Below are 54,349 nucleotides of genomic sequence, written 5' to 3' on the forward strand. Positions count from 1 at the left end.
CGACCCATCCCTCGTTCCTCAGCTCGCGCAGCACGCGCTGCACGGTGTCGCGCGAGACCGTGAACTCGTCGGCGAGTTCCCGCTGCGGCGGGAGCAGCGATTTGAGCGCGTACGTGCCGTCGGCGATGCGGGCGCGCAACTCCTCCAGGACACGCTCGAACTCCTTGCCGCCTCCTTCGCCGCGTGCCGTCGTCACACCGCGACCGTACCTCGCCTTCCCCATGGGCAAACCGCGTTCCGTTCGCTTCTCAGTCCAACTTGGCTGCCTGAAGGACGAAAAGCTGCCGGGTGCTTAGGGATCTGGCTCGCAGGGGACAACCCGAGATAAGGCAACCAGTCCAATTGGACAGGTAGTTGATCGATTCTCTGCTGTGGACAGGGGTGGGCACATGGTCTCCGTGCAACTGGTCGAGGCGGCGGTCCAATTCGGGGTGGCGGAGCTGGTGCAGCGGGAGACGGGCCTTGTGGGCGTCCTGCTGCTGAGCCTGGCGGCGGTGGGCATACGGGCCCGCAGGACGGCACTGACCGGTTCGGCGGCCGCCATGTTCTTCTTCGTGGTGCTGATGGCCCAGGCGTGATCGGTGAGCGCCTCGGCCCGGGGCGCTCACATCCGCCGGAAGGGCCCGAGCGCGTACACGACGTCCGTGAGAACCGGCACGGCGTCGAGCCCCAGCGGCTGCGCGCCGGCGGTCAGCACGCGCTGCACATGCCGGGCGTGGTGCAGAAGGAGCGACTCATCGGGATCCGGCCGCGCCACGAGGTCCTGGGTCGTCCGGACGACGTCGGTGAAGACGGACTGGGCCCGCTTGAAGTCGAGGAGCCTCGGGAGGTCCTGCTCCCAGCCTCGGGAGCTGCCCGGCCGCTCCGTCTCCACCACCTGGCACCACCACTTGATCAGCGAGGACGCCTGGTCCTGCGGATACCGCATCAGATGGAGGTGGGTGGCCAGGTCGTAGAGCGGGTCGCCGAGCATGGCGAGCTCCCAGTCGATGGTCCACAGCCGGCCCCGGGCGTCGACGACGAAGTTCTCCCGGTGCAGATCCGCGTGCAGCAGGCAGAAGGGCCGCTCGGTCAGGCCGGCGACATGCTTTCTGAGCATGTCGAAGGAGTCGTCCTGCACGCCGAGCGAGACGAAGAGTCCGGGGAAGCGTGAGAGGTTCTCCCGGTAGACCCGGCTCTCGGCGAAGCAGATGAGACGTTCCAGGAATCCGGCGGTGTCGCCGTCCGCGGTCCGGTCCTCCGCGCGGCAGACGCGTTCCGCGTCGAGCCTGCCGGGGGTGATCCTTGCCATCTGGCGGAACAGGTCCAGGATCTGCGCCGCGATGGTGTCCGGAATCGCGGCACCGGACGCATGGAGCGAGCCCAGCGTCCGCCCCTCGATGAACCTTTGCAGCCATACGCCCTCGGCCACGGCGATGAGCTCCGGTATTCCCGCGACGCGACCGCGCAGGGCGTGGAGCAGCGCCTCCTCCGAGGCGAAGCACCGGCGGTCGAACCAGAGCAGATTGCCCCGCGGCTCCCGGACCTTGCCCCGCACCGGAGGCCCGCCTTCCACTGCCGGGCCGACGGCCTCGCCCGGGAGCGGGATCACATACGTCTCGTGGTGGTAGCCCGCGAGCGGACCTTCGACGGCGCGCAGGTCGCCGCTCATCTCGACGGCCCGCTGCCGGGCCTGTGAACACTCCGGTGACATCGCCCCCCGCGTCCCCTGGTTTCCGCTTTGCCCATACCGATGCATGGGTCCAGGCACGCTAGCGGCTCCGAGCGGACGCACCGCGCCGTGCGACGATTTCGGGCGCCGGCTCGGCACAGGCGGTGGAACGCCGGAGTCAACCAGTCCAATTGGACCGGATGTCGATCGTCCGACGGGGCAGGAGTCCCGGCCGGGATCCGGGGCGCGTCAGCCCTGGCCGCCCACGATCCGCAGCACCGGTTCCAGCGAGACCACCACGCACTCGGCTCCCGCCTCCCGCAGGGCCTTCTCCTGGGGGCCGCTGCCCGCGCAGCCGAGGAACGGTATCCCGGCCTGCCGGGCCGCCCGGAGGTCGGAGGGGGTGTCGCCGATCATCAGGGCGGCGGACGGGGAGGCGCCCATCGCGCTGAGGGCGCGGTTGAGGCAGTGCGGGTCCGGCTTCAGCCGGTGCAGATCATGGGTGCGGCCATAGACATGCGGGGCGAAACAGCCGGTCAGGTCGCGGTCGTCGAGATAGCTGAGGGCGGTCCGCGGCGAGTTGTTCGTCGCGACGGCGAGCTTCGCGCCGCGGGCGGCCCAGGTCCGGATCAGCGGATCCGCGTGGGCGGTGGGCCAGGCGGTGACCACCGCCTTGAGCTCCTGCTGGGTGAGGCGCTCCTCCAGCTCGGCCACCAGATCGCTGCGCGGGCGCCGGCGGTTCACCGCGTGGAGGACGGCCATGGGGTCCGGGTGGGCGCGCTCCTCCTCCGTCAGCAGGTCCCGCAGTCCCTGCCGCTCCAGCCACTCGACGAGATCCTTCGCCACACCCTCGGCCGAGTGTCCCGCGAACAGGCGGCAGACCGGACCGTCGAAATCGAAGAGCACGAAGCGCACAGGACCGATCAGATCCCGCAACTGCTCGTTTTCTTCCGCATTTTGATCCGTCAGTGTCGTATCAAAGGTCACTAGGAGAGTGTCAGGTCCGTGGTGATCGTTTCCCAGAGGGCGTCGAACCACTTCTGCGACTCCTCCACGAACACGGCGTCGCGGGTGCCCGTCCGGCGCTCGAAGGAGAACAGGAGCGACGTGGCGCCCAGGGTGTCGTACATCTCCAGGGTCCGGCTCTCCACCTCCTCCTCCCGCTTGGTGAGCATGTAGTACGCGATCAGGGCCTCCGCCCCGTTGAGGAGATAGAGCTTCACCGGCGGGGTGAAGGGCAGCGCGCGGAAGGTCACCCGGACGTCGATGTTGTGCGACGTGCGCAGGGCCTGGAGGTTGTGGCGCAAGACGTGCCCCTGGGCGTTGCGCTGTTCGAGCCAGCGCCGGTGGACCGGGTCCTCGTCACCGGCGCTGCTGACGGAGATCGGGAACGCGAGGTTGATGTCCCGGGACGGCAGGAGGATCCGCACATCGATCGACTGGGGGCGGATACGGCCCTCGTGGATCTGCCGCACCGGTTCGCCGAGGGCCAGCATCAGCGTCTCGGCGGTCAGGCAGGCCGCGTCGATCCGGACGTGCGGGACCGCGAACGCCTCCGTGAGCCGCGGCGCCAGCCCGACCATCGTCGGCTGCGGCTCGTCCCTGACCGGCGCGAGTTCGGCGACCCGGGGCGGGCTGCCCTTGGTGACGTTGCTGAGCAGGCCGTCCTCGTGGAGGGCGCGCAGGGCCTGGCGGACCGTGCCCCGTTCCACCCCGAACTCCTCGGCCAGTTCGGCCTGGGTGGGCAGCCGGTCGCCGGCCTTCAGATCGCCGGCGCGGATACGGGCCCGCAGCGCGTCGGCGATCTCCTGGGGCGAGGACCTTCTGCTGCCGTTCACTGCGACGTTCTCCTGGGTCACGACCAAACGTTACAACCCACTTCCATCTACAGGGAGTTGTTTAATACCTGCTTATCGGTCACGACCAACTGGCGATAACTGTTCGATGGTTGGCAAGCGCCTGGACGGAGTTGGCAAGGGCTCTGCTCACCTCCGCAGAATCCACAGCACCGGCTCCAGAGAGCGCACGACCACCTCGGCGCCCTCCTCGCGCAGGCGGGCCTCCTTCTCGTCGTTGCGCGCGTAGCCGAGGAACGGCACCCCGGCCTGCCGGGCCGCACACAGGTCGGCCGGGGCGTCACCGATCATCACGGTGCTCCCGGAGGCCGCCCCCATCGCCCGCAGGGCCCGGTTCAGGGGGTACGGGTCCGGCTTCATCCGGTGGAGTTCGTGCGTACGGCCGTAGATGTGCGGGGCGAAGCAGCCGGCGAGTCCCCGGCCCGCCAGATACGCCGAGGCCGTGCGCGACGAGTTGTCGGTGGTGATCGCGAGCCGGGTGCCGCGCGCGGTCCAGGTGCGGATGAGCGGATCGGCGTACGGGGTGGGCATGGCGCTGGGGACGGCCCGCAGCTCGTGCTGGGTGAGCACCTCCTCCAGTTCGGTCACCAGATCGCTGCCCGGGTGCCGCCGGTGGACCGTGCGCAGCACCACCTGGGGGTCGGACCGCGCGGACTCCTCCCCGTCCGGTGGCAGGCTCAGTCCCTGCTCGTGCAGCCACTGCTTCATCGCCCGAGCGACCTCGGCCGCCGGGTGGAGGGCGAACAGGCGGCAGATCGGCCCGTCGAAGTCGAACAGCACGAAGCGTGCGCCCTCCACCAGTTCACGCAGTCTCTCGGTCTCTTCTGTCACCGGCATGGTCCGCGTCGTATCAGAGGTCACTAGAAAAGTGTCAGGTCCGTGCTGATTGTTTCCCAGAGGGCGTCGAACCACAGCTGCGACTGCTCCACGAACGTGGTGTCCCGCAGGGACGCCCCCTGCGGGAAGCGAAACAGCAGCGACCGGGTGCCCTCGGCGTCGTACACGTCCAGGCGTTCCTGGTCGATCTCCTCGCCGCGGCGCGTCAGCGTGTAGTAGGCGAACAGCGCCTCGGAGCCGTTGAGGAGATAGAGCTTCACGGGCGGGGTGAACGGCAGCGCGCGGAAGGAGACATGCACGTCGATGCCGTGCGAGCTGCGCAGCGCCAGCAGATTGTGCCGCAGGACATGGCCCTGCGCGTTGCGCTGCGCCAGCCAGCGACGGTGCAGCCGGTCGTCGTCCGGGCCCTCCACCATGGTCGGGAACGCCAGATCGATCCGGCCGCTCGGCAGCAGCACACGCACATCGACCCTGGCCGGTTTTATGCGTCCCGCGTGAATCTCGCGCAACGGCTCGCTCAGCGCCAGCGTCAGCGAGACCGCGGTCAGGCACAGGGCGTCGATCACCACGTGCGGTGCGGCGAACGCCGCGGATGTGCGCGGGCCGAGCGCCGCCGTCGTGGGCTGGGGCAGGGCCTCCGGCCCGGCCTGCGCGCCGCCCGCGTTCCGCGCCACGGCCGCCGGGCTCCCCTTGGAGACATCGGTGAGCAGATGCTCCGAGTGCAGGATGCGCAGCGCCCGGCGTACGGCACCCCGCTCCACGCCGAACTCGGCCGCCAGCTTGGCCTGGGTGGGCATGCGCTGCCCAGGCCGCAGCACCCCGGATCTGATCCGGCTGCGCAACTCGTCGGCCACGTCGTGGTGGGACCTCCCTGGCCGCTGTGACCCCGTCCGCCCAAGGGCGGCAGCGTGTTCTGCCTCCACGACAGGAACGGTACAACTTCGCGCCATCTTTGGGCAGTTCACCGGAAGGTGGTTATGAGACGACTCCAAGCGGAGATAACTCAGTTGAAGTTGGTCGCCAACTTCGATGAAAGTTGGGCGAGTTTGAGCGGTATTGAACGACGTGGTCACCCTTTTGAAAGGTTGGTCACCCGGCTCAAGACGTCGCTCGCCCAGCCCGACTGACCGGAGGTTCAGGCTCCGGCAGTCAGGCCGTCCGGACTCCCTTCCGGAGGGGAGCCGGGAGCTCGGTCGGCCCGCACCACCGGAACCACCTCACCACCACAACTGAACAGCCGAAAGGCACCCACAACCGAACAGCTACGGATGCACAGCACGGCAGCCACCACCCGCACGGAAGGAGCGCCACCCGCGAGCGAGCCCCGAAGGGTTCAGAAGATGTCCGGGCACCACGGCCGCCTGGACGTACGCAGCAGGGCGTCGGCCACGGAGGCGGCGCCCTTTTGCTGTTCCCGCAGCCGCCCTAGCGCCGCGAGCCGCACGGCGGACTCGTCCCCCAGCCACAGGGTCGCCAACTCGGCGGCGGGCAGGGTCAGCTGGGGCTCCTGGTCGGTCGGGGTGCACCGCGCGCCGTCCGGCCCGGCCTCCAGCCGGTAGCGGCCGCCGACCAGCCCCGCCTTGTCCACGACCTCCAGGACGAGCGCGCCGGCAGTGGCGTACGTCCGCGCCTCCAGGGCCCGTACGACGTCCAGGATCCGCACCCACAGCCAGTCCGAGTGCGTGACGAGACGGGCGGCGCGGGGGTCGGGCAGGAGATGCGGCAGCAGGTCGTCCGGGGCGCGGTGACCCGACCGTACCGTCGTGACCCAGTCGATCGAGCAGAGGTAGTGCCACAGGGCGCGCTCCGCGGCGGGGTCCGTGGCGATCAGGCTCTTGACCGTCACGTCGCCGCCGGGCTTCTTGTCGTCGCCCCAGCGGTTCTCGCACACATAGGTGACTAGGCCCTCCACGGCGCCCGAGGGCCCGCGGTACACCGCGTGGAACGGCTCGGTCCAGGGCCGGGCGTCGATCCGGATCGCGCCCGTGGTGACCTGCCACCAGCGCTCGGAGCGGTCGATGGCACCGGCCTGGCCGCCGCGCAGGCGCTCGTGCAGTGCGGGGCCCAGCTCCCGCACCGCGGCGCCGTCGACGAGGTCGACCCGGCCGCCGTCGTCAGGGACGGGGCGGTGGCGGTCGAGGCCGGTGCGGGGGATCTCGACGACCCACTGCGCGGTGTGGGTGGCCGGGCCGAAGCCGAAGCGGCCGTAGATCGGGTACTCGGCGGCGATGAGCGTGGCGACGACGTCACCGCGCTCCTTCGCGGCCGCGAGGTCGAGGGCCATCATGCGGCTCAGCAGGCCACGGCGGCGGTGGGTGGCCGTGACGGAGACGTTGGTGATCGCGTCGGCCGGGACCGGGGTGCCGCCGACCGCGGTCAGCTCCTGCGGGAAGGAGCGGAAGGTGGCCACGACGGGGGTCCCCCCGCCCGGGGAGCGGGGGGCGCCGCGGTCGAAGGCGCCGAGGGTGCGGGACGGGACGAGGTACGTGGCCAGATACGCGACGTCGTGGTCCGAGACCTCCGGAGGACGCAGGAAACCGGTCGCGAGGGCCCGGTTCCACTCCTTGATCTCGGACTCGGTGATGGCGCGGACGTCGATGTCCTCGGGGCGGCTCATGCGCACACGCTAGGGGGTGGCGGCAGGGCTGTCGCCCGAATATGCGGGCCGGGGAAATGCGCCGGTCGGGTGCCGGGCGACGGACGCTAGAAAGCCGCGCGTATCGCGCCGACCTCCCGGCCTCCGCCCAGCAGGGGTGCCCGGCCGATCCGGGTCACCACCGGGGCCTCGACGCCCATCAGGGTCAGGGCCCGGGCGAGGATCGGGCCCAGCGTCCGGGTGCCGCCGTCGTCCACCTTGAAGGCGAGGGCCCGGCCGTCGGGCAGGGCGACCGCCTGTACCGCCTCCGCGCCCATCTTCGACAGGGCGCCCGGGATCTCGCGCATCAGCCAGGTGTCGGGCCTGCGGGTGCCGGCCACGTACTCCGGGTGCGCCCGCATCGCGTCCGCCACCCGGCGTTCCGCCGTGCCCGGCGTCGCGAGGACGAAGGAGCGGAAGGCGCGGGCCAGGCCGACGAGGCTGATCGCCATGAGCGGGGCCCCGCAGCCGTCCGTGCCGACCGCCGCCACCGGCTCCCCGGCCGCCTCCTCCACCACCGAGTGGATCAGCTGCTGCAACGGGTGCGCGGGGTCGAGGTAGGAGTCCAGCGGCCAGCCCCGCAGCGCGCACGCCGCCAGCATCGCCGTGTGCTTGCCGGAGCAGTTCATGGTGACGGGGTCCCGCACGGCCCCCGACGCGAGGTACGCCTCCGCCTCCGTCGGGTCCAGCGGCAGGTCGGGCGGGCACTGGAGCCGCTCGGCGGTCAGATCGTGCTCCGCCAGCATCTGCCGTACGAGTTCCCGGTGGAACGCCTCGCCGGAGTGGCTCGCGGCGGCGATCGCCAGCCGCTCCCCGGTCAGCTCCAGGCCCGCGCGCAGCACGCCGGCCGCCTGCATCGGCTTGTTGGACGACCGGGGGAAGACCGGTGCGTTCGCGTCCCCGAGCGTGAACTCCACGGAACCGTCCGCGGCCAGCAGTACCAGGCTTCCGCGGTGCCGCCCCTCGACGAACCCGGAGCGCACCACCTCGGCGAGCACCGGGGGCACGGGGGACGGAGCGGACGGGGTGGACTGGGCGGGGACGGTGGGCTGGGCGGACGTCGACATGGGCGATGGCCTTCGGGACGGGACCCGCCCGGCGACGCCCGGCCGGAGGTTCTCCGGCCCGGCGAGCGCCCTCGTGCACACTCGGGGCCCCGGGTTCGCCAGGGCCCTCGCGTCACATGAGCAGGTCGTCTACTTGCGCTTCCCCTTCACGGTACCTGCGCGCGATTTCCGCACTGCAGTCGTCCGCCGTGCGCTGCAGGTGCTGCCGTCGCCGGGACACCTGCCGCTCGTATCCCACGAGCCGGATCATCCCCGCGCCCAACTCCTCGTCCGTGCGCGCCTGGAGGTCCGACAGCTCGACCTCGCCGAGCATCCGGGACGCCAGCCGCCGGTACTCCTCTCCGTGCGGTGTGCCGACCGTCACATGGCGGGCGGAGGAGCGCTGGCGGGCGGGCGCGTCCCGGAGGATCTCCGCGAGCCGCTCCATGACGCCCTCGGGGGCCGCCCGGCCGCCGCGCCGGGCCAGCTCCGCCCGCAGGATGTCGATACGGCCCTGGAGGAGCCGTCGTACATAGCTGAGGTCGGCCTCGTCCCGCTGGGCGTCCCGGCGCAGCGCGCGCACCTCGCTCAGCCGCAGTGCGGACAGATCGTGCCCGGGCGGGTCGGTGGCCAGGGGGCTGTCCGTGCGCTGCACGGGCGCCCGATGCTGTCCCAGAACTCCCGACACGGCGGGCGCCACAATCCCGGGTGGCTGCCCGGTACTCGATGTGCTCATGTACCTCTACCGTCCCCTCGACCGGCGCGGCACCCCCCACGGATGGGCCGCGACACACGCATCGTGCCACTCCATGCCACCGTCGCGTGACCGAGTGCCACCGATCTGCCCCGGATGGAGGTGTTAAGGGGCAATAAGAATGCCCTCATAAGAAATCACCGGTCCGGTTTTCACCGACCGGTCCCGGAACGCTCCCCCGGGTCCCTGAACGCTCTCCCGGGTGCCCGTACAGGGCCTTCGGGCCGCACGGCATCATGGACCCCATGCGTGCGGTGGTGCAGAGAGTGGACGGCGCGAGTGTCGTCGTGGACGGCGAGGCGGTCGGCGAGATCGACGGCGAGGGGCTGTGCGTACTCGTCGGGGTCACGCACGAGGACACCAAGGAGAAGGCGGCCCAGCTCGCCCGCAAGCTGTGGTCGATCCGCATGCTGCACGACGAGAGGTCCTGCTCCGACATCGACGCGCCGCTGCTGGTGATCAGCCAGTTCACGCTGTACGGCGACGCCCGCAAGGGCCGCCGCCCCACCTGGAACGCGGCCGCCCCGGGCGATGTCGCCGAGCCTCTCGTCGAAGAGGTGGTCGCCCAGCTGCGTGCGCTGGGCGCGACGGTGGCGACGGGCCGGTTCGGTGCGCAGATGCGCGTGTCGCTGACGAACGACGGCCCGTTCACCGTGCTCCTGGAGATGTGAGCCCTACGGGCCTCAGGAAGCTCTGAGCCCTACCGGCCTCCGGAAGCTCTGAGCCCTACGGCTCCACGACGACTTCCTGCGCCGCCGCCGTCGAGTCCGCCATCAGGGGGGCGTCCACCGGGATGTTCCGCTTGACCAGGGCGAGGGCGACGGGGCCCAGTTCGTGGTGGCGTACCGACGTCGTCACGAACCCGATCTTGCGGCCGTCCGGGCCCTCGTCCGCGAGCCGCAGCTCGGTGCCGTGCGGCGGCAGATGCACCTCGCTGCCGTCCAGGTGCAGAAAGACCAGGCGGCGCGGCGGCTTGCCCAGGTTCTGGACGCGCGCGACCGTCTCCTGACCGCGGTAGCAGCCCTTCTGGAGATGCACGGCCGAACCGATCCAGCCCAGCTCGTGCGGGATGGTGCGGTGGTCGGTCTCGAAGCCGAGGCGGGGCCGATGCTGCTCGACCCGCAGCGCCTCGTACGCCAGCAGGCCGGCCGCGGGGCCGCTCTTCCCGGCGTAGAGCTCCAGGTCCCCGCGCGGCAGGAAGAGATCGCGGCCGTACGCCGTCTCGCGGACCAGGACGCCCTCGGGGACCTCGGCGATCGAGCCGGCGGGCAGATACACGACGGCGAAGTCGTCCGTGCGGTCGGCGACTTCGACACGGTAGAAGAACTTCATCGACTCCAGGTACGCGATCAGCGCGTCCTGGGTGCCGGGCTCCACATGGGCCCAGACCGTCTCGCCGTCGTCGACCAGGTACAGCGCATGCTCGATATGGCCGTGCGCGGAGAGGACGAGAGCCTCGGTGGCCTGGTGCGGAGGCAGTTCGCTGACGTGCTGGGTGAGCAGCAGATGCAGCCAGCTCAGCCGGTCCTCGCCGCTGACGGTGAGGACACCGCGGTGCGAGAGGTCCACGAATCCGGAGCCGTCGGCCAGGGCGCGCTGCTCACGGAACAGGTCGCCGTAGTGGGCGGCGACGCCTTCGTCCACGCCCTCGGCAGGGACCGCGCCGGGCAGGGACAGCAGGGGGCTCTTCATGGATCCAAGCCTACGACGCGGTATTTGAACTCTTCACCGAGCAGTCCTCGCACCGGCCGAAGATCGCAAAGTGCTTCATGTCCGTGTCGAAACCGAACGTCTCGCGCAGCTTCGCGGTGAACTCGGCGGCGATGTCGAGATCGGCTTCGATCACGTTCGTGCAGTCGCGGCAGACCAGGTGGATGTGGTGGTGCCGGTCCGCGAGGTGGTACGTCGGCGCGCCGTGCCCCAGATGGGCGTGGCTGACCAGCCCCAGCTCCTCCAGCAGCTCCAGGGTGCGGTACACCGTGGAAATGTTGACCCCCGACGCCGTCTTCCTCACTTCCACGAGGATGTCGTCGGGGGTCGCATGCTCCAGAGTGTCCACGGCTTCGAGCACGAGTTGCCGCTGCGGGGTCAGCCGGTAGCCGCGCTGCCGCAGATCGCTCTTCCAGTCGGTGCTCACCACAGCACCCAGTGTAGGACCGGCGTCCCGCATCAGGGTCCGGCTGCGAGCGCTCCGGACATCAGGGCCTCGGCGAGGGCGGCGCGATACTCACCCGTGGCACGGGCGATCTCGGTGTGCGCCCGAACCTTGTCGTCGAGCGCGGCGAGCGTGGCACCGATCGTCTCCTGCTCCGCCGGTGGCGGCAGGAGCACCGGCAGCTCGCCCAGGGTTCGCGCACTCACCGAGGGGATCACCGCGGCGGCCGCGCGCGCCCTGATCCAGTCCTGGGCGGCCGCCGAGCTCAGGTACGCGGTCACGTACGCCGCCCGCGCCCCGGGCGAGCCCGCTTCCCGAGGGCGGAGCCGGAGCCTGACCAGGTTGGGATGGTAGAGCCAGCCGCACTGCTCCGGCGTCACCAGCGCACATCTGCCGACGGTGCCCGTCCGGGTGATCAGGATGTCCCCCTCGGCGAGCAGGTACCGCTCCAGCGTCCGCGCCGCGCTCCAGGGCACCACGGCGGGCTCGGGAGAAACGATCCGCTGTCCGGACAGGTCGCGCGGCAGCACCAGCGGTACGCCGTCCGCGGTCGCCGTCTTCCCGCTCTCCCTCCCGGCGAGGCCCGGGCCCGCCTGGATGGACGCGCACAGGTCCCCCAGCGAAGGGCGCTGCCAGCCCTCCGGCGGCTGCGGTTCCCCGCAGGCGGGGTCCGGATGCGTGTTGGCCGACGTCACAGTCCGTACCTCCTGAGCTGTTCCGCCACGGCGGAGTCGGCGGCCCGCGCCCGCGCGTGCAGCGTCTCGATCTCCTCGCCCAGCCTGGCCAGCCGGTCTCGCACCGCGGCCGGGTCACCGGCACCGGATGCCGCCGACGGGGCGGCGCGCACATAGAGCGAGGGGTCCAGCGCGTGGCCGTGCGCCGCGATCTGCGCGGGCGCCACCGCGCGGCTCAGCCCGGGCGTTCCGGCGGGAACGCGTCCGCCCTCCCCGGCCCCGGCCCAGGACGCGTACTCCGCGACCAGCCGGGTGACGTCGTCGTCGGACAGCGCACGACGGGTCCGGGAGACACTGTGGCCGAGCCCTTCCCCCGCCACGAACAGCACCTCGCGCTCCGGTGCGCCGGGGGCGCGCAGAAACCAGATCTGCGTCTTGATGGCCGTCCGTTCGAAGAGCCCCGCGGGCAGGGCCATCACGCACTCGAGGACACCGGCCCCGACCAGTGAGGTCCTGATCCTGCGGGCGGCACCGGCGGTGAAGGCCGCGCCGCTGGGCATGAGCACGGCCGCGCGGCCACCGGGCCTCAGACGGGAGACGGCGTACTGGAGCCAGTCGTACTCGGTGCGGCGCGCCGGGCCGTACGTCCAGTACGCGGGCGGTGGTACGTCGGCCGGGACCCTGCCGCCGAACGGCGGGTTGGTGATCACCAGGTCGAAGGCGCCTGGCGGGTCGGCCGGGTCGAGTGCGGGGAGAACCGGTCCGGTGGCCAGCCGTGCGTCGTCCGCGCCGTGCAGCCGTACGTTCATACGGGCCAGCCGGAGCGCCCGCGGCTGCGGCACCCGGCCGCTGACCTGCGGCCGTGCCGGATTCCCCGGCGCAGCCACGGCGTCCAGGTAGGCGGCCAGCAGTTCTCCGCTGCGGCAGTACGGGTCGTGGGGCTGCCGGGCGCCGGGCTGTACGGCCGCCAGGGCGCCGGCCATCACGCGGCTGACGGACGGGGGGGTGTAGTACTCACCGCCCTCACCGGCCTCCGCATCACGCAGCCGGGTGAGGACGTGCTCGAAGGCGCAACGGCTCTCGGCCGGCGATGCGGTCGGACTGCTGTCGAGGAACTCCTTGAGCCCGCCCACCTGTCTGCGGGGGAAGTGCTTCTCGGGGAAGTCGAACTCGCGGTCGGCCGAGTGGAAACCCTCCACCGTCGCGGGCCAGGCGTCGGGCTCCGCGAGGCGGAGGAAGACGAGGTGCAGCAGCCATTCGAGATAGCGGGGCGGTGACATCGGTCCGCGCAGCCGGTCCATGTCCGGTCCCGTGAGCCGCTCCACCGTCTTGAGCAGCCCACCGGCGGTGCCGCCGGTGAGCCCGGCCCGGAACCGGTCACCGTAGGTGGTGCCCGTCGGCTCGCCGGGCCGCAGCGCGGTCGCAGGGACGGTCCGCCGGGACAGCCAGGCCAGCACCTCCCGCGCGTGGAACCTCTCCGGTTCCGTGTCCCCGCTCTCCCCGGCAACCGGCTCGGGGTAATCCGGGTGGCGCCGCTCCCAGTTGGTGACGGCGGGGCGCCGCACCCCGGCCAGCCGTGCGATGTCGGACCGGGAGACGAACACGTCGCGCACACCCTCGCCGGGCTCGTCACCGGGCCGCTTGTCGAAGTCGGTCACAGCGTCTCCTGGTCTCAGAACCGGTGGGGCCTGGCTCCGCGAAGAGCGTCCTGCCGCGCGGCCAGCACGGCCGGAAAACGGTCCATGGCCCGCGCCTCCTCGGCCATCTCGGCGCTGACGTACCCCAGCACGCGGTAGATCTTGGCATGGTCGGCGGCGAGGTGCCGGTGGTGGATCGGCTCGTGGTGCATGACCCGGTTCCGCAGATGGACCAGCGACAGCAGGCTGTCGTGCAGGGCGTCACGACGGCCGGAGTAGTGCGGAAACGCCTTGCGCGCCGCGGGCACCCAGAGCCCTCGGTCGTAGCCTCGGGCACCGCTCACCAGCGATGTCCAGAAGCCGAAGGACAGTTCGGCGACGATCCCGTCCACGGTCGCCGGAGCGGCCCCGCTTCGCTCGCACTTGCGCCGGGCCTCGTCGACCAGCCGGGCACCGTGACGGTTCAGGGGCGCGCTCGACCACCAGTCGGGCCTGCCGTGGCGTCCCGCGAGCACATCGTGCAGGGCGTTGCGCAGGGTGACCTCCAGACAGTGCAGCGGCCCGTACAGCGCCGCCGACGCCTCCACGTTCCACCAGTACAGCCGCACCCCGACCACGGCGTCCCCGTCCGCCGCCAGAAGATAGGGGGCCATGCGCGGCTCCGATAACGCCCGCAGCATCCATGCGGGCAGGTCACTGGCCACGTTCTTCCCCCTGATGATGTCTCGACGATCGTCGCGGAAACACTGCGTCCCGCACCCGTGCACAGCGCGCTATGGCGTGCTATCTTGGCACGGTACGCCCCGGGTCCGCCTCTGCATCTGCATGCCGCTCGGAGCACGGCTTTCGGAGCCCCGGCCGCAGACGAATTGCGGCCGGGGTTCCGTGCGTTCGGGCCGGCAAGTGCCCCGAACCGGCAAAGCCCCCACCCCGAAGTCATGCGTCACTGTAGCCACAACACACAGGACGCCACAAGTGCATTGCAATGCGGTTCGATCTGTTAACCCCTGAGGAGGGACGGAACAGGGCCCCGCGGAACGGTCCGCGAGGCCCTGGGAGAGCAACGGGCGAGTCACCCGTGAGTCTGTTCCTACGTGAGCCTGTTCCTACTTGAAGAAGGCGATTCCGTCGTCCGGGAGGTCGTCCGGGAGGGCCTTGGCCCAGCGCTCGACGTCCTCCGGGGTGACGACCTTCTTCAGGTGGGCCGACATGTAGGGGCGCAGCGGGACCTCGGGGGTCTGCTTCTCGCCGACCCACATCAGGTCGCTGTTGACGTACCCGTACAGCCGCTTGCCGCCGGTGTAGGGACCCGAGGCCGCCGTCCGGGCGACGGCGTCCGTGGCGAGGTCGACCTGCGGCTTCTTCTCGGCCATCTCGCCGTACCAGACCTCGACGACCCCGTCGTCGCGGACCATGGTGACCTCGACCTTGCGGTCCTTGTCGATCCGCCAGTAGCCCGACTCGGACTCCAGCGGCCTGACCTTGTTCCCGTCGCCGTCCAGCACCCAGCTGTGGGAGTGGTACTCCAGGAAGTCCCGGCCGTCATGGCTGAAGGAGACCTCCTGCCCGAAGTTGCACTTCTCGGAACCGGGGAAGTCGTGCACGCCCGCGCCCGCCCAGTTGCCGAGCAGGAAGGCGAGCGGGACGAGGTCCTTGTGGAGGTCGGACGGGATCTCGATCATGAGCAGCTTTTCGTCGTGTCCGGCGGGGGTGTGGGGGTCAGCGCTGGCCCTGGTACAGCTTCTTCACAGCCAGCCCGGCGAAGGCGAGCACGCCGACGCAGACCAGGACCAGCAGGGTTTCGAAGAAGATCTCCACGGGGTGCTCCTCGAATGAGCGGGGTGAGGTACGTACGTACAGGGCCGGGCCCCAGCTTACGCGGCCGGGGCGCGGTCCTCCTTTCGAGGTACGTCCTCACGGGATCGGCTGCGGTCAGCCCAGCAGTTGGCTCTGCAGGGTCACCGTCTGCTGGAAGGGGACGGCCGGTGCCGCGCCCCTACGGGACTGGACGACCATCGCCACGATGTCGCCGGCCTGGAGGTACGCGTGCCGGACCTGTTCGTCGCCGTACGGCTTGTCCTCGGTGTAGACGACGCGCCAGATCCCCTTGACCTCGGCCTCGCTGGGGAAGTCCGCGTCCAGGTGCGACACGTCGGCGCCCCGTACCTCGTGCTCGGGCGCGTTCCCCCCGCCGAAAGCCTCGCTCGCCCGGTGCGCGACCTCCGCCGTGCCGAATTGCAGCAGGTAGACGCGCGTCCGTGTGCCGTCCTGGGTGGTCCAGCCGCGGGCCGCGACATGCCGCAGGCCGAGGTCGGTGAGGCTCTGCCCGAGCTCAGTCCGGTCCTCCTTCATGGCGAACTCCGCCAGGAAGTCCTTTGTCGCCAGCCAGCCGTCCCGGCCGTTCAGCGCCTTGTCCTCGGACGCGCCCTCGGGTGCCGGCAGGACGAGGGCGCGCAGGTCGGCGTAGTGGGCGCCCGCCGGATTGTCCTCGGCGAACGGCCCCGGGCTGCCGGAGGGCAGCGGCGGCTTGCTGAGCAGCGGGTAGTCCCACCGCCCGTCCGACTCGGTCGCCAGCCCCGGGACGTCGGTCCGCTCCATGCGCGTGATGCCGTACGCCGTCCCCGCACCGGCCGCCGCGAAGACGACCACGGCGGCGGTCCACCGCAGAACGGCCCGCAGCACCCGCCGCTGCTTGGGCGGCTCGGGGCCGTCGGCGGAAGAGGGCCCCACCGGCGTGGCCGCCGCCGCCGTGGCGTCCTGCGGCGTCCCGGCCTGGATCCGTGCCTCGGCCTGCTCCGGCGCCGCGGTGTCCTCCGGCATTCCTGCCCGCTCCTGAAGCTGTCGCGCCTGCTCCGTCATACGGCCGCCCCCGGCTCCTTGATGCGATCGAGCTGCTTGGTCAGCAGGGCGGCGACCTCCTTGGTACGCAGGTCACGCGGACCCGACGCGGTGACGCCGACCAGGACGTTCCCCTCGTACGCCGAGCAGGCCATCGTCTCGACCCCCTTGTCGCCGTCCTCGCCCTTGGTGTCCTCGTCCTTGGGCGGCAGGAAGCACTTGGCGTTCTTGTGGCCCTTGATCTCCGGACCCTTCCGGAAGATGTCCAGGGCCGCGAGGAACTCGTTCTGGAACGTCGAGAGGTCACGGACGGCGGCCTTGTCCTCCATCTGCGTCAGAACGATGCTCACCGTGACGGCCCCGTCCGCCTTGTAGATGGTGCCGACCGCCTCGACGCCGGACGGCTGGACGTAGCTGCGCATGGCCATGCCCTGGACGCGCTGCTTGTCGATCTCCTTGTCCAGCCGCTCGCGCTGAGTGCGGGGCAGGTCGTGAAACACCTCCTTGCGCAAGGCGGTGGCCTGCTCCCCGCTGAGCCGGGCGTCGGAACCGAACTCACCGAGATCCGGGCCGCGCTGCCAGCTGCGCTCGTACGGCACGAGCATCCCGGCCAGGCCTGCCTGCGCGGCCGGCTTCGCCTCCGCCGCCTTGTCCTCCGGGAACGTCCAGAGGGGAGCGCCGGCATGCCGGTCGGCGTCCCGGACGGTCACGACGGTGTACCCGACTCCGGCGACGACCGCGCCGACGACGAGTACCGCCCCGGCAGCCGCGGCGACACGGCCACGGCGAACCCGCCGTACGGGCTCCTTCGGTGCCGGCCCTTCCTCCGCCCGGCTCTGATCTGCCTGGCTCTCGCTCACAGACGCTCCAACTGCCGCTGGGCGAGATCCATGATCTGCGCCTTGGAAACCGGCTCGGCCGAGTCGATGAAGATTTCTACGGCGATGTCACCGCGCCAGGCGAAGGCCTCGGCGCCGTAGCCGGTGTCCGACTTGGAGCGGACGTACGCCATGCCCGCCCCGGTGCCGGGGATCGGCCAGCCCTTGGTGCCGTGCCGGTCCTGTGCGAAGCCCTCTTGGGATTTGGTCCTGTCGGCAGCGCCCGTGGTCTCCTCCTGGCGGTACTGGAGCAGCCGGATCTCCACGACGGATCCGTTGCCGGTCTCCCAACCGGTGGCGGCGCCCCGGCGGAACTCATCGTCGACCAAGGACCCGAAGGCGGCGCCGGGCTCGGTGAAGGCTTCGGCGTACGCCGCCATTCCCAACCAGCCGTCGTCGCCCTTCAGCTCTTCCACGTCCTTGGCGCCACGCGGCTTCGTCAGCAGAAACCTGCGCAGGTCGCCGTCGGTCTTCACCAGGCGATCCTGCGCGGCCGACAGCGGCTCGGGAGCGGGCCCCTCGGCCTGCGGCAGCGTGGGCTGTGACAAGGAGGGCAGCCGGGTGGGTTCCCGGTCGGCCTGGATCAGGTAGCCGGTACAGGTGCCGGCGACGACACCCAGCACGGCGGCCGTGGCGATGAGAAGCGCCGTACGGCCACGACGGCGGGCGCGGGGCGCGGGCTCAGGCAGCTCCCCTGCCCCTTCGGGTACCTCTTCGGGTACCTCATCGGGTACTTCCAAGACATCCCCCACAAAAAGCGAAGCGCGCATTCCGCATGCGCGCTTCACAGGAGACTCTCAGTCAACACAGGGGGTTGTACGGAGGGTTGATCACGACTTGATGTCGTCTCCCCGGACCGCCTCGACGAACGCGACCCAGGCGGCGGCCCCGAAGACGAGGGTTCCGCGAGCGGGGACCTTGCTGTCGCGGACGGGGACGACGGAGGGGAGGTTCTGGGCGACTTCTACGCACTGGCCGCCGTCCGAGTTGCTGTAACTGCTCTTGCGCCATGTCGCGGCGCTCAGGTCGATGGCTCGCACGGCACTTCCTCCAACATCCGCAGGATGAACTTTCGCGACTCGGCCGGGGGCAAGGCCATGTCGCGCACCGCATCATATGTGCGGTGGAGACGCTCAACCCTGCTTGATTCCTCGACCAGTTCGCCGCGTACGTCGTTCTCGGCATACGCCACGGTACGGCCGTCCAGCAAGCGCAGGAACATCAAGTCGGTACTCGCCAAGCCATGGGAGCCCGCACTGAACGGCAGCACGTGGAGCGTGACGTTCGAGCGCTGTGATGCCTCCACCAGGTACTCCAACTGCTCATGCCACGCCCGCACCTCCCGCAACGGAGTCCGGAGCACTGCCTCCGAGAGAATGCCCCGAAACGGCGGCGCATCGTCCCCGTCCAAGAGCTTCCGCCGACCGATTCGCGCTTCGACCTGCTGGTCAAGCTCCTGCCCCTTGATGCCGCCCGCCGCGAGCGCCTCTCGGGCGTATCCAACCGTCTGAAGAAGCCCCGGCGGCCTGCTCACCCCGTAGTGCCACAGACTCACCGCCTCGGCCTCCAGCATCATGTACCGCCGGTACTGCTCCTTGAACTGCGTCGGATCCCCCACCGCCAGTTCCCACAGGGCCAACAGCAGGCCCGGTGTTCCGTAGTACTGGTCCAGCGCCTGGACCACCTCGGGGCTGCCCAGCGTCTGGCCGCTCTCCATCTTTCCGAACAGGGACCAGTCCCAGCCCAGCACCTCGCCGAGCTTCCGCAGGCTGTCGCCCCGCTCGGTGCGCAGTAATCGGAGCTCCTCCGCGAACCGCTTCCTCGGTTCCTGGCTGCGCCCTGTGATCACCCGTCGCGGCGGCATCGCGCTCCCCTCGTGGAGGACGGCCGTGGAAGGTGTGGAAGAAGTGCCGGGCGACGGCGAAGGAGGTCTCGTCCACGGCTTTCCGGCCCTGCTCAGCGGCCATGCTCGTACTGTGCGGAACACGCAGCGTAGTTCACTTGTCACACGGAGCGCAGGCGTTGACGGAAAGGAACGGCACCCATGACGGCGGAGTCCCCCGAGCGCGGAGCGCTCGTCTACGACCCGGCGACGGGCAAGGTCGGCGCGTACCAGGACCGGTCGGGGCCGTACGCGATGCTGCGCCCGGTCGGCGGGGGCCGGGAATGGCAGGCCGACCCCGCCGCGCTCCGCCCGGCGACGGCCCGGGAGCGGCTGAGTGCCGGAGTGACCGCGGCGAACGAACGCACCCGGTCGGCCGGCGACACGAGCCGCCCGCCGCTCCCGGTCCGTGGCTGTGCGCTGTGCACGGAGCTGGACGGGCTGCGGAAGGCCGCGCGGGCGCAGTACGACGCGAGCGCGGAGACGGACGCCAACGTTCTGCTGCGCCGCCACCACAACCAGGAGCACCGGGCATGACCCCTCCCCACTAGGCTGCGGGCATGGCGAAGAAGCTCGTGATCAAGGTGACGGCCGGGGCGGACGCCCCGGAGCGCTGCTCTCAGGCGTTCACCGTGGCGGCCGTGGCGGTGGCCAGCGGCGTGGACGTCTCGCTCTGGCTGACCGGGGAGTCGTCCTGGTTCGCGCTGCCGGGGCGGGCCGCCGAGTTCGAGCTGCCGCACGCGGCGCCGCTGCCGGACCTGATCGAGTCGGTCCTGGCGGCCGGGCGGATCACCCTGTGCACGCAGTGCGCGGCCCGCCGCGAGATCACGGAGAAGGACGTCATCGACGGCGTACGGATCGCGGGCGCACAGATGTTCGTCCAGGAGGCGCTGGCGGACGACACGCAGGCACTCGTCTACTGAGACACCTGCGGACGGGCCCGCCCGCGCTGTCCGGGGTGGGCCCGTCCGGCCCTGTGCTCGTCAGAAGGCGAGGGCGTCCGCGGCCGTGGGCTCCCAGACGGTGACCGCCGGGGCGTGGACGTAGGCCCGTACGGGGCTCCGGACGGTGTCCCCGCCGTCGAGCCGCACGGCGAGGCTGGTGGCACGGGTTCCCGTGCCGGGGGCGTCCTGCTGGTCCAGGGACACGCCCTCGAAGTTGGCCTGGCCCGGGTTCAGGATGTTGGGCCCGCCGCCGAGGCCGTCCGGGGTGGTGGCCCTGATCCGGCCGCCGAAGGTGACGAGACCTACGGAACTGTTCGAGCTGCACCGCCGCTGGATCCTGGCCGACGCGGCCCGCCGCCGGGAGCCGGGACCTACGACCGGGGCGGGCGCCGCCGGAGCCACCGCGGCCCGGGCGGCGGGGGCCCCGGTCCCCGCGGCCGACGCCTTGGACGCCGTAGACAGCGAGACCGCCGTCCCGGACCACGAGTCCGTCCCGGCCGGGGAGAGCGGCCCGGAGGCCACCCGGGTCCTTTGGTTCCGTCGTCGCCGGGTGCTCGTCGGGGCCGTCGCGGTGGCCGTCGCCGCCGTCGCCGTGCCGACCGCCGTCCTCGCCGCCACGTACTCCGCCCCGCCCGCCCGGCACCGGCTCGCGGACGCGGCGGACCGGACCGGGGCCCCCGCTTCGCACGGCGGCGGCACGTCCGCCGGGGCCGCCACCGGCGCCTCGTCCCCGGCCGCCGCGGCGAGCACCGACGGCTCCCACCACCCCTCCCCCGCCACCACCACGACCCCGCGGCCCTCCCGCCCGGTGTCGTCCGCCCCCGCCGCGCCCCCCTTTCACGTCAATGTCCTCACCAACAACTGGGACAGCCCCTGCGACCAGTGGTTTCTGCTGAACCGGGCGCCCGGCGCGGTCCCCCCGCCCCCCGCGAGCCAGGCCACCGACGGCTGGGCCGCCGCACTGGGCGCCGTACCGGCCGGGCATCTGCGGTTGCAGGTGACGGTGCAGGGCAGCAGCAGCCGGCCGGTCGTCCTGCACGCGCTCTTCGTGCGGGTGACCGGCACCCGCACGGCCCCGGCGGGGAACGCGTACACCATGGGCGCGGGCTGCGGCGGTGATCTGGCGCCCGCATCCTTCGCCGTCGACCTCGACGCGCAGGCCCCGAGCCCGAAGGCGGTGCCCGGGCACGAGGGGAACGTCCTCACCCGGGCGACGGACTTCCCCTACAAGGTGTCCGTCGACGACCCCGAGGTGCTGAATCGACGCCGCGACGGCCGCGCGGGTCGTGGACTGGTATCTGGAGCTGAGCTGAAGCAGCGGCGACCGCCAGGGCACGACCCGGATCGACGACCACGGCAGACCGTTCCGCACGGCGGGCATGCGCGGGGACAAGAAGTACTGGTACAACGCGAACGGCACGAACGCCTGGATCCCGTACCCGTAGCCCCCGGGCCGTACCCCGCGGGTTGCTAGTGCCGCCTCTTCCCGTCCAGTTCGTCCCACCACTCGTCGGACTTCGGATCCCCGGACGGGTCGTCCCACCAGCGGTCGTCGGGACCGCGCCGGTTCGCCACGACCGCGGCCACCGGCGGGATCACCATGGCGACCACGCACATCCCCACCGCCGCCGGGACCGACCAGAGCCGCACGACGCCCCACGCCAGGACGAACAACCCGATGCAGGTCCCCATCATGGCGAAGTACAGATGACGCCGGCGTGCGTACATACCTCCAGGCTATGCCCGGAGCCCGGACATGCTGAAGGGCCGCACCCCCAGTAGCGTCCAACCCCCGGGGATGCGGCCCTTCAGCCGTCACTCACGGCCCCTCGGACCGTCGTGGAGTGTGCCGTCAGACGGCGATCGCGACCTCCGCGAGGCCGCCCTTCTGGGCGACGACCGTACGGTCCGCGGTGCCGCCCGGCACCAGGGCGCGCACGGTCCAGGTGCCCTCGGCCGCGTAGAAGCGGAACTGTCCGGTCGCCGAGGTCGGGACCTCGGCGGTGAACTCGCCGGTCGCGTCCAGCAGGCGCACATAGCCGACGACGGGCTCGCCGTCGCGGGTCACCTGGCCCTGGATCGTGGTCTCACCGGGCTTGATCGTCGAGGCGTCGGGGCCGCCGGCCTTCGCTCCACACATGGTTCTTCCTTCGGGTAGGTCCGGGGTCCGGGATTACTTGGCGGCGCCGAGCTCGATCGGGACACCGACGAGGGAGCCGTACTCGGTCCAGGAGCCGTCGTAGTTCTTGACGTTCTGGACGCCGAGCAGCTCGTGCAGGACGAACCAGGTCAGCGCGGAGCGCTCACCGATGCGGCAGTAGGCGATGGTGTCCTTGGCCAGGTCGACCTTCTCCTCGGCGTAGAGCTCCTTGAGCTCCTCGTCCGACTTGAACGTGCCGTCGTCGTTGGCGTTCTTCGACCACGGGATGTTGCGGGCGCTCGGGACGTGGCCCGGACGCTGCGACTGCTCCTGCGGCAGGTGCGCCGGGGCGAGCAGCTTGCCGGAGAACTCGTCGGGCGAGCGGACGTCGACCAGGTTCTGCACGCCGATCGCGGCGACCACGTCGTCGCGGAAGGCGCGGATGGAGGTGTCCTGCGGCTTGGCCTGGTACCGGGTGGCGGGTCGCTCGGGCACGTCGGTGCCGTCGACCAGCTCGCGGGCGTCCAGCTCCCACTTCTTGCGGCCGCCGTCGAGCAGCTTCACGCTCTCGTGGCCGTACAGCTTGAAGTACCAGTAGGCGTACGAGGCGAACCAGTTGTTGTTGCCGCCGTAGAGGACCACCGTCTGGTCGTTGGCGATGCCCTTCTCCGACAGGAGCTTCTCGAAGCCGGCCTGGTCGATGAAGTCGCGGCGGACCGGGTCCTGGAGGTCCGTGGTCCAGTCGATCCGGACGGCGTTCTTGATGTGGTTCTTGTCGTACGCGGACGTGTCCTCGTCCACCTCGACGATCGCGATGGTCGGGTCGTCCAGGTGGTCCTGAAGCCAGTCGGCGTCGACCAGGACGTCGCTGCGGCTCATGCGCTTTCTCCTCCGGGGCAGTTGCGGCGGGTGATGCGGGTGCGGTCGGCGCGGGTACGCGATCGGGCTGTGGCGTACACGGCGCACAGGGGCCCCGGAATCAGGCGCGGGGCCGGCGATACGAGAGGGGTACGGGAAGGGTTCCCGCTCAGAAGGGGCGACAGAGCATGGCGGCGACGCGGCACAGGTCTACTGCCCGCCGCTTCGTGAGATCCGCCTGTCGCTGCATGGGGTCGATCGTAGGGACGTATCGCCGGGCGTGTCACCGGTGTGTCGCATGCTGAGATGCGATCGTCCGCGATGCGAGAAGGAATGCGGGACCGGGCCGCCGCCGGGTGACCCGCGGACGCACCGGGTCGCCGGTCCATCTACGGAGCGGACGGGTGCGTCTCGCCTTTCGGACAGTCGCCCTTCGGGGCGGGTCCGTCGGGCGTCCTACCCCGCCAGCCTGACGTCCGAACCCTTCGCCGTGATCTCCACGCCGTCCTTCGCAGCCCGCACCGTGTCGAGGTGGATGCCGCCGGGCAGTTGGGCGATTCCCTGCTGGAAGTCGGTGATGGCCCGGATCCGGTTCTCCCCCAGCGAGACGCCGTCGAGCTGGGGCAGTCCGTCCGCGTGCACCTGGACGTTGTTGCCCCGGACCGTGACCGAGCTGAGCACGGAGACGGGCTGCGTCGACTTGATGCCGGGGGCCGTGAACGTGAGCGTCACCTTGATCTTGCCGTTGCCGCCGTCCGACAGCCCGATCACCCGGGCCGTCACGCCGAGGCCCACGTCGGTGGGCTCCGACTTGGCGGTCCTGAGCAGTTCGGCGTAGGAGATCAGCGCGGTGCCCGTGGCGTCGGAGGCGGTGGCGGAGCTGTAGTTCCCGGAGAACCTGACGCCCTTCATGTCCGCGTGGAGGTCGTCTATACGGACCTTCTGCCCGTCGTTGCCGGTGGGCGCCTCGTAGTCCTTGATGCCGACCTCGACGTCGTCCAGCTCGCCGCCGGCGACCTGGGTGAGGAAGGGGAACCCGTTGATCGACACGTCCGGGGTGGCCGCCAGGTTCTCGGTGGTCCGCAGCTTGTCGGCCACCTTCCCCTCGGCGAAGTGGACCGCGACCCGGTCCACGATCGCGAAGAGCCCGCCCAGGATCACGGCGACGATCAGCAGTATTCGCAGTGCGCGCATGCTCGGTGTTCCCCCACCTCGGCGGTCGTGCACGACAGATCGGCGACGGCCGAGTGGCCGCCGAGCGCGACTGTAACCCCGTGCGCTGTGGCGGCCGTCGGATTGTCGATCACTTGTGACATGCACGCAGGCATGACCAGTGCTGCGACCGGAAGGGTCCACCGGCTCGAGACGCCCGGCAAACCTTCCCGGCCACAGCACTAGCTCAGCGCACGCCCCAGCAGGTAGACGGCCGGTGCCGCCGCCGTCAGGGGCAGGGCCACGCCCGCCGTGAAGTGCACGAAGCGGGACGGGTAGTCGTAGGACGCGGCCCGGTGGCCGATCAGGGCGCAGACGCCGGCGCCGAGACCGAGGAAGGCACTGGAGGTGCCGAGACCCGTCGCCCCGCCCATCGCGATGCCAGCCCCCGCCGCCGCCAGCAGGGCCACGACCACGGAGGCCGCGGTCGGCAGCGGCAGCGCACGCGCCAGGACCGTGGCGGCGACCGCGACTGCGCCCACCGTGACGGCGTCCGGCGCGGCCGCGAGATGCCCGGCCGCGATGATCGACAGCGCGGCCGAGGCGACCGTCGCCATCAGGCCCTGCATCCGGGTGTCCGGATCGGCGTGCGACCGCAGCTGGAGCACGAGGGCAAGCAGCACCCAGACCCCGAGCGTGCCGAGGATCGCGGCGGGCGCGTGCTCCCGGCCGGCCACGAGCAGCGCGACGTCCGCGGTGACCGCGCCGAGGAACGCCAGTGCGATGCCCTGCCGGGCGGGCCACATGCCGTTCAGCCGGAACCATCCGGCGGCCGTCACGGCCTGGAGCGCCACGAGCGGTACGACGAGGGCGTACGTCCCGAGGGCCGCGGCACCGGCGATCAGAACGCCTAGGCCCGCGGTGAGCGCGGCGGGCTGGAGTCCGGGCTCGATGATCGGCGAACGGCCCTCCAGCCGGGCCCGCTGGTTGGCGGGCAGGGAGGAGAGGTCGACGGGGGCGGACGGCGTGGCCGTCGCCGTGCCGACGCCCGGGCCTTCGGCCCGGCTCGGGTGGGCCAGGCCCCCGGTGGGTGATGCCGCGTAGCCGTGGGGCTCGTACGCGGGGCCCTCCGGCGGCAACGGCCGGCCGTACGCCTGTCCCTGCCACTGCTGTTGCGGCGGGTACTGCTGGGGCTGCTGTTGCGGCGGGTATTGCTGGGGCTGCTGTTGCTGCTGCGGGTACTGCTGGGGCTGCTGTTGCTGCTGCGGGTACTGCTGGGGCTGCTGCTGCGGGTACGGCTGCTGCTGGGGATACGCGGCCGCGTTCGGGTCGTACCACCCCTGCTGCGGTGACTGCTGGGGATGACCCTGCTGCTGCGGGCCCGGCTGCTGCGGCTGGGGCGGATACCCCTGCTGCCCGTAGGGGTCGTAGCCCTGGTCGTACCCCTCGTGGGGCGGGTTGCTCATCGCTCATCCTCCTGCGAACGGCGGGAGCACCTCGACCGTGCCGCCCTCGGCCAGCCGTACCGTCTCATGCGCGCGCGTCCCGACGGGGTCACCGTCGACGAGGTAGGAGCATCGCCGCAGGACACGTACGAGTTCGCCGGGGTGCCGCAGACGGACCGCGTCGAGCGCCTCCGCGAGCGTCGTCGCGTCGTACGGCTCCTCGGCGGTCCCGGCCGCGGCCTTGGCTGCGGCCCAGTAGCGCACCGTGCCCTTTGCCATCTGCTTCCTCAACTCGTCGTCGTGAACGCCCTCAGGCTAGTGCCTCGGCAGGCAGCGTTCGCCCGTGAAGGAGCGGCGTTCGGTGCGTGCTCTCGGTGCGGCGAGAGCTGCCTGCCGGGGGACTAGCCCGCGTGCGAGACCGCCCACGCGCCGATCCTCGCCATCAACGCGTCGTCGGCGGCGTGCTCGGCATGGCCCATGCCCGGCTCCAGCCACAGTTCGGCGTGGCCGGGCGCGGCGTCCACCAGCATCCGCGGGTGGTCGACGGGGAAGTAGCCGTCCCGGTCGCCGTGCACGATCAGCAGCGGGGTCGGCGCGATCAGCGGGACGGACTGCACCGGCGAGGCGGGCACCGGGTCCCAGTCCCGGTGGTGGATACGGGTGCGCAGGCCGTAGCGGCCCACCAGCCGGCCCTCCGGCCGGGTCACCAGCCAGTGCAGCCGCCGCATGGGGGCCGTGCCCCGGTAGTACCAGCGGGCCGGGGCGCTGACGGACGCCACCGCGTCCGTGTCCGCGCCCTCCTGGTGCAGTGCCGCGTGCCGCAGCACCACCGATCCGCCCATCGAGAAGCCGACGGTGGCCACCCGGGAATGTCCCAGCTCGCGCGCCCAGCGCACCGCGGCCGCCAGGTCGTGCACCTCGCGGTCGCCGACCGTGGAACGTCCCCCCGACGCGCCGTGCCCGCGGAAGGAGAAGGTGACCACGGCGCCGTACCGGGCGAGGACGCCGGCGACGCGGCGGACATGGGGCCGCTCCAGATCGCCGGTGAAGCCGTGCGCGACGACGATCACAAGATCGTCCGGATGGCCGGTGGGTGCACGTCCGGTGTTGTCCGCACCGGATCCCGGCTCGTACGCGGCGTCGATCGCGACCCCGTCGACCGTGCGCAGAACCGTCCGCAAGGGCCCACGGCGCGTCGTCTCGAAGTGTGGACGAACCGTGGATCGTGCCATGTGACCTGCCCGACCAGTGCTCATGTGGGCTATTCTGCTGGGCAGAGGACTCGGGCAGCGTAGCCCCCGGGTCCTTTTGTGCTTTCGGAAGCGTTGTATACGAAGCGGGAAACCGCAGGTGTACGGGCCGGCGAACGCGCAGCGGGTCCCAGGGCAGGCGGGATTCGCCACCGTACGAAACGAAGCAGTGCCGCAAACGTCCTCGAAGGGACCGAGGAGGAACCAGACGTTATGGGCGAGCGAACCGTGCACGAACCGACGACGATTGAGGCGGGAGGCACACGATGAGTTCTCTGCTTCTTCTGACCAACGCCCTCCAGCCGTCCACGGAGGTGCTTCCCGCTCTCGGCCTGCTCCTGCACAATGTGCGAGTGGCCCCGGCGGAAGGCCCCGCTCTCATCGACACCCCGGGCGCCGACGTGATCCTCGTCGACGGACGGCGGGACCTGCCGCAGGTGCGCAGCCTGTGCCAGCTGCTGCGCTCCACCGGGCCCGGCTGCCCCCTCGTCCTCGTCGTCACCGAGGGCGGTCTCGCGGCCGTCACCGCCGACTGGGGCATCGACGACGTGCTGCTGGACACCGCGGGACCGGCCGAGGTCGAGGCGCGGCTGCGGCTGGCCATGGGCCGCCAGCAGATCGTCAACGACGACTCCCCCATGGAGATCCGCAACGGCGACCTGTCCGTCGACGAGGCCACCTACAGCGCCAAGCTCAAGGGCCGCGTCCTCGATCTCACCTTCAAGGAGTTCGAGCTCCTGAAGTACCTGGCGCAGCACCCGGGCCGGGTGTTCACCCGGGCCCAGCTGCTCCAGGAGGTCTGGGGCTACGACTACTTCGGCGGTACGCGCACGGTCGACGTCCATGTACGACGGCTGCGCGCCAAGCTCGGCCCCGAGCACGAGTCGCTGATCGGCACCGTCCGGAACGTCGGCTACCGGTTCGTCACCCCGGAGAAGCCGGATCGCTCGGCCGAGGAGACGAAGGCGAAGGCCCCGGCGGGCCGGCCAAAGGCGGAGGATGCGGGCGAGAGGGCGGCCGTGTCCGCGACCGAGGTCACGGCTGAGGCATAGAACCACGTACTCCCTGCCCAGGGGCGGTCCATCCGCGTAGACTCCGCGCGTGGCCAAGGTGACTCGGGACGATGTGGCGCGGCTGGCGGGTACTTCCACCGCCGTTGTCAGCTATGTCATCAACAACGGACCCCGGCCGGTCGCCCCGGCCACGCGCGAGCGTGTCCTCGCGGCGATCAAGGAACTGGGGTACCGGCCGGACCGGGTCGCCCAGGCCATGGCGTCGCGGCGCACCGACCTGATAGGCATGATCGTCCCGGACGCGCGCCAGCCCTTCTTCGGCGAGATGACGCACGCGGTCGAGCAGGCCGCCGCCGAGCGCGGAAAGATGGTGCTGGTCGGCAACACCGACTATGTGGCCGAGCGCGAGGTCCACTATCTGCGGGCCTTCCTCGGGATGCGCGTGTCCGGGCTGATCCTGGTCAGCCACGCGCTCAACGACCACGCCGCCGCCGAGATCGACGCCTGGGACGCCCGGGTGGTGCTGCTGCACGAGCGGCCCGAGGCGATCGACGACGTCGCGGTCGTCACCGACGACCTCGGTGGCGCCCAGCTCGCCGTCCGCCATCTCCTGGAGCACGGCTACCCCTATGTCGCCTGTATGGGCGGCACCGCCGAGACCCCCGCGGTCGGCGACCCGGTCTCCGACCACGTCGAGGGCTGGCGGCGGGCCATGCAGGAGGCCGGGCTGCCGACGGAGGGCCGGCTGTTCGAGGCGCCGTACAACCGTTACGACGCGTACCAGGTGGGCCTTGAGCTGCTGGCCGGGCCGAACCGTCCCCCGGCCATCTTCTGCTCCACCGACGACCAGGCGATCGGCGTGCTGCGCGCGGCGCGCGAGCTGCGCATCGATGTGCCGGGCGAACTGGCCGTGGCCGGGTTCGACGACGTCAAGGAGGCGGCGCTGACGGATCCGCCGCTGACGACGGTGGCCTCGGACCGCTCGGCGATGGCCCGGGCGGCCGTGGACCTGGTCCTCGACGACGGCCTCCGCGTGGCCGGCTCCCGGCGCGAGCGCGTCAAGCAGTTCCCGTCCCGCCTGGTGGTCCGCGGCTCCTGCGGGTGCGAGGGCTGAGCGAGGCCCCCACGCCGCCGCCGCTTTTCCGGCCGCTTTCCGGTCGCTTTTCCTGTCGCTTCTCCGGTCGCCGCCCGCAGCACGACGCCCGCCGGTGGGCCGGCGGGCCGTCGCTGGGGGTGTGTGCCGAGCGTTCTGAGGGTGCTCAGAACAGCAGGTTGTACTGGTTGAAGCCGGTGCCCAGGCTGATCCGGGAGCCGAACAGGTCCGCGGACGCCTTGTCGGTGCCGGGGTAGAGCCACAGCTTGCCGCTGGAGTCGCGGGTGATGACGTCGGCGATGCCGTCGCCCGTCACATCGCCGTTGCCCACGTACGAGGTGAAGTTCCAGCCCGTACGCGCCTTGATCCGGGTCGACCACGGGGTGTGCTCCTGCTGGGTGCCCCGGTACAGCCACAGCGTGCCGTCGGTGGAGCGGGCCAGCAGGTCGGCCTTGCCGTCGCCGGACAGGTCGCCCCGGCCGAAGATCTGCACGCCCTTCCACGCCCGGTCGACGACCTTGACCCGGCCGTAGAACTGGCCGTTGCCCTTGCCCGGGTACAGGTACACCGAGCCGTCCGTGTCCACCGCGACCAGGTCGGGGCGGCCGTCACCGGTCATGTCGCCCGGCACGGCGTAGGACTTGTAGCCGCCCCACACCGAGCTGATCTGCATCCAGGTGAACTGCTGGGCGGCGTGGTCGTAGTAGCTGCGGTACAGCTTGCCGTCGCTCTTCTCCCGGATGATCAGGTCCTGGAAGTAGTCGCGGTCCAGGTCGGCCTGGAGAGCCCAGCTGGCGTCCTGCCAGCCGTGGCTGCCGAAGACGCGCGAGGCGAGCGAGGTGCCCTTGCTGTCCTGCTCGAACAGGCCCCCGGACGGGGTGCGCTCCAGCAGGTCGGCGCGGCCGTCGTAGTTCAGGTCCGAGTCGTCGATACGGGGCTGGGCGGCCCAGGTGTACGAGGAGACCTTGGTGAAGACCGGGTAGGCGCCCTTGCCCGTGCAGCCCGCGACGCCCCACGACACCACGCCGACGATCTTGCCGCCGACCACGAGCGGGCCGCCGGAGTCACCGTTGCAGGTGCTCTTGGTGCCCTCGTCGGTGCCGGTGGCCGGGGTGCCGGCGCAGATCATCGAGCCCTCGGCGAAGTAGTCCGCGCCGATGACCGACTTCATCGCACTGTTGCAGGTCGCGTCGGCGACCATCGGCAGGCTCACCTTGCGCAGCGTGGCCGACAGGTCGGCACCGTCGGCGCCGGAGGTCAGGCCCCAGCCGTAGACGGTGGCGTTGGCGGTGGTGGTGGGCTTGTAGAGCGCGCTGTCGTTCGACGCGGCCAGCCGCATCCACTGCTGCTCCAGCGGCGCGCCGAGGGTGAGGACGGCGATGTCGTTCTGGAGCGTGTCGTGGTTGAAGTGGGGGTGGCTCCACTGACGGATGACGGCCACCGCGGTCCCGCCGTCGAGGTCCCCCGAGCCGGCCCGCACGACACCGTTGTCGACCCAGTCCAGACCGGCGACGCAGTGCGCGGCGGTGAGGACCTTGTTCGGGGCGACCAGGGTGCCGCCGCAGAAGTAGCCCTCGTCGGTGGCGGGGTCGTAGTAGCCGAGCTGGACCATCCAGGGCGCGGAGGCGATCGTCGTCTCCGTGCCGCCGATGATGAACGAGGACGGCTTGCCGGTGGCGGCGGGCGCCTTGGCGGCCGCCGTCTGCGCCCGCTCCTTGTTCACGGCCGCCTGCTTCCTGGCGGCGTTGATCAGGCGCTGGTGCAGTTCCTGGGACGATGCGGCGGGCTTCGGGGCGTCGGTCCGCTGCTGGATGACTCCGGGCGTCGGGAGTCCGTCGGCGGCGGCCGCCGACTGGGCCGCCAGGGCGCCGACGCCGCTCAGGGTCAGCGCGAGTGCGGCCGCGGGGAGCGCCACGGCGGGGCGTCTCCAGCGGTCACGCAGGGCACGTATCACTCAGGGCTCCTGGGGTGTGTCGTAGACAGGGCCCGAGGAGGGCGTACGACGCACCGGCCCGACGCAGCGCGGCGCGAAAGCCGCGCAGAGCAGTCGGGCGAAACCGCGGAGCCCCCCTCCGGTGGCCGTGATCGTAGCCTCGGGCGCCCTTCCGTCACACGGGCTGCACAGCCCTCAGACAAACGTTCGCCTACCGCTCCCCGATCACTAATCTCACAGAAACCTCAGGTTTCCCCTGGCTCCATGGCACCAGGAGTCCCGGGGCTGTCGCGGCCTTCCCGCGGCCCCGCTCCCGAAGGCCTCCGCGAGGCGCCTTTATATCGGGCATACGAGGTTCTGTCGGGCTTCTCAGCGGTGACTCACCTGGCTCTCATGATCCCGGGACACTCTCTATTACATGACCGAGAGCTTCCGCCGCAGCGGCGAGTACGAGAACCCCCAGGGTGACGGACACCAGTCCGCGTACCCCTGGCAGCAGCACGTCGCTCCCTCCGTGAACCCCGAGTGGCCGCCCCCGCCGGCGTACCAGCCGGCCCGGCCGGCCTTCGCCCCGGGATACGGCGGAGGCGAGGGCGACGGCGGCGACGCGACCGCGCATCTCGGTACCGTCCCCGCGGCGCCCGAGCCGAGGAAGCGGACCAAGGGCCCGCTCGCGGTCCTCGCCGCCGTGGCGATCGTCGCCGCGGCCATAGGCGGCGGCACGGCCTACGGCATCCAGGAACTGACCGGCAAGACCACCGTCCCCTCCAGCTCGACCAGCACCAACGTCGTGCCGTCGAGCAAGCGGGGCACGGTCGCCGGTGTCGCCGCCGCGGTCAGCCCGAGCATCGTGGAGATCAGCGCCACCTCGAACCAGGGTCAGTCGACCGGCTCCGGCGTGATCACCACCGGCGACGGCGAGATCGTCACCAACAACCACGTCATCTCCGGCGCGTCCTCGATCAAGGTGGCCACGAGCAGCGGCAAGTCCTACACCGCCCAGGTCGTCGGCACCGACAGCAAGAAGGACCTCGCGCTCATCAAGCTGGAGGGCGCCTCCGGGCTCAAGGCCGCCACGCTCGGCAACTCCGACGGCATCCAGGTCGGCGACCAGGTCGTGGCGATCGGCTCCCCCGAGGGCCTGACCGGGACCGTCACCAGCGGCATCGTCTCGTCGCTCAACCGCGACGTCACCGTCTCGACCGACGAGAACCGGAGTCAGGGCCAGGGCAACGGCAACGGTCAGTGGCCGTTCGAGTTCGGCGGCCGCCAGTTCAACGGCGACACCGGGTCCTCCACCACCACCTACAAGGCGATCCAGACGGACGCGTCCCTCAACCCGGGCAACTCCGGCGGCGCCCTCATCGACATGAACGGCAACATCATCGGCATCAACTCGGCCATGTACTCCGCCAGTTCGGACTCGACCTCGTCGAGCGCCGGCAGTGTGGGTCTCGGCTTCGCCATCCCGATCAACACCGTCAAGTCCGACCTGGCGACCCTCCGCTCCGGTTCTCAGAACTGAGCGGACGCCCGGTAGGGCCGGTTGGTAAGGAGCATGACATGATCAAGCAGGTTCTGCACCCCACGACCGCCCCCGTCGCCCCCGCCCGGGTCTGCCTGGCCCTGGCCGTGGCGCACGAGCTCCACACCCCGGCGGCCCCCGCGCCGGAGGCGTACGAACTCCGCACCGTCGTGACCGCCGCGACCCCCGCCTCGAAGGCCTACGAGCTGCGCGCACCGGCCCGCCGGGCCCCGGAGGTGGCGGTCCCCCAGCTGATGGGCCTGCGCCGCACCAACGTCGGACGCCCCCGCCGCAAGGTGCCGCTGAACCGTCTCACCACGGCGATGTGCTGACCCTCGTAGCGCCCACGACTCGGCAGATCCGCACACCTTCGGCCCGCCCACCACTCCGCAGATCCGCCCGCCCCGGCGCCCGCACCCACCCGATCCGCCCGTACGCCCCCGGCGCCGGCGCACGCCCCCCGTGCGCGGACGATCCCGGCGCCGGTGGCCGTCCCGGGCCCTTCCGCCTCTTCCGCGCGAAACGTGCGAGGCTGAAGACGTTCAGCCACCGTCCCGCCGCACCCCGAGGATCTCCCGACACATGAGCCCCGCCGAAGGCGACCGTGAACCCCAGCGCATTCTGATCGTCGACGACGAGCCGGCGGTCCGCGAAGCACTCCAGCGCAGCCTCGCCTTCGAGGGCTACGACACCGAGGTCGCCGTGGACGGCGCGGACGCGCTGGAGAAGTCCACCGCGTACCAGCCCGACCTGGTCGTCCTCGACATCCAGATGCCGCGGATGGACGGCCTCACCGCCGCCCGCCGGATGCGCGGCGCGGGCACCACCACCCCCATCCTGATGCTCACGGCCCGCGACACGGTCGGCGACCGCGTCACCGGTCTCGACGCCGGGGCCGACGACTACCTGGTCAAACCCTTCGAACTGGACGAGCTGTTCGCCCGTATCCGCGCCCTGCTCCGCCGCAGCTCGTACGCGGCCACGACGGTGGGCGTCCCGGAGGAGGAGGCGCTGACCTTCGCGGACCTGCGGATGGACCTGGCGACACGCGAGGTCTCACGGGGCGGACGGCCGGTGGAACTGACCCGTACCGAGTTCACGCTCCTGGAGATGTTCATGGCCCATCCGCGCCAGGTGCTGACCCGCGAGCAGATCCTCAAGGCGGTCTGGGGCTTCGACTTCGAGCCGTCGTCGAACTCCCTCGACGTGTATGTGATGTACCTGCGCCGCAAGACCGAGGCGGGCGGCGAACCCCGGCTGGTGCACACGGTGCGCGGGGTGGGCTACGTCCTGCGGCAGGGCGGCGCCGAGTGATCAGACGTTTCCGCTCCCTGCCGCTGCGCTCCCGGCTCGCCCTGCTGGTGGCGGCGGCGGTCGCGTTCGGGGTGGCGGCGGTGTCGGTGAGCTGCTGGTTCATCGTGCAGGGCAAGCTGTACGAGCAGGTGGACAACGACCTGAAGAGCTCCAGCGTGCCGGTGCGGCCGGGCGGGCTGGCGAACGTCCTGGCCGAGTGCAGGACCACGCCCTCCCCGCAGGAGGACCGCGGCCCCGAGATGAGCACGTACTACACCCAGGTGGTCAACGCCGACGGCCAGATCTGCGTGTACGCGAACTCGGCCGGCATGGTCAGGATCACCCGCAGCGACACCGAGATCGCCCGGAACCCGACCCACGGCATCCTCCACAACAGCGTCGACAGCAAGGGCGCGCCGGTGCGGGTGCTGACGACGCCCCTGCTCAGCGAGACCCCCGCGGGCCCCCAGCTGTACCCGGGCTACGTCCTGATCGTGGCGTACCCCCTGAAGGACACCGACAAGACGCTCGACGACCTCGCCGTGATCCTTCTCATCGTGTCCGGCCTCGGCGTCGTGGGCGCCGGAGCCGTCGGCCTGGCCGTGGCCCGTGCGGGTCTGCGCCCCGTCGACAAGCTGACGGAGGCCGTCGAACACATCGCCCGCACCGAGGACCTGACCACGCGGATCCCGGCGGACGAGGACAGCATGGACGAGATCGCCCGGCTGTCCCGCTCCTTCAACTCGATGACCTCGGCCCTCGCCAGCTCCCGCGAGCTGCAGCAGCAGCTGATCGCGGACGCCGGCCATGAGCTGCGCACCCCGCTCACGTCCCTGCGCACCAACATCGAACTTCTCACCCGCAGCGAGGAGACGGGCCGCCCGCTCCCCGCGGAGGACCGCAAGGCGCTCCTCGACTCGGTGAAGGCCCAGATGACCGAGCTGGCCTCGCTGATCGGCGACCTCCAGGAGCTGTCCCGCCCCGAGAAGGGGCTGCACGCCGGCAAGGCCCAGGTAGTGGAGTTGCAGGACACCGTCGAGGCCGCCCTGCGCCGCGCCCGGCTGCGAGGCCCCGAGCTGACCATCACGGCGGCCCTCCAGCCCTGGTACGTCCGGGCGGAGCCGTCCGCGCTGGAGCGCGCGGTCGTGAACATCCTCGACAACGCGGTGAAGTTCAGCCCCGAGGGCGGCACGATCGACGTCGCCCTGGCCAACGGCGTCCTGACGGTCCGCGACCACGGCCCCGGCATCGCGGCCGAGGAACTCCCGCATGTCTTCGACCGCTTCTGGCGCTCCCCCTCGGCCCGCGCGCTGCCCGGCTCGGGCCTCGGCCTGTCGATCGTGGCCCGCACGGTCCAGCAGGCGGGCGGCCAGGTGGCCCTGCAGCCGGCGGACGGCGGAGGCACGGTGGCGACGCTCCGGCTGCCGGGCGCCCCGACACCGCCGCCGAGTCCGGCCGAGTAACCGCCGGACCGTCCCACACCCATCCCGTTCCCTCCCCTCCTCCCGGCCCGCCCCTTACCCTCGTATCCATGACCAGCGACGACACCGCCCGCCCGGCACCGACCCGCTCCATCGACACCGTCACCGCGCTGCCTCCCGCACAGGCCGAGGCCGTGCTGGAGCTGCTCGCCGAGGCCGCCCGGGTCGACGGACAACAGGCGGTGTCCGAGCAGGGGCGGCTGCAACTGCGCGGTGGCGAGCGTGAGGGCGTCTCCCATCTGCTGCTGAGGGTCGGCGAGACGCTCGTCGGGTACGCCCAGCTGGAGGACACCGACCCGGTGGAGGCCCCCGCCGCCGAGCTGGTCGTGCACCCCTCGTACCGCGGCCACGGGCACGGCCGGGCGCTCGGCGCCGCCCTTCTGGCCGCCACGGGCAAGCGGCTGCGGGTGTGGGCGCACGGCGGCCACTCCGCCGCCCGGCACCTCGCCCAGGTCCTCGGTCTCACCCTCTTCCGCGAACTGCGCCAGCTGCGCCGCCCGTTGGACCAGCTCGAACTGCCCGAGCCGAAGCTGCCCGACGGTGTCACCGTCCGCACCTTCGTGCCCGGCCAGGACGACGCGGCCTGGCTCGCCGTCAACGCCGAGGCCTTCGCCCACCACCCCGAGCAGGGCTCCCTGACCCAGCGCGACCTCGACGACCGCAAGGCCGAGTCGTGGTTCGACCCGCAGGGCTTCTTCCTCGCGGAGCGGGAGGGTGCGCACGGCCTCGAACTCATCGGCTTCCACTGGACCAAGATCCACGCGGAGGAGCAGCTCGGCGAGGTGTACGTCCTCGGTGTCCGGCCCGGCGCCCAGGGCGGCGGCCTCGGCCGCTCCCTCACCACGATCGGCCTGCGGTACCTGACCGCCCAGGGCCTGCCGACCGCCATGCTCTACGTCGACGCGGACAACCCGGCGGCGCTCGCGGTGTACGAACGGCTGGGCTTCAGCACCTACGAGACGGACCTGATGTACCGGACGGAGACCTGAGGCTACCGGTGCCCGAGCACCGCAGGCGGTGTCTGCGCAGGGGCTCCGGCAGCAGCACGGCGCCCGCCGTCAGGGTGAGCGCCAGCAGGACCGCCCACCGCTGATGGGCCACCGCCCAGCCGGGTGAGTCCGCCGCGGCGAACAGGCCCCAGCGCTCGGGCAGCGGTGCCGCGAGCAGCGCCACGAGCACCGCACCGGCCGCCGACGTCCGCGCCCGGCCGCGGCTCCTCGGCGAACCGCACGGCGGCAACGGCGCCGGTGAGCACCAGCACCCCGAGCGCCGCCGCCTCGACGGTGAGGCCGCCGGCCGGGGGCCGTATCCGGCCCGGTACGAGCAGCAGGGCCGCCGCACAGCGCGGCGAGCGGGACGACGAGCGCCGCCCTCAGTCCGGTCCGTACCGCCCGCCGGGTCGGCACGGCCGCCGTGACGTTCCGCGCGGGGTCGTCCAGCAGGAACGCCAGGCCCACGGCGAAGGCGAGCGCGGCCGACCGCAGCAGAAGGAGGGCGGGCGCGGCGCCGGTCCCCCGGGCCGTGGCGGCGAACGCCCCGTCACTTCTCGTTTCCCTCCCTCCCCTTCATCGGACGAGCCCCCGCGAACGGTTCACGCGGCAGAAGAGAATCCGGAAGAGAATTTTTCAGCGCCCCGCCCCGCCCCGCGGCAGCCCCCCTCGGCCGGCCCCGAAGGAGCCCCCTCGGCCCGCCCCGCAGCAACCCCTCGTCCGGCCCCGAAGCCCACCCCCGCCCCCGGCCCGACGCAGCGGCCCCAGCGCGACCAGAAGCAGGCCCCCGCCCCGTAGACCGCACCCGTTCCCACCCCGTTCCGGGCCGGGACGCCGTACACGCCCCGTCCAGCCCCCTCGTACGCCGCCACGCCCCCTGTAGACGTCCGCGAGCCTCTCCTCGCTATCCCGCACGTCATGTCGCCGTAACCATTGATTCAGACGGACTTGCGACGCTCAGCCAATGAACGCCGTCGTGCCCGAGCCCTCGCCGCCCCCGCACAACGGGGCCGGTACGGAACGCGGGGTTCCGTTCTCCACGCCGCCGCCCGCCCGCTCCGACGCGCCCGTCACCCGGTCGGCGCGGAAGAATGGGTTTATGAGCCAGCAGAACGCCCAGGCACCGGCCCACCCGTCCCCCGCCACCCCCCGTGAGGGGGAACCCTCGGGTCGCGCGAACACGCAGAACCAGCAGCCCTCTGTGGGTTCCATCGCCGCGCACCGCCCGCACACCGTGGCCGCGACGGTCTCCGAACTCGAACCAGACATCGACGCCGACCTCGACGCCTACGAAGAGGGAGAGGGCGCCCAGCTCCCGCAGGGCCGCTTCCTCGACCGCGAGCGCAGCTGGCTCGGATTCAACGAGCGCGTGCTCGAACTGGCCGAGGACCCGAACACGCCCCTGCTGGAGCGCGCCAAGTTCCTGGCGATCTTCGCCAGCAACCTGGACGAGTTCTTCATGGTCCGGGTGGCGGGTCTGAAGCGCCGTATCGCCACCGGTGTCGCCACCCGCTCGGCGTCCGGCCTCCAGCCCCGCGAGGTGCTGGAGATGATCTGGGCCCGCTCCCGCGAGCTCATGGCCCGGCACGCGGCCTGCTTCCACGAGGACGTCGCCCCGGCGCTCGTGGAGGAGGGCATCCACCTGGTCCGCTGGAGCGAGCTGACCGACAAGGAGCAGGCTCGCCTGTTCACGCTCTTCCGGCACCAGATCTTCCCGGTGCTCACCCCGCTGGCCGTCGACCCCGCACACCCCTTCCCGTACATCTCGGGACTCTCGCTGAACCTCGCGGTCGTCGTGCGCAACCCGGTCTCCGGCCACCGCCACTTCGCGCGGGTCAAGGTGCCGCCGCTGCTCTCCCGCTTCCTGGAGGCCTCCCCGCAGCGCTACGTCCCCATCGAGGACGTCATCGCCGCGCACCTGGAGGAGCTGTTCCCGGGCATGGAGGTGCTGGAGCACCACACCTTCCGGATAACGCGCAACGAGGACCTCGAGGTCGAGGAGGACGACGCCGAGAACCTGCTCCAGGCCCTGGAGAAGGAGCTCATGCGGCGCCGCTTCGGGCCCCCGGTACGCCTGGAGGTCGAGGAGTCCATCGACCGCTACGTGCTGGACCTGCTGGTGCGCGAGCTGAAGATCTCCGAGGCCGAGGTGTACCCGCTGCCGGGTCCCCTGGACCTCACCGGCCTCTTCGGCATCGCCAACCTGGACCGGCCCGAGCTGAAGTACCCGAAGTACGTCGCGGGCACCCACCGTGACCTCGCGGAGGTCGAGTCGGCGTCCGCGCCCGACATCTTCGCGGCGCTGCGGGAGCGGGACGTCCTGCTGCACCACCCGTACGACAGCTTCTCCACCTCGGTGCAGGCGTTCCTGGAGCAGGCGGCCGGCGACCCGGACGTGCTCGCCATCAAGCAGACGCTGTACCGGACCTCGGAGACCTCGCCGATCGTCGACGCGCTCATCGACGCGGCGGAGTCCGGCAAGCAGGTCCTCGTGCTGGTCGAGATCAAGGCCCGCTTCGACGAGCAGGCCAACATCAAGTGGGCCCGCAAGCTGGAGGAGGCGGGCTGCCACGTCGTCTACGGGCTCGTCGGCCTGAAGACGCACTGCAAGCTGTCCCTGGTCGTACGGCAGGAGGGCGAGACGCTCCGCCGCTACAGCCATGTCGGTACGGGCAACTACCACCCGAAGACCGCACGGCTGTACGAGGACCTGGGGCTGCTGACCGCCGACTCGCAGGTCGGCGCGGACCTGTCCGACCTCTTCAACAGGCTGTCGGGCTACTCCCGCCGGGAGACCTACCGCCGGCTGCTGGTCGCCCCCAAGTCCCTGCGCGACGGCCTGATCTCCCGGATCAACAAGGAGATCCAGCACCACCGGGCCGGCCGGCCCGCGTGCGTGCGCATCAAGGTCAACTCGATGGTGGACGAGGCGATCATCGACGCGCTCTACCGCGCATCGCAGGCGGGCGTCCCGGTCGATGTGTGGGTGCGCGGCATCTGCGCGCTGCGCCCCGGTGTCACCGGCCTGTCGGAGAACATACGGGTGCGGTCCATCCTCGGCCGCTTCCTCGAACACTCGCGTGTCTTCGTGTTCGGAAACGGTGGCGAACCCGAGGTGTGGATCGGCAGTGCCGACATGATGCACCGCAACCTCGACCGCCGCATCGAAGCACTCGTCAGGGTCACCGACCCGGCGCACCGGGCGGCCCTCAACCGGCTCATCGAGAACGGTATGTCCGACACCACGGCCTCCTGGCACCTGGGCCCGGACGGCGAGTGGACCCGGCACGCGACCGACGCGGACGGCCAGCCCCTGCGGAACATCCAGGAGATGCTCATAGACGCCCGGAGGCGCCGGCGTGGCACAGCAACACCTTGATCCCCCCACCAACCCCACGGCCGGGCCCACCGGGGACGCCCTCGCGGGCTATCTGCGGGCCCAGGCCACGGAGTTCCTCCGCTCGCTGCGGCAGCACCGGGAGACCGGTGCCGGGGGTCCCTCGGCTCATGGGGGTCCCCCCGCTCGGGCGAGGTCGCGCGTGGGGGAGGAGTCGCCCGCGGGGGGTCCCGGCACGGACGACTCCGGCGACGCGGCGCTCGCGCTGCGCCGCTCGGCCCGCCGTATCAGCGGCACGCTGCACACCTTCCGTCCCCTTCTGGACGCCGACTGGTCGGAGGCGATGCGTCCGGAGCTCGCGTGGCTCTCGGGCACGCTCGCCCGCGAGCACGCGTACGCGGCCCGGCTCGAACGGCTGCTGCTCGCGCTGCACCGGCTGTCCGGCTCCTCGGTCTTCCCCGCCCCGACGGGGGGCGCGGGGGAGGCCGGCACCGGCCCGCGCAGCCAGCCCGGCGTTCCCGAGCGGGGCAATCTGACCGTCGGCGCGGCGAAGGCGGGGGCCCTGCTGGAGCGCCAGCTGACCCTGGCCCGGACGCGGGCCCACTCCGCGGCGCTGCAGGCCCTCGGCTCCAGCCGGTTCCACGCGGTGGCGGACAGTGTCGCGGTCCTCGCCAGCGAGGTCCCGCTCACGGCCGCCGCGGCGACCGCCGATCTGCGTCCGCTGGCCGCCGCCGCGGAGGAGCGCCTGTGCGACGCGGTGGCCGCGCTGCCGCTGGTCACCGCGGGCCATCCGTACAACGCGGAGGCCCTGATCCACGGCCTGTCGCCCGACCCGGCCCCGCACCCGCAGGACGGCCCCTGGCACCAGGTCCGGCTGCTGCTGCGCCTGCACCGCTACGCCCGGGAGGTGCTCTACGGGGAGGACGTGCCCGTCGACGTACGACTGCTGGCGGCGGGCCAGGCCCTGAACCGGCACCGGGACGCCTCGGAGGCGGCCGCGGCCGCCGCGGCGGCGGCGCGCACCCCGCGCATCGCCCCGGCGACGGCGTACGCGCTGGGCGTGCTGCACGCCGACCAGCGCCATGAGGTGGAGGCGGCCCGCTTCGCGTTCCAGCAGTCATGGCAGAAGCAGGCGGTGGGTACCCCGTAGGCGCCCCGGGGGCGGGCACACGCCGGCCCCCACCCGCCCGCCCCCGGGCACGCGGCGGCAGAGACTCGCACGACGGCAGGGCACGCCGCGACAGGGGTGCCGCCGGTACGAGAGAGGAGCCGGAGCACCCGATGAGCGACGACGTCATCCGCGCGGCGGGCTGTGTCCTGTGGCGCCGCTCCCCCGTCGACGGCGAACCGCAGATCTGCCTGGTCCACCGGCCCAGATACGACGACTGGTCGCATCCCAAGGGCAAGCTCAAGCGCGGTGAAGACCCGCTCACGGGCGCGCTGCGCGAGGTGGAGGAGGAGACGGGGTACACCGCCGTCCCCGGCGCGCCCCTGCCCACCGCCCACTACGAGGTGAACGGCCGCCCCAAGCAGGTCCACTACTGGGCGGCCGAGGCGACGGCGGGCTTCTTCGTCCCGAACCGGGAGGTCGACCGCATCCTGTGGCTCCCGCCCACCGCGGCCCGGGCCCGGCTGACCCAGCCGCGGGACCGCGAACTGGTCGATGTATTCCTGAACGTGCTTAACCTGACATAAGCGCCATGCATCCCGAAAGGGGCAGTCGCTTGACGCCCGTGCCCCGCGCGGGGGACGGGCCCGCGCGAACGGCCGGAAACAGCCGTCTCCGGCCGAAAATCGCAGGCCAACCACCCACCACTGCGGCTCGACCACCGGAATGCCCCCGTGTCCGAGACGTAAGCGTTCCGTGACCTAACCGCACCGACCGCAGGGGTTCACCTTCCGTTCACTCTCGACCATCGGCAGCTTCACCTGTTCTGCCTAATTTCGGCCGTACACGGTGCGAAGCGCGCATGGGGCGTGCTGTCGCGTTCACCGTCACAGCAGCCCTGACGGGCTACCACACTTCGCACGCCGCCACGGACGGCGGCTTCTGGAAGGAACTCCCGAAAGTGATGCTTCAGCGCAAGAACCGGCTTCGCGCCCTTTCCCTCGGTGCTGTCGCCGTCTCCGGCGCCCTGGCCCTGACGGCGTGCGGCTCCGATGACACGGGCAAGAGCAACAACAGCGGCAGCTCGGCCTCCCCGGCCAGCTCCTCCGCCATCAAGTGCGACGGTGCCAAGGGTCAGCTGCAGGCCTCCGGCTCTTCCGCGCAGAAGAACGCGATCGACGCGTGGGTCAAGCAGTACACGCAGTCCTGCCACGACGTTCAGATCAACTACAACCCGACCGGTTCGGGCGCCGGTGTCACCGCGTTCCTCGGTGGCCAGACCGCGTTCGCCGGCTCGGACTCCGCGCTGAAGCCCGACGCTGTCGCCCAGTCGAGCAAGGTCTGCGCCGGTGGCGGCAAGGCCATCGACCTGCCGATGGTCGGCGGCCCGATCGCGGTCGGCTTCAACGTCCCGGGCGTGGACAGCCTGGTCCTCGACCCCGCCACGATCGCCCAGATCTTCAACGGCAAGATCGCGAAGTGGAACGACGCGGCGATCAAGAAGCTGAACCCGAGCGCCAAGCTGCCTGACCTCAAGATCCAGGCCTTCCACCGCTCCGACGAGTCCGGCACCACGGACAACTTCACCAAGTACCTGATCGCCACCGCCAAGAGCGACTGGCCCTACTCGGGCGGCAAGGCCTGGCAGGCCAAGGGCGGCCAGTCCGCTCAGGGCTCCGCCGGTCTGGCCCAGCAGGTCAAGCAGACCTCGGGTGCGATCTCCTACTTCGAGCTGTCCTACGCCGCCGACGGCATCAAGACGGCCGACCTCAAGACCGGTGCCTCGACCCCGGCCAAGGCCACCGTCGAGAACGCCACCAAGGCCATCGCGAGCGCCAAGGTCGCCGGCACCGGCAAGGACCTGGCCCTCAAGCTGAACTACCAGCCCACCGAGGACGGCGCCTACCCGCTGACCCTGGTCACCTACGAGATCGTCTGTGACAAGGGCAACAAGGCCGACACCCTGCCGGCCGTGAAGTCCTTCCTCAACTACATCGCGTCGGAGGACGGCCAGAACCAGCTGGCCGAGGCGAAGTACGCGCCGATCCCCGCCGAGATCAACTCCAAGGTTCGCGAGACCATCTCGAGCCTGAGCTGACCCGATGTGCGGCCCGCCCCCCGAAAGAGGGGCGGGCCGCACCGTCCGGTGCACCGCCGCCTGGAGCCGCTACCCGCCACGGCTCCGCAGACCGGAGATCCTGATGGACATCACTACACAGAACACAGAAGCGCCTCCCCCCGCCCCCCAGCCTTCAGCGGCCTCGCACAAGCGTGCGCGCCGCGGCTCCACCCGTGCCGGAGACCGGGTCTTCCTCGGCCTCTCCCGTGGGTCGGGCATCTTCCTTCTGGTGATCATGGCCGCGATCGCGGTCTTCCTCGCCTACCGTGCGTCCATCGCGATCAGCGGTGACCACGGCAACTTCCTGACCACGTTCGAGTGGAACACCAACCTGACCCCGCCGGTCTTCGGCATCGCGGTCCTGGCCTTCGGCACGGTCGTCTCCTCGATCATCGCCATGGCCCTCGCGGTCCCGGTCGCGGTCGGTATCGCGCTGTTCCTCACGCACTACTCGCCGCGCAAGATGGCCGGGCCCATCGCGTACGTCATCGACCTGCTCGCCGCCGTGCCGTCCATCGTCTACGGCCTCTGGGGCGCCCTGGTCCTCGTACCGCACATGGCCGGACTGTTCGGCTGGCTGAACGACTACCTCGGCTGGACCGGCATCTTCTCCTGGCAGGGCGGCGCCCCGCGCTCCCTGCTCACCGTCGGCATCCTGCTCGCGATCATGATCCTGCCGATCATCACCAACGTGAGCCGTGAGGTCTTCCGCCAGGTCCCGCAGATGCACGAGGAAGCGGCCCTGGCCCTCGGCGCCACGCGCTGGGAGGTCATCCGCATGGCCGTGCTGCCCTTCGGCCGCTCGGGTGTGATCTCCGCGTCGATGCTCGGCCTCGGCCGCGCGCTCGGCGAGACGATGGCCGTCGCCACCGTCCTGTCCCCGACCTTCGACATCCAGACCAGCCTGCTGGACCCGGGTGGCGGCACCTTCGCCCAGAACATCGCCAGCAAGTTCGGCGAGGCCACCGACCAGGGCCGTGACGCCCTCATCGCCTCCGGTCTGGTCCTCTTCGTCATCACCCTGCTGGTCAACGGCGCGGCTCGCGTGATCATCGCCCGCCGCAAGGAGTACTCGGGGGCCAACGCATGAGCACCGCAGCCGTCCGCGACAAGCGCGTGAGCACCCTGCGCGGTGCCAGCCTGCCGAAGTGGTCGCCCTGGGCGATCGCCGCGGGCTCGATCGCCGTGGGACTGGGCATCAGCCTGGCCGCCGGCCTCGACAGCAGCATCCAGTGGGCCCTGATGGCCGCGATCCTGTTCGTCCTCGGCACGTACGTCATCGCGGCGCGCGTCGAGGGCCGCCGTCAGGCCAAGGACCGGATCGCGACCAGCCTCGTCTGGGTCTGCTTCCTCCTCGCGGTCATCCCGTTGGCCTCCCTCATCTGGGAGACCGTCAAGCGCGGTGTGAAGGTCTTCGACATCTACTTCCTCACCCACTCGATGGGTGTGGTCGCCGACACCGAGACCGGCGGTGGTATCTACCACGCCATCCTCGGCACCCTGGAGCAGGTCGGCCTCGCCGCGGTCATCGCCGTGCCGGTCGGTGTGCTCACCGCCGTCTACCTCGTCGAGTACGGCAGCGGCAAGCTCGCCCGCTCCGTCACCTTCTTCGTCGACGTCATGACGGGTATCCCGTCGATCGTCGCCGGTCTGTTCGTCCTCAGCTTCTGGATCCTCATCCTCGACATGGGCTACTCCGGCTTCGCCGGTTCGCTGGCCCTGGCGATCCTGATGATGCCCGTGGTGGTCCGCTCCACGGAGGAGATGCTCAAGCTCGTCCCGAACGAGCTGCGCGAGGCGTCCCTCGCGCTGGGTGTCCCGAAGTGGCGCACCATCCTCAAGGTGGTCCTGCCGACCTCGATCGGCGGTATCACCACGGGTGTGATGCTCTCCATCGCACGTATCACCGGCGAGACCGCGCCGATGCTGCTGCTGGTGTGGGGCACCAACTTCATCAACAGCAACCCGTTCAAGGACCCGCAGGCCTCGCTGCCGCTGTACATCTACCAGCAGTACGCGAACAGCGCCGGTTCCGGCGCGGCCTACGACCGGGCCTGGGCGGCGGCACTCGCCCTCATCGCCTTCGTGATGATCCTCAACCTGGTGGCCCGCGGCATCGCCCGCTGGAAGGCCCCGAAGACCGGTCGCTAAAGGCGACGATTTCCGGCTCCGCCGGTCGGGGCCGACAGCGACTGATACTGGAAGTGAAGTAGTCATGGCCAAGCGAATCGACGTAAGCGGTCTCACCGCCTACTACGGCTCCCACAAGGCGATCGAGGACATCTCGATGTCGGTCGAGCCGCGTTCGGTGACGGCGTTCATCGGCCCCTCGGGCTGCGGCAAGTCGACGTTCCTGCGCACGCTCAACCGCATGCACGAGGTGACGCCGGGCGGACGTGTCGAGGGCAAGGTGCTCCTCGACAACGAGGACCTCTACGGTGCCGGGGTCGACCCGGTCTCCGTCCGCCGCGAGGTGGGCATGGTCTTCCAGCGCCCGAACCCCTTCCCCACGATGTCGATCTTCGACAACGTGGCGGCCGGCCTGCGGCTGAACGGCAGCTACAAGAAGTCCGAGCTGAGCGACATCGTGGAGAAGTCGCTCAAGGGCGCCAACCTCTGGAACGAGGTCAAGGACCGCCTGAACAAGCCGGGCTCCGGCCTGTCCGGTGGCCAGCAGCAGCGTCTGTGCATCGCCCGCGCGATCGCGGTCGAGCCGAAGGTGCTGCTCATGGACGAGCCCTGCTCGGCCCTGGACCCGATCTCCACCCTCGCGATCGAGGACCTGATCGGCGAGCTGAAGGAGCGCTTCACGATCGTCATCGTGACGCACAACATGCAGCAGGCCGCGCGTGTCTCCGACCGCACCGCGTTCTTCAACCTGGCGGCCGTGGGCCAGCCCGGCCGGCTGATCGAGATCGACGAGACGGAACGCATCTTCTCCAACCCGTCGGTCCAGGCGACCGAGGACTACATCTCGGGTCGCTTCGGCTGATCCGACCCCGGTCCGAGGACCCCTCGCGGTGCTGCATGGCGGTGCCACCGCGAGGTAGAAGAGGGCCCGCCCCTGGCTCCCGGGGGCGGGCCCGTTCGCGTTATTCGGCGACTTCCGTGCGTTCCCACCACTGGTAGACGGTGACCTGCCCCTCCTGGCTGTGCTCGTGGCGCGCCGTCATCTTGTAGTGCTCGTATCCGCCGCGGTGCGGGATCTTCAGCTCTTTTCCGGGCGGGACGACGGGCACGAGCTTGCCCGCGAGATCGTCCGGCCCGCCTTCGAGGAGTGCCTTCGCAGTCATAGTTCCAGTCTTGTCACGCGCCCGGAACCCGCATCTCGAACCGGAGGGCGCGGGAGCGCGGGCGGGCACACAGCACCACACCCCACCTCCTGACCGGCGGCTTCGGTGAAGCCGCCGGGCGGGAGACGGGGTGTGAAGAAAGGTTTCTGCGCCGGCCCTCCGGCCGGGTGGCTACAGGAACGCCAGGTTGACCATCCAGAAGGCGCACGCCGCCACGATCGCCGCCGCCGGCATCGTGATGAACCAGCCCAGGACGATGTTCTTGGCGATACCCCAGCGCACGGCGTTCAACCGCTTCGTGGCGCCCACGCCCATGATCGCCGACGTTATGACGTGCGTCGTGGAGATCGGCGCCTTGAACAGGTACGCCGTCGCGAACATGATCGACGCGCCCGTGGTCTCCGCCGCGAACCCCTGCGGCGGATCCAGTTCGATGATCTTGCGGCCGAGCGTGCGCATGATGCGCCAGCCACCCGCGTACGTCCCCAGCGACAGCATCGCCGCGGAGACGAGCTTCACCCATACCGGGATCGGGTCGCCGTAGTGCTGGACGTCGCCGATGACCAGCGCCATCGTCACGACGCCCATGGTCTTCTGCGCGTCCTGGAGGCCGTGGCCGAGCGCCATACCCGCTGCCGAGACGGTCTGCGCTATGCGGAATCCCCGCTTCGCCTTGTGCGGACTGGCCCGACGGAACATCCACATGATGGCCGTCATCACCAGATAGCCGACGATCAGGCCCACCACCGGGGACAGGAACATCGGCGTGACGATCTTGTCCAGGACCCCGGACCAGTACACCGTCGTCCCACCGGCCAGCGCCGCGCCCACCAGTCCGCCGAACAATGCGTGGGACGAGGACGACGGCAGGCCGAAGTACCAGGTGAGCAGGTTCCAGGCGATCGCGCCGAGCAGTGCCGCGAAGAGGATGCCCATCCCCTTGCCGCCGGAGGGCGTCTGGATCAGGCCCTCACTGACCGTCTTCGCCACCTCGTTGCCGAGGAACGCACCGGCGAGGTTCATCACCGCCGCCATGGCCAGCGCGGCACGCGGCGTCAGCGCACGCGTCGACACCGAGGTGGCGATGGCGTTCGCCGAGTCGTGGAAGCCGTTGGTATACGCGAAGAACAGCGCGATCAGGATGGTGAGGATCAGAGCAAAGGTGTCCATGGACGCCTCAGGACTCCTTGACCGCGATGGTCTCCACGGTATTGGCCACGTGTTCGAACGCGTCCGCCGCTTCCTCCAGCACGTCCACGATCTGCTTGAGCTTCAGGACCTCGATCGCGTCGTACTTGCCGTTGAACAGATGGGCGAGCAGTTTGCGGTGGATCTGGTCCGCCTGGTTCTCCAGACGGTTCACCTCGATCCAGTACTCGGTCAGATTGTCCAGCGTCCGCAGATGGGGCATCGCCTCGGCCGTCAGCTCGGCCGCCCGCGCCAGCACCTCGATCTGCTGTTCGACACCCTTCGGCAGCTCCTCGATGTTGTAGAGGACGACCAGGTCGACGGCCTCCTCCATGAAGTCCATGATGTCGTCGAGGGAGGACGCCAGCGAGTAGATGTCCTCACGGTCGAACGGCGTGATGAACGAGGAGTTCAGCTGGTGGAAGATCGCGTGCGTGGCGTCGTCACCGGCGTGTTCCGCTGCCCGCATACGCTCCGCGATCTCGGCCCGGGCGGAGGCGTCCGCCCCGAGCAGTTCCATCAGGAGTTTCGAGCCCGTGACGATGTTGTCCGCGGACGCGGCAAACATGTCATAGAAGCTCGTCTCCCTGGGGGTCAGACGAAAGCGCACGTGGGGTCCTCGGGATGCTTCGGTTTCGGTCAGGCTGATGCTAGGCACATCATCCGGCCACGGCTAAGGGGCCGTCCTCCAGTGTCGCCCATCGGACACGGTGGTCAGCACGGGGGCGGTACGGGGGCGGCCAAGGCTCTGGCCAAGGGCCCTATACCCAGCAAAGTTCGTTACCATATACCCACCAGGGGTATCTGTCCGTGCCGGGAAGTACAGGATCCGCCACAGCGGGCCACTTGTCCGGTTCCTTCTCACCGGGCAGCTGTCGACAGGAGGACCCGATGACGACCACCGAGGCCGGCGCGGCGGCGCCCTCCGAGGGTGACGGGACCGTGGCGACCGACCACGACCGCGGCATCCACGGCTACCACAAGCAGAAGGACGAGCACCTCAAGCGGCTGCGCCGGATCGAGGGCCAGATCCGTGGGCTGCAGCGCATGGTCGACGAGGACGTGTACTGCATCGACATACTCACGCAGGTCTCCGCCTCGACGAAGGCCCTGCAGTCCTTCGCGCTCCAGCTCCTGGAGGAGCATCTGCGCCACTGCGTCGCGGACGCCGCGCTCAAGGGCGGCTCGGAGATCGACGCGAAGGTGGAGGAGGCCACGAGGGCGATCGGGCGGCTGCTGCGCACCTGACGCCGCAGGCGGGCGGGTCGTCCGCCGCCGGGCCGCGGTCCTTGCCCGCTCACCCGCCGGTCGCGTCCCGCTCCTCGGCCACCCTGAGCACCTCGTCGATGCTCTCCAGGCTGAGCCGGTCCTCGTGTGCGGCCGAGGCGGCGATGATCAGATCCCCGCACAGCTCGATCTCGGCGAGGGCCACGTGGTCCTGTACTGCCGTACCGCCGAGCGGAGCCACGTGCATCACCTCTTTCTGCCGTCACCGACTTCCTAGGGTAGGGAGCGGTCTACGCGCCGCGCATGGCACGGACGGACCATTTCCGGCCCCTCAGCCGCGCCACTTTCGGCCTGCCCGCCCCGGCGACGCCCGGTTCTCCTCACTGCTCCGCGATCTTCCCGGCGAAGATGTCCCTGGTCGCCGGCAGCCGTACGTCGACGGGGGCCCCGAAGCCGTAGAGCAGCGTCGTCGACGCCACCGCGACGGTCGTCCTCTGCCGGCCGTTGACGAAGCTGAACCGGTGGCTCACCTTCCGCAGGCGTCCCTGGTCGTCGAGATAGGCGTCGAACGGCACCTCGGCCGTGGCGAACCCTTTCGCCGCCGCCCGGAACGGCTCCTGGTCCACGGCCGGAACGCGCTGTGCCGCGAGGACGATGTCGGCCACCCCCTGGTAGTGCCGCACGGGGACGCCCCCGACCTCGGCCTGTCCGACGTATCGCGCGCTGCGGGCCCCGCGCAGCAACTGGGCCGCCGCATAGGGATCGGTGGCGCCGCCGGTGACGAGGTTGCCGTCGGAGAGCGTGGCCGTGTCGACTCGTACCCATTTGTCCGCTGGCACCCCCGCGCCCCGGTTCTTCATGAACAGGGCTCCGGGGGAGAGAAGTTCGGTGATGGGGCGGTGCTCCTCAGTGCCGGCGGGGTCCTTCGGCAGCAGGACGGTCAGCCGGCCGAGCCGGGCGCGGTAGTCGTAGACGCCCTCGCCGTAGATGGTGACCCGGGTGCCGCCGGTGGCCATCTCCATCGACGTCCGCGTCCTTGAACTGCCCGCCCGCACCAGGGCCCCGGCCGCCCGCTGGAGTTGCCGGACGGCGTCCGCGCCGGACGGCGCGTCGCCGACGACGGCTCCGCCGCCCGCGCATCCGGTGACCGAGGTGCCGCAGACCAGCAGTCCCAGCGTCGCGACGACCGCCGCACCGACCCGACCGTGCTGCCGCACCACCATCGTCCGCCTACCCCCAGCCGGTACGTCCCGGTGTCCCTGCTGTCGTTCCGGTTAACGACCAGTAGGGAGAGCCGTCACGCGCCCCGAGGGCTCATGCGCCTTGGCCCGCAGCACACTTGCCTTGGGTAACCTTGTCGGAGTGGAACAAGGGGACATGGCCGCCGACCCGGACGGGCATCGCGCGACGACGGTGGAACAGGGCCGGTTCTGTGTGGCCCGATGCACCTGCGGCTGGCGGGGTCCGGCGCGCAGAGCCCGCAGCCTCGCGCGGACGGACGCCGAGGGGCATGTCGTCGGCGGGGGCGGCCGACCGGGCCATCTCCGCCAGAACGACTGAAAACGGTCATATCCATTCGCAACTGCCCGGGGCTGTAGCGATTCTGTGGCAATTTTCTGCGAACTCGGAGCAGGAACGGACCATCTCAGTCCACAGGAACCCACGGGAGGCCCACACATGCAACGGCGTATGTTCATCGGCGGAAGCACCGCCGCACTCGCGACGGCCGTGACCGCCGCGTGCACCGGCGGCACCAGCAGCTCCGCGGCGGCCGCGGGCACTGCGAACGCCGAGGGCACGTCGGTGCGTACAGCCACCACCACCGCCACCACCGCCACCCGTGTGGCCGCCGACCTGACGGCTCTGGCCAAGGACCTGTCGGGCACCCTGGTCCGCCCGGGCGACCACACCTGGCCCGCGGCCCACCAGCTCTACAACACCCGCTTCGACTCGCTGAAGCCCTCGGCGGTCGCGTACGTGGCGCACGCCGACGACATCCGCACCGTGCTGGCGTACGCCCGGGCCCACCATGTCAAGGTCGCGATACGCAACGGCGGACACTCCTACGCCGGTTGGTCCTCCGGCGACGGCCGCCTGATCCTCGACGTCTCGAAGCTCAGCACGATCCGGGCGAGCGGCAGCGAGGCAGTCGTCGGCGCGGGCTCCAAGCTGATAGACGTCTACCGGGCGCTCACCGCGAAGGGCGTCACCATACCCGCCGGCTCCTGCCCCACCGTCGGCGTCTCCGGACTCACCCTCGGCGGCGGCCACGGCGTGGTCTCCCGCGCCTACGGACTGACCTGCGACAGCCTCACCCAGGCGACCCTCATCACCGCGGACGGCAAGCAGCTCGTCGCGAACGCCACCGAGAACAAGGCCCTCTTCTGGGCCCTGCGCGGCGCGGGCAACGGCAACTTCGGCGTCGTCACCGAACTGCGCTTCAAGACGCACCCGGCGCCTCAGGCGGTGTCGGCCTACGTCACCTGGCCCTGGGCCAAGGCCGCCGCCGTGCTCAAGGCCTGGCAGGAGTGGGGCCCCGACCAGCCCGACGAGATCTGGTCCTCCTGCCACCTGGAGAACGGCGGCACGCCCACCGTCTCCGTGGCCGCCTTCTCGATCGGCACGTACGGGGAACTGCAGAACGCGGTCGACCGCCTGGCCGCGAAGGTGGGCTCCCCCGCCCGCAGCGTCACGCTCAAGCGGCACACGTACGAGGGCGCGATGGAGGCGTACGCCGGCTGCTCGTCCTTCCCCACCGCCGCCCAGTGCCATCTGCCGGGCTCGACGCCGGGCCGCTCCCCGCAGGGCGCCCTCGGCCGCGAGACCTACGCGGCCCGCTCGGACTTCTTCGACCGCTCGATCCCGGCGGCCGGCATCCAGACGATCCTGAACCAGGTCGCGCAGGCGCGGGGCGGCGCGGGCAGCGTCGCCTTCACCGCGCTCGGCGGTGCGGTCAACCGGGTCTCTCCGACGGCCACCGCGTTCGTGCACCGCCGCTCGCGCATGCTGGCGCAGTACATCGCGAGCTGGGGCGCGGGCTCCTCCGGCACGACGGCCCAGTCCTGGCTGACGTCCGCGCACGCCTCCATGCGCGGCTACGCGTCCGGGGCGGCGTACCAGAACTACACGGACCCGACCCTGACGAACTGGCGGAAGGCGTACTACGGGGACGCGGCCACCCGGCTCACCCAGGTGAAGCACCAGTACGACCCGACCGGCTTCTTCACGTTCCCGCAGTCGCTGTAGGGGACGCGCCCGGCGGGCCGCCCTCCCGGGCCCCCGCCGGGGCCCGTGGCAGCGGACCCGCGACCCCGGCGCCGGCCGTGCGGCAGTCGTCCGCGCGGTCGGCGGTCGTCACGCCGCCAGGTCCCGCTCCTCGGCCGTCTGTTCGGTGCGCGCCCCGGGAATCACGGCCTGCGCGGCGCGCGCCCCGCGGGCCCGGATCAGCAGTCCGGCGCGGGGCGAGGCCTCGATCGCCTTCGTCAGCGGGGTGAGCAGCGCCATGGCGAGCGGGGAGAGCAGCAGGGCGACGGCCGTGCCGAGGGCGAAGCCACCGACGACGTCCGTCGGGTAGTGCACACCCATGAAGACCCGGCAGAAACCTTCGAGCAGAGCGAGTCCCAGGCCGGCGAGCCCGAACTTCCGGTGGGCGATGAACAGGCCGACCGCCGCCGCCATGGTGAGCGTGGCGTGGTCGCTGACGAAGGAGTAGTCCGTCTTGCCCGTGGCGAGGACGTCGAGCCCCTGATGGTCGACGAACGGCCGGGGGCGCTCCACGAAGCCCCGGATCGGCACGTTCACGAGCACCGCGACACCGGCCGCCAACGGGGCCCAGACCAGCGCGGCGACGCCGGCGGCGGCATCGGCACCGCCCCGTCGGCGCACGGTCCACCAGCACCACAGGATGAGCAGGACCATGGCGAGCAGCAGCCCGTACTCGCCGACGAAGGACATGGCGCGGTCGAACCAGTGCGGCGCTTCCTTGGCCAGGCCGTTGATGTCGTACAGCAGATCGACGTCAGGGTTCGACCCGGATTCGGCGAGTCCAGCCATCGTGCGCTGTCCCTTCGTCCTCTGTCCCGTTCCACGGACGCGCAGGTGCGCGCTCCGTACCACCACCCCCGTGGTCGTAGATCCGCTCCACGTCAAGCCGGCTGCCGTAGTCGACGCTCTACGTCAGAAGGAACGCACGGCCCTCCGGTCCCCGTTCCGCATTCCACACAATGATCACGCAGACGTTATCGAAGAGAGACTCGTCGTCGCTGCTCAGAGGGGTGCGTGTAGCAAAAAGTTCCAGCCGACATATGCCTGCGTGCATGTCCTTCACACCCCGGTTCACACCGTCGTGGGCAGCGCTTTCGCGCCATCTTCGGTGACACGCGTCGCCCCGAAGTAATCAGGGGTGTCGATCGGGTCGAAACGGATCACGGCACCGGTCCTGGGCGCGTCGATCATGTAGCCGCCGCCGACGTAGACACCGACGTGCCGGATGGCGCGGGAGTTGGTCAGATCGTCGGAGAAGAACACCAGGTCCCCCGGGAGCAGTTCGTTCCGCTTGGGATGGGGCCCGGCGTTGTACTGGTCGTTGGCGACACGCGGCAACGTCACGCCCACGGTCTCGTACGCGGCCTTGGTCAGTCCGGAGCAGTCGAAGCGCCCGCCCTGGTCGGGGGTGCCGTCGCCACCCCACAGATAGGGGGTGCCGAGCTTCTTCTGCGCGAAGTAGATGGCGCCCGCCGCCTGCTTCGAGGGGTCGACCCGCCGCACCGGCGCGGCGAAGCTCTTCGCCAGGGTCGTGATGGTCTTCACATAGTTCTGGGTCTCCGCGTACGGCGGCACGCCCCCGTACCTGATGACCGCGTACGCCCCCGCGTTGTAGGCGGCGAGCATGTTGTCCGTCAGGTTCCCGGGGGCGTCCTTCACATACGAGGCGAGCTTGCAGTCGTACGACGCGGCCGACGGGATGGCGTCGCGCGGGTCCCAGACGTCGGCCCGGCCGTCGCCGTTGCCGTCGATGCCGTGGATGGCCCAGGTGCCGGGGATGAACTGGGCGATCCCCTCGGCCTTCGCGGGGCTCTTGGCGTTCGGGTTGAAGCCGCTCTCCTGGTACAGCTGGGCGGCGAGCAGCGCGGGGTTGATCGCGCTGCACAGGTTGCCCCACTTCTGGACTATGGACGCGTAAGCGGCGGGCACGGCGTTCCGGGCCAGTCCGACGGTCCCGTTCCCGAAGCCGCTCACCAGGTTTCCGGCCACGACATAGACGCCTACGACGAGCAGCATCACGAAGCTCAGCGCGGCGCCGACGGCAGCGGTCGCCAAGATCCACGCCTTACGCACCGTCAACCGCCCCTCGCCGCACGGGAGTCCGCCGAGGGTCAGTGTAGGGGCGGGGGCCGTCCGGGGACCGGAAAAGAGCTGGTCCGGCCACCGCCGACGCACAAGATCGGCCAGTCGGAGGGCGGGTGGCGGTGGCGAGGGGGTCAGGGGTGACACGCGGGTGGCGCGTGGGCGGTGCGCGGGTGGTGCGGGGGTGCTTCAACGGGGCCCCGCGGTCGTCCGCCGAGACCCCCTCGGGCCGCCCCGGCGACCGTCGGACGAGGTCCCCTCGGGCCGCCCGGCTCAGCCCCCCGACCGCCCGCGGCACGGCCCCGACCGCCCGGCATGCGTGCCGGCGGCCGAGGTCAGGTGCCCGAGGCGGTCCGGTACAGGTTCGCGGCCTCGTCCCTCAGGACGACGCTGTACGAGACGTCGGGGGTGGTACCGCCCTGTTCGTGCCCGCCGAGCACGCCGACGACCTCGCCGTCGCCGTTCACCCAGGGGCTGCCGCTCGTGCCGCCGCTGAAGCCGGGGCACTCGATGCGCTGTTGCGTGGCGCTGTGCACGGTCGGCTTGTTGACGCAGGTTATGGGCGTCTCACGGGAGTCGGGGTAGCCGGTGACGGTGACCGCGGTGGCCCCGGTCTGCCGCCCCGTGACGAACCGGTTGCTCCCGACGATGTCCTCGACGTCGACACCGCCGATGGTCTCCACGGTGGCGAAGCCGACATCGCTGTCCTCGTCCTGGTCACCGCTCCAGGCGTCGCCGACGTAGGTCTTGGTGATCTTCCACAGCCCGTACG

At 71.0% G+C, this 54,349-nt stretch carries 60 protein-coding genes (2 of these 60 running past the window's edge); 22 read left to right on the plus strand and 38 right to left on the minus strand.

Annotated features, from left to right (window positions below; genetic code table 11):
* Positions 1-223 carry the beginning of a GntR family transcriptional regulator gene (locus ACFYX0_RS24635; protein ID WP_388973141.1) on the minus strand. It extends 719 nt beyond the left edge of the window, so 223 of the gene's 942 nt are visible here — the first part of the coding sequence; its start codon is at positions 221-223; its stop codon lies off the left edge, out of view.
* Between the two features lie 166 nt (positions 224-389).
* Between ACFYX0_RS24635 and ACFYX0_RS24640 the strand changes: the two genes are divergently transcribed.
* A complete protein-coding gene (locus ACFYX0_RS24640; RefSeq protein ID WP_388973143.1) occupies positions 390-578 on the plus strand; it encodes a hypothetical protein in 189 nt (62 codons plus the stop codon).
* 26 nt (positions 579-604) lie between these two features.
* Here the strand turns inward: ACFYX0_RS24640 and ACFYX0_RS24645 are convergent, their stop codons facing one another.
* The 8 genes from ACFYX0_RS24645 to ACFYX0_RS24680 form a co-directional block, all read right to left on the minus strand.
* A complete protein-coding gene (locus ACFYX0_RS24645) occupies positions 605-1,693 on the minus strand; it encodes a phosphotransferase (RefSeq protein WP_388973145.1) in 1,089 nt (362 codons plus the stop codon).
* A 207-nt stretch (positions 1,694-1,900) separates the two neighbouring features.
* Positions 1,901-2,638, minus strand: coding sequence for an HAD family hydrolase (locus ACFYX0_RS24650; RefSeq protein ID WP_388973147.1), 738 nt, complete (start codon positions 2,636-2,638; stop codon positions 1,901-1,903).
* Positions 2,638-3,516, minus strand: a complete 879-nt coding sequence (locus ACFYX0_RS24655) for a winged helix-turn-helix domain-containing protein (protein ID WP_355921229.1) — start codon at positions 3,514-3,516, stop codon at positions 2,638-2,640. Before ACFYX0_RS24655 ends, ACFYX0_RS24650 begins: the two co-directional genes overlap by 1 nt.
* 120 nt (positions 3,517-3,636) lie before the next feature.
* Positions 3,637-4,419: an HAD family hydrolase gene (locus ACFYX0_RS24660; protein WP_388973148.1), complete on the minus strand. Its 783-nt coding sequence runs from the start codon at positions 4,417-4,419 to the stop codon at positions 3,637-3,639.
* Complete coding sequence (locus tag ACFYX0_RS24665; RefSeq protein ID WP_388973150.1) at positions 4,368-5,294, minus strand: winged helix-turn-helix domain-containing protein; 927 nt, start codon at positions 5,292-5,294, stop codon at positions 4,368-4,370. Before ACFYX0_RS24665 ends, ACFYX0_RS24660 begins: the two co-directional genes overlap by 52 nt.
* 383 nt (positions 5,295-5,677) lie before the next feature.
* Positions 5,678-6,961: a GNAT family N-acetyltransferase gene (locus ACFYX0_RS24670; protein ID WP_388973152.1), complete on the minus strand. Its 1,284-nt coding sequence runs from the start codon at positions 6,959-6,961 to the stop codon at positions 5,678-5,680.
* Positions 6,962-7,047: 86 nt separating this feature from the next.
* Positions 7,048-8,046: an asparaginase gene (locus ACFYX0_RS24675; RefSeq protein WP_355921220.1), complete on the minus strand. Its 999-nt coding sequence runs from the start codon at positions 8,044-8,046 to the stop codon at positions 7,048-7,050.
* Positions 8,047-8,158: 112 nt separating this feature from the next.
* Entirely contained in the window at positions 8,159-8,761 is a 603-nt protein-coding gene (locus tag ACFYX0_RS24680) for an AmfC protein (RefSeq protein WP_355921218.1), read from the minus strand.
* A 263-nt stretch (positions 8,762-9,024) separates the two neighbouring features.
* On the opposite strand from ACFYX0_RS24680, the gene dtd reads away from it, so the two are divergent.
* On the plus strand, positions 9,025-9,450 hold the full coding sequence (dtd, locus tag ACFYX0_RS24685) for a D-aminoacyl-tRNA deacylase (RefSeq protein WP_388973154.1): 426 nt from the start codon (positions 9,025-9,027) through the stop codon (positions 9,448-9,450).
* A 55-nt stretch (positions 9,451-9,505) separates the two neighbouring features.
* Here the strand turns inward: dtd and ACFYX0_RS24690 are convergent, their stop codons facing one another.
* The 11 genes from ACFYX0_RS24690 to ACFYX0_RS24740 all read right to left on the minus strand — a co-directional run bounded on the left by ACFYX0_RS24690 (position 9,506) and on the right by ACFYX0_RS24740 (position 18,825).
* Positions 9,506-10,471, minus strand: a complete 966-nt coding sequence (locus tag ACFYX0_RS24690) for a YgfZ/GcvT domain-containing protein (RefSeq protein ID WP_388973155.1) — start codon at positions 10,469-10,471, stop codon at positions 9,506-9,508.
* Positions 10,472-10,481: 10 nt separating this feature from the next.
* Entirely contained in the window at positions 10,482-10,919 is a 438-nt protein-coding gene (locus tag ACFYX0_RS24695; protein ID WP_311694421.1) for a Fur family transcriptional regulator, read from the minus strand.
* 29 nt (positions 10,920-10,948) lie between these two features.
* Positions 10,949-11,629: a restriction endonuclease subunit S gene (locus ACFYX0_RS24700; protein WP_388973157.1), complete on the minus strand. Its 681-nt coding sequence runs from the start codon at positions 11,627-11,629 to the stop codon at positions 10,949-10,951.
* Entirely contained in the window at positions 11,626-13,266 is a 1,641-nt protein-coding gene (locus ACFYX0_RS24705; RefSeq protein ID WP_388973159.1) for a class I SAM-dependent DNA methyltransferase, read from the minus strand. The genes ACFYX0_RS24700 and ACFYX0_RS24705 overlap by 4 nt, the downstream gene beginning before the upstream one ends.
* 14 nt (positions 13,267-13,280) lie before the next feature.
* Positions 13,281-13,898, minus strand: coding sequence for a hypothetical protein (locus ACFYX0_RS24710; protein WP_388973161.1), 618 nt, complete (start codon positions 13,896-13,898; stop codon positions 13,281-13,283).
* 453 nt (positions 13,899-14,351) lie between these two features.
* Positions 14,352-14,927 (minus strand): FABP family protein, encoded by a 576-nt coding sequence (locus ACFYX0_RS24715; protein WP_311694413.1) that lies wholly within the window; start codon positions 14,925-14,927, stop codon positions 14,352-14,354.
* A 250-nt stretch (positions 14,928-15,177) separates the two neighbouring features.
* On the minus strand, positions 15,178-16,104 hold the full coding sequence (locus tag ACFYX0_RS24720; protein WP_388973163.1) for a hypothetical protein: 927 nt from the start codon (positions 16,102-16,104) through the stop codon (positions 15,178-15,180).
* Positions 16,101-16,943 carry a hypothetical protein gene (locus ACFYX0_RS24725; RefSeq protein ID WP_388973164.1) on the minus strand — a complete coding sequence of 281 codons (843 nt, stop codon included), beginning with the start codon at positions 16,941-16,943 and terminating at the stop codon, positions 16,101-16,103. The genes ACFYX0_RS24720 and ACFYX0_RS24725 overlap by 4 nt, the downstream gene beginning before the upstream one ends.
* On the minus strand, positions 16,940-17,701 hold the full coding sequence (locus ACFYX0_RS24730) for a hypothetical protein (RefSeq protein WP_388973166.1): 762 nt from the start codon (positions 17,699-17,701) through the stop codon (positions 16,940-16,942). Before ACFYX0_RS24730 ends, ACFYX0_RS24725 begins: the two co-directional genes overlap by 4 nt.
* Positions 17,702-17,791: 90 nt before the next feature.
* Positions 17,792-18,001, minus strand: coding sequence for a DUF397 domain-containing protein (locus tag ACFYX0_RS24735; protein ID WP_388973168.1), 210 nt, complete (start codon positions 17,999-18,001; stop codon positions 17,792-17,794).
* Positions 17,983-18,825, minus strand: a complete 843-nt coding sequence (locus tag ACFYX0_RS24740; protein ID WP_388973170.1) for a helix-turn-helix domain-containing protein — start codon at positions 18,823-18,825, stop codon at positions 17,983-17,985. The genes ACFYX0_RS24735 and ACFYX0_RS24740 overlap by 19 nt, the downstream gene beginning before the upstream one ends.
* A gap of 180 nt (positions 18,826-19,005) precedes the next feature.
* Between ACFYX0_RS24740 and ACFYX0_RS24745 the strand changes: the two genes are divergently transcribed.
* Positions 19,006-19,380: a hypothetical protein gene (locus tag ACFYX0_RS24745; RefSeq protein WP_355921190.1), complete on the plus strand. Its 375-nt coding sequence runs from the start codon at positions 19,006-19,008 to the stop codon at positions 19,378-19,380.
* Positions 19,381-19,403: 23 nt separating this feature from the next.
* On the plus strand, positions 19,404-19,766 hold the full coding sequence (locus ACFYX0_RS24750) for a DsrE family protein (RefSeq protein WP_388973172.1): 363 nt from the start codon (positions 19,404-19,406) through the stop codon (positions 19,764-19,766).
* A 60-nt stretch (positions 19,767-19,826) separates the two neighbouring features.
* Here the strand turns inward: ACFYX0_RS24750 and ACFYX0_RS24755 are convergent, their stop codons facing one another.
* Positions 19,827-19,991, minus strand: coding sequence for a hypothetical protein (locus tag ACFYX0_RS24755; RefSeq protein WP_388973174.1), 165 nt, complete (start codon positions 19,989-19,991; stop codon positions 19,827-19,829).
* Positions 19,992-20,052: 61 nt separating this feature from the next.
* Here ACFYX0_RS24755 and ACFYX0_RS24760 point away from each other — a divergent pair, with 61 nt between their 5' ends.
* Complete coding sequence (locus ACFYX0_RS24760; protein WP_388973175.1) at positions 20,053-21,261, plus strand: hypothetical protein; 1,209 nt, start codon at positions 20,053-20,055, stop codon at positions 21,259-21,261.
* On the opposite strand, the gene ACFYX0_RS24765 is transcribed toward ACFYX0_RS24760, so the two are convergent.
* From ACFYX0_RS24765 to ACFYX0_RS24800, 8 genes are all read right to left on the minus strand, one after another.
* Entirely contained in the window at positions 21,258-21,515 is a 258-nt protein-coding gene (locus ACFYX0_RS24765) for a DUF3099 domain-containing protein (RefSeq protein ID WP_388973177.1), read from the minus strand. The genes ACFYX0_RS24760 and ACFYX0_RS24765 overlap by 4 nt on opposite strands.
* Before the next feature lie 124 nt (positions 21,516-21,639).
* A complete protein-coding gene (locus ACFYX0_RS24770; protein ID WP_311694394.1) occupies positions 21,640-21,927 on the minus strand; it encodes a DUF1416 domain-containing protein in 288 nt (95 codons plus the stop codon).
* A gap of 33 nt (positions 21,928-21,960) precedes the next feature.
* Positions 21,961-22,806 (minus strand): sulfurtransferase, encoded by an 846-nt coding sequence (locus ACFYX0_RS24775; RefSeq protein WP_388973179.1) that lies wholly within the window; start codon positions 22,804-22,806, stop codon positions 21,961-21,963.
* Positions 22,807-22,954: 148 nt separating this feature from the next.
* Entirely contained in the window at positions 22,955-23,035 is an 81-nt protein-coding gene (locus ACFYX0_RS24780; protein ID WP_351335063.1) for an Ms5788A family Cys-rich leader peptide, read from the minus strand.
* 206 nt (positions 23,036-23,241) lie between these two features.
* Positions 23,242-23,979 (minus strand): DUF2993 domain-containing protein, encoded by a 738-nt coding sequence (locus ACFYX0_RS24785; RefSeq protein WP_388973181.1) that lies wholly within the window; start codon positions 23,977-23,979, stop codon positions 23,242-23,244.
* A gap of 200 nt (positions 23,980-24,179) precedes the next feature.
* A complete protein-coding gene (locus ACFYX0_RS24790; protein ID WP_388973183.1) occupies positions 24,180-25,403 on the minus strand; it encodes a hypothetical protein in 1,224 nt (407 codons plus the stop codon).
* Positions 25,404-25,406: 3 nt separating this feature from the next.
* Entirely contained in the window at positions 25,407-25,661 is a 255-nt protein-coding gene (locus ACFYX0_RS24795; protein WP_311694387.1) for a MoaD/ThiS family protein, read from the minus strand.
* Between the two features lie 122 nt (positions 25,662-25,783).
* On the minus strand, positions 25,784-26,638 hold the full coding sequence (locus ACFYX0_RS24800; protein ID WP_388973185.1) for an alpha/beta hydrolase: 855 nt from the start codon (positions 26,636-26,638) through the stop codon (positions 25,784-25,786).
* Between the two features lie 260 nt (positions 26,639-26,898).
* On the opposite strand from ACFYX0_RS24800, the gene ACFYX0_RS24805 reads away from it, so the two are divergent.
* The gene (locus tag ACFYX0_RS24805; protein ID WP_355919721.1) at positions 26,899-27,684 is read left to right on the plus strand and encodes a response regulator transcription factor; all 786 of its coding nucleotides are present in this window, start codon (positions 26,899-26,901) and stop codon (positions 27,682-27,684) included.
* Positions 27,685-27,733: 49 nt separating this feature from the next.
* The gene (locus ACFYX0_RS24810; protein ID WP_311694384.1) at positions 27,734-28,759 is read left to right on the plus strand and encodes a LacI family DNA-binding transcriptional regulator; all 1,026 of its coding nucleotides are present in this window, start codon (positions 27,734-27,736) and stop codon (positions 28,757-28,759) included.
* A gap of 145 nt (positions 28,760-28,904) precedes the next feature.
* On the opposite strand, the gene ACFYX0_RS24815 is transcribed toward ACFYX0_RS24810, so the two are convergent.
* The gene (locus ACFYX0_RS24815; protein ID WP_388973187.1) at positions 28,905-30,692 is read right to left on the minus strand and encodes a trypsin-like serine protease; all 1,788 of its coding nucleotides are present in this window, start codon (positions 30,690-30,692) and stop codon (positions 28,905-28,907) included.
* Positions 30,693-31,089: 397 nt separating this feature from the next.
* Between ACFYX0_RS24815 and ACFYX0_RS24820 the strand changes: the two genes are divergently transcribed.
* From ACFYX0_RS24820 to pstB, 12 genes are all read left to right on the plus strand, one after another.
* Positions 31,090-32,196, plus strand: coding sequence for a S1C family serine protease (locus ACFYX0_RS24820; RefSeq protein ID WP_388973189.1), 1,107 nt, complete (start codon positions 31,090-31,092; stop codon positions 32,194-32,196).
* Between the two features lie 38 nt (positions 32,197-32,234).
* Entirely contained in the window at positions 32,235-32,528 is a 294-nt protein-coding gene (locus tag ACFYX0_RS24825; protein WP_388973191.1) for a hypothetical protein, read from the plus strand.
* Positions 32,529-32,778: 250 nt separating this feature from the next.
* The gene (locus ACFYX0_RS24830; protein ID WP_355919710.1) at positions 32,779-33,510 is read left to right on the plus strand and encodes a response regulator transcription factor; all 732 of its coding nucleotides are present in this window, start codon (positions 32,779-32,781) and stop codon (positions 33,508-33,510) included.
* Positions 33,507-34,952, plus strand: a complete 1,446-nt coding sequence (locus tag ACFYX0_RS24835) for a HAMP domain-containing sensor histidine kinase (protein ID WP_355919707.1) — start codon at positions 33,507-33,509, stop codon at positions 34,950-34,952. Before ACFYX0_RS24830 ends, ACFYX0_RS24835 begins: the two co-directional genes overlap by 4 nt.
* Positions 34,953-35,020: 68 nt before the next feature.
* On the plus strand, positions 35,021-35,959 hold the full coding sequence (gene mshD / locus ACFYX0_RS24840; RefSeq protein ID WP_388973193.1) for a mycothiol synthase: 939 nt from the start codon (positions 35,021-35,023) through the stop codon (positions 35,957-35,959).
* 964 nt (positions 35,960-36,923) lie between these two features.
* Positions 36,924-39,338 (plus strand): RNA degradosome polyphosphate kinase, encoded by a 2,415-nt coding sequence (locus ACFYX0_RS24845; protein ID WP_388973196.1) that lies wholly within the window; start codon positions 36,924-36,926, stop codon positions 39,336-39,338.
* Positions 39,319-40,446, plus strand: a complete 1,128-nt coding sequence (locus tag ACFYX0_RS24850) for a CHAD domain-containing protein (RefSeq protein WP_388973198.1) — start codon at positions 39,319-39,321, stop codon at positions 40,444-40,446. Before ACFYX0_RS24845 ends, ACFYX0_RS24850 begins: the two co-directional genes overlap by 20 nt.
* A 131-nt stretch (positions 40,447-40,577) precedes the next feature.
* Positions 40,578-40,991, plus strand: a complete 414-nt coding sequence (locus ACFYX0_RS24855; RefSeq protein ID WP_388973200.1) for an NUDIX hydrolase — start codon at positions 40,578-40,580, stop codon at positions 40,989-40,991.
* Positions 40,992-41,365: 374 nt separating this feature from the next.
* Entirely contained in the window at positions 41,366-42,502 is a 1,137-nt protein-coding gene (gene pstS, locus ACFYX0_RS24860; RefSeq protein WP_388973238.1) for a phosphate ABC transporter substrate-binding protein PstS, read from the plus strand.
* Between the two features lie 103 nt (positions 42,503-42,605).
* Entirely contained in the window at positions 42,606-43,613 is a 1,008-nt protein-coding gene (gene pstC, locus ACFYX0_RS24865; RefSeq protein WP_388973202.1) for a phosphate ABC transporter permease subunit PstC, read from the plus strand.
* On the plus strand, positions 43,610-44,674 hold the full coding sequence (pstA, locus tag ACFYX0_RS24870) for a phosphate ABC transporter permease PstA (RefSeq protein WP_388973204.1): 1,065 nt from the start codon (positions 43,610-43,612) through the stop codon (positions 44,672-44,674). Before pstC ends, pstA begins: the two co-directional genes overlap by 4 nt.
* Positions 44,675-44,738: 64 nt before the next feature.
* Complete coding sequence (gene pstB / locus ACFYX0_RS24875) at positions 44,739-45,515, plus strand: phosphate ABC transporter ATP-binding protein PstB (RefSeq protein ID WP_311694357.1); 777 nt, start codon at positions 44,739-44,741, stop codon at positions 45,513-45,515.
* Between the two features lie 100 nt (positions 45,516-45,615).
* Here pstB and ACFYX0_RS24880 read toward each other — a convergent pair whose 3' ends face one another.
* The 3 genes from ACFYX0_RS24880 to ACFYX0_RS24890 form a co-directional block, all read right to left on the minus strand.
* Positions 45,616-45,816 (minus strand): DUF5988 family protein, encoded by a 201-nt coding sequence (locus ACFYX0_RS24880; protein ID WP_388973206.1) that lies wholly within the window; start codon positions 45,814-45,816, stop codon positions 45,616-45,618.
* A 171-nt stretch (positions 45,817-45,987) separates the two neighbouring features.
* Positions 45,988-46,986, minus strand: coding sequence for an anion permease (locus tag ACFYX0_RS24885; RefSeq protein ID WP_388973208.1), 999 nt, complete (start codon positions 46,984-46,986; stop codon positions 45,988-45,990).
* Positions 46,987-46,993: 7 nt separating this feature from the next.
* The gene (locus ACFYX0_RS24890; RefSeq protein ID WP_171110497.1) at positions 46,994-47,614 is read right to left on the minus strand and encodes a DUF47 domain-containing protein; all 621 of its coding nucleotides are present in this window, start codon (positions 47,612-47,614) and stop codon (positions 46,994-46,996) included.
* 281 nt (positions 47,615-47,895) lie between these two features.
* Here ACFYX0_RS24890 and ACFYX0_RS24895 point away from each other — a divergent pair, with 281 nt between their 5' ends.
* Positions 47,896-48,252: a metal-sensitive transcriptional regulator gene (locus tag ACFYX0_RS24895; protein WP_388973210.1), complete on the plus strand. Its 357-nt coding sequence runs from the start codon at positions 47,896-47,898 to the stop codon at positions 48,250-48,252.
* 49 nt (positions 48,253-48,301) lie between these two features.
* On the opposite strand, the gene ACFYX0_RS24900 is transcribed toward ACFYX0_RS24895, so the two are convergent.
* Complete coding sequence (locus ACFYX0_RS24900) at positions 48,302-48,478, minus strand: hypothetical protein (RefSeq protein ID WP_355919676.1); 177 nt, start codon at positions 48,476-48,478, stop codon at positions 48,302-48,304.
* Positions 48,479-48,611: 133 nt separating this feature from the next.
* Positions 48,612-49,454, minus strand: a complete 843-nt coding sequence (locus ACFYX0_RS24905; protein ID WP_388973212.1) for a hypothetical protein — start codon at positions 49,452-49,454, stop codon at positions 48,612-48,614.
* A 154-nt stretch (positions 49,455-49,608) separates the two neighbouring features.
* On the opposite strand from ACFYX0_RS24905, the gene ACFYX0_RS24910 reads away from it, so the two are divergent.
* Positions 49,609-49,791, plus strand: coding sequence for a hypothetical protein (locus ACFYX0_RS24910; RefSeq protein ID WP_388973240.1), 183 nt, complete (start codon positions 49,609-49,611; stop codon positions 49,789-49,791).
* 117 nt (positions 49,792-49,908) lie between these two features.
* The gene (locus tag ACFYX0_RS24915) at positions 49,909-51,477 is read left to right on the plus strand and encodes an FAD-binding oxidoreductase (protein ID WP_388973214.1); all 1,569 of its coding nucleotides are present in this window, start codon (positions 49,909-49,911) and stop codon (positions 51,475-51,477) included.
* Positions 51,478-51,585: 108 nt separating this feature from the next.
* On the opposite strand, the gene ACFYX0_RS24920 is transcribed toward ACFYX0_RS24915, so the two are convergent.
* From ACFYX0_RS24920 to ACFYX0_RS24930, 3 genes are all read right to left on the minus strand, one after another.
* On the minus strand, positions 51,586-52,284 hold the full coding sequence (locus ACFYX0_RS24920; RefSeq protein ID WP_355919667.1) for a phosphatase PAP2 family protein: 699 nt from the start codon (positions 52,282-52,284) through the stop codon (positions 51,586-51,588).
* A 282-nt stretch (positions 52,285-52,566) separates the two neighbouring features.
* Positions 52,567-53,574 (minus strand): NlpC/P60 family protein, encoded by a 1,008-nt coding sequence (locus tag ACFYX0_RS24925; protein ID WP_388973216.1) that lies wholly within the window; start codon positions 53,572-53,574, stop codon positions 52,567-52,569.
* Positions 53,575-53,912: 338 nt separating this feature from the next.
* Positions 53,913-54,349, minus strand: partial view of a trypsin-like serine peptidase gene (locus ACFYX0_RS24930; protein WP_388973218.1) — the 3' portion only. Its footprint extends 319 nt past the window's final position; the window shows 437 of its 756 coding nt (coding positions 320-756); its start codon lies beyond the right edge, outside the window; its stop codon occupies positions 53,913-53,915.

The sequence above is a fragment of the Streptomyces sp. NPDC002573 genome, assembly GCF_042889625.1.
Lineage (GTDB): Bacteria > Actinomycetota > Actinomycetes > Streptomycetales > Streptomycetaceae > Streptomyces > Streptomyces gibsoniae.

Bases quoted from the DNA above. Each gene is read 5' to 3' on its own strand.
- ACFYX0_RS24640 (WP_388973143.1), top strand. From the start codon at position 390: ATGGTCTCCGTGCAACTGGTCGAGGCGGCGGTCCAATTCGGGGTGGCG.
- ACFYX0_RS24910 (WP_388973240.1), top strand. From the start codon at position 49,609: ATGGCCGCCGACCCGGACGGGCATCGCGCGACGACGGTGGAACAGGGC.
- ACFYX0_RS24690 (WP_388973155.1), bottom strand. From the start codon at position 10,471: ATGAAGAGCCCCCTGCTGTCCCTGCCCGGCGCGGTCCCTGCCGAGGGC.
- mshD (WP_388973193.1), top strand. From the start codon at position 35,021: ATGACCAGCGACGACACCGCCCGCCCGGCACCGACCCGCTCCATCGAC.
- ACFYX0_RS24775 (WP_388973179.1), bottom strand. From the start codon at position 22,806: ATGAGCCGCAGCGACGTCCTGGTCGACGCCGACTGGCTTCAGGACCAC.
- ACFYX0_RS24920 (WP_355919667.1), bottom strand. From the start codon at position 52,284: ATGGCTGGACTCGCCGAATCCGGGTCGAACCCTGACGTCGATCTGCTG.
- ACFYX0_RS24885 (WP_388973208.1), bottom strand. From the start codon at position 46,986: ATGGACACCTTTGCTCTGATCCTCACCATCCTGATCGCGCTGTTCTTC.
- ACFYX0_RS24880 (WP_388973206.1), bottom strand. From the start codon at position 45,816: ATGACTGCGAAGGCACTCCTCGAAGGCGGGCCGGACGATCTCGCGGGC.
- ACFYX0_RS24740 (WP_388973170.1), bottom strand. From the start codon at position 18,825: ATGCCGCCGCGACGGGTGATCACAGGGCGCAGCCAGGAACCGAGGAAG.
- ACFYX0_RS24795 (WP_311694387.1), bottom strand. From the start codon at position 25,661: ATGGCAAAGGGCACGGTGCGCTACTGGGCCGCAGCCAAGGCCGCGGCC.
- ACFYX0_RS24665 (WP_388973150.1), bottom strand. From the start codon at position 5,294: ATGGCGCGAAGTTGTACCGTTCCTGTCGTGGAGGCAGAACACGCTGCC.
- ACFYX0_RS24845 (WP_388973196.1), top strand. From the start codon at position 36,924: ATGAACGCCGTCGTGCCCGAGCCCTCGCCGCCCCCGCACAACGGGGCC.
- ACFYX0_RS24720 (WP_388973163.1), bottom strand. From the start codon at position 16,104: ATGACGGAGCAGGCGCGACAGCTTCAGGAGCGGGCAGGAATGCCGGAG.
- ACFYX0_RS24900 (WP_355919676.1), bottom strand. From the start codon at position 48,478: ATGCACGTGGCTCCGCTCGGCGGTACGGCAGTACAGGACCACGTGGCC.
- ACFYX0_RS24830 (WP_355919710.1), top strand. From the start codon at position 32,779: ATGAGCCCCGCCGAAGGCGACCGTGAACCCCAGCGCATTCTGATCGTC.
- ACFYX0_RS24780 (WP_351335063.1), bottom strand. From the start codon at position 23,035: ATGCAGCGACAGGCGGATCTCACGAAGCGGCGGGCAGTAGACCTGTGC.
- ACFYX0_RS24745 (WP_355921190.1), top strand. From the start codon at position 19,006: ATGACGGCGGAGTCCCCCGAGCGCGGAGCGCTCGTCTACGACCCGGCG.
- ACFYX0_RS24785 (WP_388973181.1), bottom strand. From the start codon at position 23,979: ATGCGCGCACTGCGAATACTGCTGATCGTCGCCGTGATCCTGGGCGGG.
- ACFYX0_RS24915 (WP_388973214.1), top strand. From the start codon at position 49,909: ATGCAACGGCGTATGTTCATCGGCGGAAGCACCGCCGCACTCGCGACG.
- pstA (WP_388973204.1), top strand. From the start codon at position 43,610: ATGAGCACCGCAGCCGTCCGCGACAAGCGCGTGAGCACCCTGCGCGGT.
- ACFYX0_RS24675 (WP_355921220.1), bottom strand. From the start codon at position 8,046: ATGTCGACGTCCGCCCAGCCCACCGTCCCCGCCCAGTCCACCCCGTCC.
- ACFYX0_RS24715 (WP_311694413.1), bottom strand. From the start codon at position 14,927: ATGATCGAGATCCCGTCCGACCTCCACAAGGACCTCGTCCCGCTCGCC.
- ACFYX0_RS24825 (WP_388973191.1), top strand. From the start codon at position 32,235: ATGATCAAGCAGGTTCTGCACCCCACGACCGCCCCCGTCGCCCCCGCC.
- ACFYX0_RS24710 (WP_388973161.1), bottom strand. From the start codon at position 13,898: ATGGCCCCCTATCTTCTGGCGGCGGACGGGGACGCCGTGGTCGGGGTG.
- ACFYX0_RS24790 (WP_388973183.1), bottom strand. From the start codon at position 25,403: ATGAGCAACCCGCCCCACGAGGGGTACGACCAGGGCTACGACCCCTAC.
- ACFYX0_RS24895 (WP_388973210.1), top strand. From the start codon at position 47,896: ATGACGACCACCGAGGCCGGCGCGGCGGCGCCCTCCGAGGGTGACGGG.
- ACFYX0_RS24645 (WP_388973145.1), bottom strand. From the start codon at position 1,693: ATGTCACCGGAGTGTTCACAGGCCCGGCAGCGGGCCGTCGAGATGAGC.
- ACFYX0_RS24680 (WP_355921218.1), bottom strand. From the start codon at position 8,761: ATGAGCACATCGAGTACCGGGCAGCCACCCGGGATTGTGGCGCCCGCC.
- ACFYX0_RS24670 (WP_388973152.1), bottom strand. From the start codon at position 6,961: ATGAGCCGCCCCGAGGACATCGACGTCCGCGCCATCACCGAGTCCGAG.
- ACFYX0_RS24820 (WP_388973189.1), top strand. From the start codon at position 31,090: ATGACCGAGAGCTTCCGCCGCAGCGGCGAGTACGAGAACCCCCAGGGT.
- ACFYX0_RS24805 (WP_355919721.1), top strand. From the start codon at position 26,899: ATGAGTTCTCTGCTTCTTCTGACCAACGCCCTCCAGCCGTCCACGGAG.
- ACFYX0_RS24750 (WP_388973172.1), top strand. From the start codon at position 19,404: ATGGCGAAGAAGCTCGTGATCAAGGTGACGGCCGGGGCGGACGCCCCG.
- pstC (WP_388973202.1), top strand. From the start codon at position 42,606: ATGGACATCACTACACAGAACACAGAAGCGCCTCCCCCCGCCCCCCAG.
- dtd (WP_388973154.1), top strand. From the start codon at position 9,025: ATGCGTGCGGTGGTGCAGAGAGTGGACGGCGCGAGTGTCGTCGTGGAC.
- ACFYX0_RS24770 (WP_311694394.1), bottom strand. From the start codon at position 21,927: ATGTGTGGAGCGAAGGCCGGCGGCCCCGACGCCTCGACGATCAAGCCC.
- ACFYX0_RS24855 (WP_388973200.1), top strand. From the start codon at position 40,578: ATGAGCGACGACGTCATCCGCGCGGCGGGCTGTGTCCTGTGGCGCCGC.
- ACFYX0_RS24800 (WP_388973185.1), bottom strand. From the start codon at position 26,638: ATGAGCACTGGTCGGGCAGGTCACATGGCACGATCCACGGTTCGTCCA.
- pstB (WP_311694357.1), top strand. From the start codon at position 44,739: ATGGCCAAGCGAATCGACGTAAGCGGTCTCACCGCCTACTACGGCTCC.
- ACFYX0_RS24765 (WP_388973177.1), bottom strand. From the start codon at position 21,515: ATGTACGCACGCCGGCGTCATCTGTACTTCGCCATGATGGGGACCTGC.
- ACFYX0_RS24905 (WP_388973212.1), bottom strand. From the start codon at position 49,454: ATGGTGGTGCGGCAGCACGGTCGGGTCGGTGCGGCGGTCGTCGCGACG.